42 protein-coding genes (2 of these 42 running past the window's edge) are annotated in these 57,671 nt (G+C 60.4%); 16 read left to right on the top strand and 26 right to left on the bottom strand.

What is annotated here, in order from left to right:
* On the bottom strand, nucleotides 1-198 hold the start of the coding sequence (locus KQI84_16465; GenBank protein MCB2156470.1) for a mechanosensitive ion channel family protein. It extends 972 nt beyond the left edge of the window; 198 of the gene's 1,170 nt are visible here — the first part of the coding sequence; it begins with the start codon at nucleotides 196-198; its stop codon lies beyond the left edge, outside the window.
* Nucleotides 195-980: a trehalose-phosphatase gene (otsB, locus tag KQI84_16460; GenBank protein ID MCB2156469.1), complete on the bottom strand. Its 786-nt coding sequence runs from the start codon at nucleotides 978-980 to the stop codon at nucleotides 195-197. Before otsB ends, KQI84_16465 begins: the two co-directional genes overlap by 4 nt.
* Nucleotides 981-1,252: 272 nt before the next feature.
* Between otsB and KQI84_16455 the strand changes: the two genes are divergently transcribed.
* From KQI84_16455 to KQI84_16440, 4 genes are all read left to right on the top strand, one after another.
* Complete coding sequence (locus tag KQI84_16455; protein ID MCB2156468.1) at nucleotides 1,253-2,275, top strand: right-handed parallel beta-helix repeat-containing protein; 1,023 nt, start codon at nucleotides 1,253-1,255, stop codon at nucleotides 2,273-2,275.
* A 32-nt stretch (nucleotides 2,276-2,307) separates the two neighbouring features.
* On the top strand, nucleotides 2,308-3,339 hold the full coding sequence (locus KQI84_16450) for a right-handed parallel beta-helix repeat-containing protein (protein ID MCB2156467.1): 1,032 nt from the start codon (nucleotides 2,308-2,310) through the stop codon (nucleotides 3,337-3,339).
* A 136-nt stretch (nucleotides 3,340-3,475) separates the two neighbouring features.
* Nucleotides 3,476-4,552, top strand: a complete 1,077-nt coding sequence (locus KQI84_16445; GenBank protein ID MCB2156466.1) for a right-handed parallel beta-helix repeat-containing protein — start codon at nucleotides 3,476-3,478, stop codon at nucleotides 4,550-4,552.
* Nucleotides 4,553-4,565: 13 nt separating this feature from the next.
* Nucleotides 4,566-5,189 carry a hypothetical protein gene (locus KQI84_16440; protein MCB2156465.1) on the top strand — a complete coding sequence of 208 codons (624 nt, stop codon included), beginning with the start codon at nucleotides 4,566-4,568 and terminating at the stop codon, nucleotides 5,187-5,189.
* Nucleotides 5,190-5,241: 52 nt separating this feature from the next.
* Here KQI84_16440 and treS read toward each other — a convergent pair whose 3' ends face one another.
* The 3 genes from treS to KQI84_16425 all read right to left on the bottom strand — a co-directional run bounded on the left by treS (nucleotide 5,242) and on the right by KQI84_16425 (nucleotide 9,183).
* Nucleotides 5,242-6,873: a maltose alpha-D-glucosyltransferase gene (gene treS / locus KQI84_16435; GenBank protein MCB2156464.1), complete on the bottom strand. Its 1,632-nt coding sequence runs from the start codon at nucleotides 6,871-6,873 to the stop codon at nucleotides 5,242-5,244.
* 129 nt (nucleotides 6,874-7,002) lie between these two features.
* Nucleotides 7,003-7,659, bottom strand: a complete 657-nt coding sequence (locus tag KQI84_16430) for a hypothetical protein (protein MCB2156463.1) — start codon at nucleotides 7,657-7,659, stop codon at nucleotides 7,003-7,005.
* A gap of 81 nt (nucleotides 7,660-7,740) precedes the next feature.
* A complete protein-coding gene (locus KQI84_16425) occupies nucleotides 7,741-9,183 on the bottom strand; it encodes a DEAD/DEAH box helicase (protein ID MCB2156462.1) in 1,443 nt (480 codons plus the stop codon).
* A gap of 97 nt (nucleotides 9,184-9,280) precedes the next feature.
* Here KQI84_16425 and KQI84_16420 point away from each other — a divergent pair, with 97 nt between their 5' ends.
* Nucleotides 9,281-9,682, top strand: a complete 402-nt coding sequence (locus KQI84_16420) for a YaaA family protein (GenBank protein ID MCB2156461.1) — start codon at nucleotides 9,281-9,283, stop codon at nucleotides 9,680-9,682.
* 9 nt (nucleotides 9,683-9,691) lie between these two features.
* Here the strand turns inward: KQI84_16420 and KQI84_16415 are convergent, their stop codons facing one another.
* From KQI84_16415 to KQI84_16390, 6 genes are all read right to left on the bottom strand, one after another.
* Nucleotides 9,692-13,828 carry a choice-of-anchor D domain-containing protein gene (locus KQI84_16415; GenBank protein MCB2156460.1) on the bottom strand — a complete coding sequence of 1,379 codons (4,137 nt, stop codon included), beginning with the start codon at nucleotides 13,826-13,828 and terminating at the stop codon, nucleotides 9,692-9,694.
* 262 nt (nucleotides 13,829-14,090) lie between these two features.
* The gene (locus tag KQI84_16410; protein MCB2156459.1) at nucleotides 14,091-17,072 is read right to left on the bottom strand and encodes a hypothetical protein; all 2,982 of its coding nucleotides are present in this window, start codon (nucleotides 17,070-17,072) and stop codon (nucleotides 14,091-14,093) included.
* Nucleotides 17,073-17,126: 54 nt separating this feature from the next.
* A complete protein-coding gene (locus KQI84_16405; protein MCB2156458.1) occupies nucleotides 17,127-18,404 on the bottom strand; it encodes a hypothetical protein in 1,278 nt (425 codons plus the stop codon).
* Between the two features lie 245 nt (nucleotides 18,405-18,649).
* Entirely contained in the window at nucleotides 18,650-19,345 is a 696-nt protein-coding gene (gene tsaB, locus KQI84_16400) for a tRNA (adenosine(37)-N6)-threonylcarbamoyltransferase complex dimerization subunit type 1 TsaB (protein MCB2156457.1), read from the bottom strand.
* Nucleotides 19,326-20,336, bottom strand: coding sequence for a 2-amino-4-hydroxy-6-hydroxymethyldihydropteridine diphosphokinase (gene folK, locus KQI84_16395; protein MCB2156456.1), 1,011 nt, complete (start codon nucleotides 20,334-20,336; stop codon nucleotides 19,326-19,328). Before folK ends, tsaB begins: the two co-directional genes overlap by 20 nt.
* A 10-nt stretch (nucleotides 20,337-20,346) precedes the next feature.
* On the bottom strand, nucleotides 20,347-21,108 hold the full coding sequence (locus tag KQI84_16390) for a hypothetical protein (protein ID MCB2156455.1): 762 nt from the start codon (nucleotides 21,106-21,108) through the stop codon (nucleotides 20,347-20,349).
* Nucleotides 21,109-21,398: 290 nt separating this feature from the next.
* Here KQI84_16390 and KQI84_16385 point away from each other — a divergent pair, with 290 nt between their 5' ends.
* The gene (locus tag KQI84_16385) at nucleotides 21,399-22,727 is read left to right on the top strand and encodes a hypothetical protein (protein ID MCB2156454.1); all 1,329 of its coding nucleotides are present in this window, start codon (nucleotides 21,399-21,401) and stop codon (nucleotides 22,725-22,727) included.
* Between the two features lie 12 nt (nucleotides 22,728-22,739).
* Here KQI84_16385 and KQI84_16380 read toward each other — a convergent pair whose 3' ends face one another.
* Entirely contained in the window at nucleotides 22,740-23,537 is a 798-nt protein-coding gene (locus KQI84_16380) for an ATP-grasp domain-containing protein (GenBank protein MCB2156453.1), read from the bottom strand.
* Nucleotides 23,538-24,036: 499 nt separating this feature from the next.
* On the opposite strand from KQI84_16380, the gene KQI84_16375 reads away from it, so the two are divergent.
* Both KQI84_16375 and KQI84_16370 read left to right on the top strand, forming a co-directional pair.
* Nucleotides 24,037-24,522 carry a MarR family transcriptional regulator gene (locus KQI84_16375; protein ID MCB2156452.1) on the top strand — a complete coding sequence of 162 codons (486 nt, stop codon included), beginning with the start codon at nucleotides 24,037-24,039 and terminating at the stop codon, nucleotides 24,520-24,522.
* 70 nt (nucleotides 24,523-24,592) lie between these two features.
* Complete coding sequence (locus tag KQI84_16370) at nucleotides 24,593-25,960, top strand: B12-binding domain-containing radical SAM protein (protein ID MCB2156451.1); 1,368 nt, start codon at nucleotides 24,593-24,595, stop codon at nucleotides 25,958-25,960.
* Between the two features lie 3 nt (nucleotides 25,961-25,963).
* Here KQI84_16370 and KQI84_16365 read toward each other — a convergent pair whose 3' ends face one another.
* Complete coding sequence (locus KQI84_16365; GenBank protein ID MCB2156450.1) at nucleotides 25,964-26,722, bottom strand: hypothetical protein; 759 nt, start codon at nucleotides 26,720-26,722, stop codon at nucleotides 25,964-25,966.
* A 133-nt stretch (nucleotides 26,723-26,855) separates the two neighbouring features.
* Between KQI84_16365 and KQI84_16360 the strand changes: the two genes are divergently transcribed.
* A complete protein-coding gene (locus tag KQI84_16360) occupies nucleotides 26,856-27,758 on the top strand; it encodes a hypothetical protein (GenBank protein MCB2156449.1) in 903 nt (300 codons plus the stop codon).
* Nucleotides 27,759-27,767: 9 nt separating this feature from the next.
* On the opposite strand, the gene KQI84_16355 is transcribed toward KQI84_16360, so the two are convergent.
* The 6 genes from KQI84_16355 to KQI84_16330 form a co-directional block, all read right to left on the bottom strand.
* A complete protein-coding gene (locus KQI84_16355; protein ID MCB2156448.1) occupies nucleotides 27,768-28,511 on the bottom strand; it encodes a hypothetical protein in 744 nt (247 codons plus the stop codon).
* A 95-nt stretch (nucleotides 28,512-28,606) separates the two neighbouring features.
* A complete protein-coding gene (locus KQI84_16350; GenBank protein MCB2156447.1) occupies nucleotides 28,607-29,080 on the bottom strand; it encodes an ACT domain-containing protein in 474 nt (157 codons plus the stop codon).
* Nucleotides 29,081-29,097: 17 nt separating this feature from the next.
* Entirely contained in the window at nucleotides 29,098-30,183 is a 1,086-nt protein-coding gene (locus KQI84_16345) for a lactate dehydrogenase (GenBank protein MCB2156446.1), read from the bottom strand.
* An 81-nt stretch (nucleotides 30,184-30,264) separates the two neighbouring features.
* Nucleotides 30,265-30,429 carry a dUTP diphosphatase gene (locus KQI84_16340; GenBank protein ID MCB2156445.1) on the bottom strand — a complete coding sequence of 55 codons (165 nt, stop codon included), beginning with the start codon at nucleotides 30,427-30,429 and terminating at the stop codon, nucleotides 30,265-30,267.
* Between the two features lie 133 nt (nucleotides 30,430-30,562).
* Nucleotides 30,563-32,539 carry a hypothetical protein gene (locus KQI84_16335; protein MCB2156444.1) on the bottom strand — a complete coding sequence of 659 codons (1,977 nt, stop codon included), beginning with the start codon at nucleotides 32,537-32,539 and terminating at the stop codon, nucleotides 30,563-30,565.
* Nucleotides 32,540-32,722: 183 nt separating this feature from the next.
* Nucleotides 32,723-33,688 carry a DUF1963 domain-containing protein gene (locus KQI84_16330; GenBank protein MCB2156443.1) on the bottom strand — a complete coding sequence of 322 codons (966 nt, stop codon included), beginning with the start codon at nucleotides 33,686-33,688 and terminating at the stop codon, nucleotides 32,723-32,725.
* A gap of 197 nt (nucleotides 33,689-33,885) precedes the next feature.
* Here KQI84_16330 and KQI84_16325 point away from each other — a divergent pair, with 197 nt between their 5' ends.
* Both KQI84_16325 and KQI84_16320 read left to right on the top strand, forming a co-directional pair.
* Entirely contained in the window at nucleotides 33,886-34,245 is a 360-nt protein-coding gene (locus KQI84_16325) for a metalloregulator ArsR/SmtB family transcription factor (protein MCB2156442.1), read from the top strand.
* Between the two features lie 63 nt (nucleotides 34,246-34,308).
* Entirely contained in the window at nucleotides 34,309-40,428 is a 6,120-nt protein-coding gene (locus tag KQI84_16320) for a hypothetical protein (protein ID MCB2156441.1), read from the top strand.
* Between the two features lie 351 nt (nucleotides 40,429-40,779).
* Here KQI84_16320 and KQI84_16315 read toward each other — a convergent pair whose 3' ends face one another.
* From KQI84_16315 to KQI84_16295, 5 genes are all read right to left on the bottom strand, one after another.
* On the bottom strand, nucleotides 40,780-41,532 hold the full coding sequence (locus tag KQI84_16315) for an RNA methyltransferase (protein ID MCB2156440.1): 753 nt from the start codon (nucleotides 41,530-41,532) through the stop codon (nucleotides 40,780-40,782).
* Complete coding sequence (locus KQI84_16310; GenBank protein MCB2156439.1) at nucleotides 41,529-43,187, bottom strand: hypothetical protein; 1,659 nt, start codon at nucleotides 43,185-43,187, stop codon at nucleotides 41,529-41,531. The genes KQI84_16315 and KQI84_16310 overlap by 4 nt, the downstream gene beginning before the upstream one ends.
* 10 nt (nucleotides 43,188-43,197) lie before the next feature.
* Entirely contained in the window at nucleotides 43,198-44,928 is a 1,731-nt protein-coding gene (locus KQI84_16305; protein MCB2156438.1) for an FHA domain-containing protein, read from the bottom strand.
* Between the two features lie 34 nt (nucleotides 44,929-44,962).
* Nucleotides 44,963-45,343 (bottom strand): PEGA domain-containing protein, encoded by a 381-nt coding sequence (locus tag KQI84_16300; GenBank protein ID MCB2156437.1) that lies wholly within the window; start codon nucleotides 45,341-45,343, stop codon nucleotides 44,963-44,965.
* Nucleotides 45,344-45,471: 128 nt separating this feature from the next.
* Nucleotides 45,472-45,789: a zinc ribbon domain-containing protein gene (locus KQI84_16295; protein MCB2156436.1), complete on the bottom strand. Its 318-nt coding sequence runs from the start codon at nucleotides 45,787-45,789 to the stop codon at nucleotides 45,472-45,474.
* Nucleotides 45,790-46,158: 369 nt separating this feature from the next.
* Between KQI84_16295 and KQI84_16290 the strand changes: the two genes are divergently transcribed.
* The 5 genes from KQI84_16290 (at nucleotide 46,159) to KQI84_16270 (ending at nucleotide 51,069) form a co-directional block, all read left to right on the top strand.
* Nucleotides 46,159-46,890: a DUF3891 family protein gene (locus KQI84_16290; protein MCB2156435.1), complete on the top strand. Its 732-nt coding sequence runs from the start codon at nucleotides 46,159-46,161 to the stop codon at nucleotides 46,888-46,890.
* Between the two features lie 213 nt (nucleotides 46,891-47,103).
* Nucleotides 47,104-47,565 (top strand): DUF3568 domain-containing protein, encoded by a 462-nt coding sequence (locus KQI84_16285; GenBank protein MCB2156434.1) that lies wholly within the window; start codon nucleotides 47,104-47,106, stop codon nucleotides 47,563-47,565.
* A 176-nt stretch (nucleotides 47,566-47,741) separates the two neighbouring features.
* Nucleotides 47,742-48,635, top strand: coding sequence for a hypothetical protein (locus KQI84_16280; GenBank protein MCB2156433.1), 894 nt, complete (start codon nucleotides 47,742-47,744; stop codon nucleotides 48,633-48,635).
* 12 nt (nucleotides 48,636-48,647) lie between these two features.
* A complete protein-coding gene (locus KQI84_16275; GenBank protein ID MCB2156432.1) occupies nucleotides 48,648-48,974 on the top strand; it encodes a hypothetical protein in 327 nt (108 codons plus the stop codon).
* 4 nt (nucleotides 48,975-48,978) lie between these two features.
* The gene (locus tag KQI84_16270) at nucleotides 48,979-51,069 is read left to right on the top strand and encodes a hypothetical protein (GenBank protein MCB2156431.1); all 2,091 of its coding nucleotides are present in this window, start codon (nucleotides 48,979-48,981) and stop codon (nucleotides 51,067-51,069) included.
* Between the two features lie 81 nt (nucleotides 51,070-51,150).
* Here the strand turns inward: KQI84_16270 and KQI84_16265 are convergent, their stop codons facing one another.
* Entirely contained in the window at nucleotides 51,151-51,927 is a 777-nt protein-coding gene (locus KQI84_16265; protein MCB2156430.1) for a helix-turn-helix domain-containing protein, read from the bottom strand.
* Between the two features lie 266 nt (nucleotides 51,928-52,193).
* Nucleotides 52,194-57,671, bottom strand: the 3' portion of a protein-coding gene (locus KQI84_16260; GenBank protein MCB2156429.1) for a CHAT domain-containing protein. It continues 2,163 nt past the right edge of the window; only the last 5,478 of its 7,641 coding nucleotides appear in the window; its start codon lies off the right edge, out of view; its stop codon occupies nucleotides 52,194-52,196.

The raw sequence follows: 57,671 nt of genomic DNA, 5'->3' as shown, positions 1-57,671 counted from the left end.
GAAATCGTCCCAAGTGTATTCGGTTTCACCAGCAACCTTCGCCAGTCGCACCTTGAGGATCTTGCGAACCAACAGGAACACGAGAAGAAGAACGATCGTCGCGGTACCGAACAGGACCCACTCGCTGATCAGAACTCCCGCGATCTTATCGCCTCCCAATTCTCCCAGAAGGTCCTGCATCCATTTTTTCAGATTCATGCGCAGATCCTTTTCCATGTATTCAAGAAATCAATCAGCTCCTCCGGCGGCGTCAGCCACAGGTCCGCGCGCGTCTCGCGGAACTCGCCACGCACCAGCACACGCAACCCGCGACCTTCCAGCTCGCGGAACGCATCCTCATCCGTCAGATCGTCGCCCAGATAAGCGATCGCTGCATCGGACTGCTCGTCCGCCAGGATCGCACGGACTGCGTCCCCCTTGTCGCGCCCGCCCACGCGCAATTCCAACCCGCCGTCGAAACCATGAAGCTCCAGCGGCGTGCCCTCGGCGAACGGCGCCCAGGCCGCCCGCGCCTCACGTTCCAACTCGATCGCCTTATCCTCCCGCAGGGCGCGCCAATGCAATGCGAAGCAACCCGGCTTCTCCTCCGTCTGCTCGTTCAAACCCCGTTCATCCGCCCAGGCCCTGGCCCTTTCGATCCCGCGCAGCGCATCCTGGCCCATCTCGGGCACTTCGCACCGCCCGTCCGTCCACAGGTGTTCCCACCCGTGAGACCCCCAGATTTCCGGATGCGGGTCAATATCCAGCAACGGCAACAGGTCTCTCGTATAACGCCCACTGATCACCGCCAGCCGCGTCGAACCTGACTCCAGAATCTCCCGCACTGCCTCCCGCACTCCCGGGTATGGCACCGCCTCGTCGCGCTTCTCTCGAAACGGCGCCAATGTCCCGTCGTAATCCAGCAGCAGGACCCGCCTCGGCGCCGCTCGCAGCCGTTCGAAGAACCCTGCGGGGTCGCCGCCGGGCTTCAGAATCTTCACAGATAAACTCCCTCGTCTCTTGCTGGAACAATCTCCCGGCACACCACCCGTGTCAAAGAGACACGCAGGCCCGCGGCGAGAAGCCGCGTTTACAGGCGCCGGGCTGATTTCCTGTTCAGAGGGAGCAAGATCGGTGCGAGCCCCCCGCCGCTCATCCCCGTTGACGACAGATCATCGGCGAACCATCATTCCTTCAAATCGAAACTAGACCCATTCCCCGCAGCACGAAACTCTGCGACTGGCGAATTCGTCTTCTCTCTCGGAGGTGAGTTATGAGGAGTTCCCTGCGCCTTGCCGTATTCTGTACGGCACTGGCACTCGCTTTAACTTCGATCTGTAGCGCCCAGGGTCCGTTGACCCCGCCCGGCACGCCGGCCCCCATCATGAAATCCTTGGATGAAATCTACACGGCCGCCGAAGCCAGCGGCCCGATCGGTATTCCCATCAATCAGGAAACCGTTCCTGGCGGCGCCGTCGCCACGTTCCTGATCACCGAACCGGGCTCTTACTACCTGACCGAGAACCTGACAGGCGAAGAAAACAAGGATGGTATTTCGGTCACTGCAGACGATGTCACGATCGACCTGCATGGCTTCACGCTGACGGGAGTCCCAAATAGCAAGATCGCTATCAACGCGGCAAGCAGCAGCAACTTCCGCGTTTCCAATGGGACAGTCCGCACTTGGCCTGAGGGCGGCGTCGTCGGATACATCCATACCAGAATCGATGGACTCCTGGTGTACGACTGCGGGGGCGCGGGCATTAGTACGTCCGGATCCGCTATTATGAGAAACTGTCGCGTCGTCAGCAGTGCTTCCACCGCCTATTACGCCGGGGACTTGGCATACTTGGAGAACTGTACGGCGGCATCAGGCGATGGCGCCGGATTCGCCTTCGGAGGGGGCTGCGTCATCCGGAACTGTACCGCAATCAACAACGGAGGCGTCGGTTTCGCCCAGGGGAGCGGAGGTGGCAGCATTCTTGAAAACTGCGTCTCCAATCTCAACAACCCGGATGGCTTTTCCCTCTGCGCGGGAAATATCGTTCGTAACTGCGTTGCATACAAAAACACGACTGGAATCTACCTGAGGTGTGGCAAGAACATGGTCACAGAGAACCTGATCCGTAACAATGATACAGGTATCACCGCATCCACGAACGGAAGCGAGGTTGTCTACGGCAATACGCTCGTGGGAAACACAACCGCCTTCTCCGGAACAACCGGCAACTACTTCGGCCCAGCCCAACTTCCCACAACCGCAACCAGTCCCACCGCGAATTTCGTAATTCCGTAATAACCCCAGAGGGGGAACCTGAGGAGGTTCTTGTGAACAATCCCAATCACTCTACGAAACTGGCGGGAGTTGCAATCTTCCTGCTCATTCCCGTCTTGCTCATCGCGCAAGGCGCGTTGACGCCACCCGGAACACCAGCCCCGAACATGAAGTCGCTGGACGAGATCTACACCGCCGTCGAAGCCAACCGCCCGATTGGCACCGCAATCAACGCGCAAACAACGCCTGGCGATGGAACGGCCACATTCGTGATTGTTGATCCCGGCTGTTACTTCTTGGACGAGGATGTTGTTGGCGAACCCTCAAAGGACGGTATTCGCATTGATGTCGATGGAGTCCAGATCGACCTCCGCGGACACAGGATGACCGGCAATGCGACGAGCCAAAGGGCCATTAACGGAATGGCGCGCTACGAGATCGTCATTCGAAATGGGATCATCGACGATTGGCCCGGCGGAGGAGTAAGGGCCGACTATCGATCGGTCATCGAAGATCTGATTCTCAATTCCAATGGTTCTACCGCCATCTATGGAAAGGACAACTTGTCCGTGCGGAGGTGCCGGGTTTTTGGAAATGACACAACGAGTATGGGGATCGACTGCCAGGACCGATCGCTCATCAAAGAGTGCTTCGCATCGCACTGTGTCTATACGGGCATCGGATTTCTGGGACACTGCATTGTTCGAGACTGCGTTTCAGACAACAATGGAATGGATGGATTCACACAAAACAGCAGCGGGTACTCAATCGTCGAGGGGTGTGTCGCCCAGAATAACCAACAAGATGGGTTCGACTTGTGTTACAACAATCTACTCCAGAATAATCTCTCGGCTGGAAATGACTTGAATGGAATCTATGTACGCTGCGGCTATAACCTGGTCAGGGCGAACTTCGTCCGAGGCAATGCCGTGGGAATCAAGCTCTTCGCGAACAGCAACGAGCAAGTCTACAGCAACACGCTCGTCGGGAATACAACAGACATCTCCGGCGAAACCGGAAACTCGGTCGGCCCGGAGCAATCCGTCGCAACCGCCACCAGTCCCACCGCCAATCTTGTCGACTGACAAGGAGCGATTGCAACCCGATCGCCAATGAATCCATTGACGATCGCATCAAGTCGAGCAACACTTTGCAGAATGGCAACAACTCTGGTATTTAGCCAAATTCTGCACCTTGCCTGCCTGGCAAAGGAGGTTCTCTTTGAAGAAGCTTCGCTCTCACTTAATCGTAGCGCTTGTAGGTCTGGCACTGTCCCTTCCGATACTGGTTTCCGCGCAAGGATCCCTGACACCGCCAGGGACTCCTGCGCCAACGATGAAGTCGCTCGACGAGATCGACTCTTCCATCGGTAAAGTGCAATCATCGGTCGACGATCTGGAAACGCTCATCGAGGCGACCGCGCGACCCGGAACGGAATTGAACAGCCAGAACACGCCCGGCGATGAAGACTCGACCTTCATCATCGCATCACCCGGATACTACTACCTGGGGCAGGACCTGGCCGGTGAGGAATCCAAGAATGGAATTTCGATCTCTGTTAACAACGTCATCATCGATCTGCGCGGCTACAGAATGGTCGGCACGCCCACGAGCTTGTTCGGTATCAGTGGCGCCGGGGCTTCAACGCTTACCGTCTTCAATGGTGAAGTGTCGGAGTGGCCCGGCGGCGGGATCAACTTGGGCTCACGGTCCCGAGTCGAGAACGTGATCCTGGATTCGAACGGTACAATCTCCCTGAGTGTAGGGTACTTCAGTTACATCCGCGACTGCCGGGTGTTTGGAAACGACACTTCCGGGACGTGCATCAAGTCCCTCGGCTCCTCGATCATCGAAGACAGCATGGCGAACCATGCACTGTTCACTGGAATCCGTATCGACACGCACACCATCGTCCGCGACTGCATCATCCAGCAGAATGGAAGCGATGGAATCTATCAGGCCGCTGGTGGTCATACGCTCATCGAAGGCTGCCTCTCTCGAAACAACGGGGGAAACGGCATCAACCTCTGTGGCACGGCGATCGTGCGCGACAACAACTGCACGGGGAATACAGACGCCGGTATTCAAGTACGATGCGGGAACAACGTCGTCACCCAGAATCTTCTCACGGGCAATGACACGGGAATTGCCCTCTTCAGTAACCAGGAAGAACAAGTCTTCAGCAATATCCTGACAGACAATACGACGACCAATATCTCCGGCAAGACGGGAAACCTGGTGGGCCCGGAGCAATCCGTTGCAACCGCCACCAGCCCGACTGCCAATTTGGTCGACTGAGAAGGAGCGCTTGATGAAAGCAACGAAGCCTCTTATTGTGGCCACAGCCATCCTGATCGCCGTCGCGATTGCATCGGCCAATTCGACAATCGACACAACCGATCGCTACAGTTGGGGAGCGAACGTTGGTTGGATCGATTGGCGAGCCGGAGATGGCACCGATGGCGCCGTCATTACATCCCATTACGCCAGCGGCTACATCTACTCCGCTAACATCGGTTGGATCAACCTGGGCGACGGGTCACCGACGAATGGGCACTCCTACTCGAACGCGGCCGCGGATGATTTCGGCGTGAACGTTTCTGTGGATCCCTCGTCTTCGCCGCACGTCGCCTACCTGAATGGTTTTGCCTGGTCAGCCAACGCCGGCTGGCTGGCCTTCTACTCGGCCTCCCCGGCCAATCGGCCACGCGTCAACCTCGTCACCGGCGAACTCGAAGGCTACGCCTGGGGTGCCAACATCGGATGGTTGCCGCTTTCCCAGGCAAGCGCCGTCATCTCCACCGACATGTCCGAGTTCCCCACAAAGACCGAAGTCTCGATGATGGTGATGGCGAACACGCCGTATCGATTCGCAGCGGACTACAATGCCGATGGCGTCGTCGATGCCGCCGACGTGATTGTCGCGCCACTGTAAGGGAAAACGGCGAGCCGTCGCAGTGCAGAACGCACCGGCGGCTCGCTTGCACTTAATCGATCGGCGGGATCAGGCGGAACCAATAGAACCCGTGCGGTCCCAGCGTCACCAGATAGGACAACTCGCCGATCGCCGGGAATCGAATCATCCCGAACAGATCCACGGGAACGTAACCCGCGAACTGCCGCAGGTCGATCTCCACGAATTGCGAGAACCGCGACAGATTGTTGACGACCAGCAGCACATCCTCTTTGTAGCGACGCAGATACGCGACCACATGCTCGTTGTCCGGGTGAAGGAACTCGATGTCTCCCCGGCCGAACACGGGGTTGTGCTTGCGAATATCCAGCACCATCCGCAGCCAGTTCAGGAACGACGACGGACTGCGCTCAGATTCTTCCACATTCACACCCTGATAGCTGTACCCCGGATCGAGAATCAGCGGTAGCGCAAGCCGACTTGGATCGGCCTTTGAGAATCCCGCATTCCGATCGCCGGTCCACTGCATCGGCGTGCGAACGCCCGAGCGATCGCCGATGTAAATGTTGTCGCCCATTCCGATCTCATCGCCGTAGTACAGAATCGGACTCCCCGGCAGTGTCAGCAACAGGCTGTGCATCAACTCGATCGCACGCCGATTCTTCTCCATCAGCGGAAACAGCCGACGCCGAATACCAACATTGATTCGCATCCGTGCTTCCTTCGCGTACGCGTTATACATATAGTCGCGCTCTTCGTCCGTTACCATCTCGAGCGTCAATTCGTCGTGATTGCGCAGGAACATTGCCCACTGGCAGGAATCGGGAATCTTCGGTAGCAAGTTGATGATGTTCTCAATCGGCCGACGATTCTCCTGGCGCAGCGCCATGAAGATCCGAGGCATGATCGGGAAGTTGAACGCCATGTGGAATTCGTCGCCGTCGCCGAGGTACTCCGCCACATCCTGTGGCCACTGATTCGCCTCGGCCAGAAGCAACGCGTGCGGATGATGCTGGTCGCAGAACGCGCGCAGCTTTCGCAGAAACTCGTGCGTCTCCGGCAAGTTTTCGCAATTCGTCCCCTCGCGCTCGAACAAATACGGCACGGCATCTACGCGGAACCCATCCAGCCCCTTCTTCAGCCAGAAATCGCAGATGTTCAGCATCTCCTGCTGAACTGCCGGGTTGTCGAAATTCAGATCCGGCTGGTGACCGAAGAACCGATGCCAGTAATACGCGTCTGCCTCCGGATGATACGTCCAGTTCGACGTCTCCGTGTCACAGAAAATAATCCGCGCATCCAGATACTTGTCGGGCCGCTCGCTCCAAACGTAATAGTCGCGATACGGCGAATCCGGGTCTGCCGCGCCGGCCTTGAACCAAGGATGCTCGCTGCTGGTGTGATTCACAACCAGGTCCGCGATCACGCGAATGCCTCGCGCGTGCGCCGCCTGCAGGAATAACTCGAAGTCCTCCATCGTTCCGTAGTCGTTGTGGATCGCGTAGTAATCCGCGATATCGTATCCATCGTCCCGCAGCGGGGACGGATACATCGGCAGCAGCCAGATACAAGTCACGCCGAGTTCTTTGATGTAGTCGAGCCGCTCCCTCAGCCCGATGAAATCGCCGATCCCATCCTCGTTGCCGTCCATGAACGAACGCACGAAGACCTCGTAAAAAACCGCATCCTTGTACCAGTCATTCATCCGTCGGGGAGCCCTTTCCCTGCGTGATCTCGCCAGCCATGGAGAGTCTTACGCGCCGCGGAGGCCGGACGCAAGTCTCCAGGTGTCCCCGCAAGACCGGGGCCGGATGGGGCTGGATGTGGATCGAAGTCAGTTCGAGTTGCGGGCGACCATTTTGAAAGCTGTCAGGATCCCAAGGGCAAAGAAAATGATATCAAACAATCCTAGCGTGCTCTTCAGCATATCGAACTTCGAATTCTCCTCGTGGATGTATGCGGAAACGCGATCGAGCCGCTCAGCTTTCCATTGCTCGAAGGTGGGGGGATTCGCATTGAACTCCTTCAGGGCCGGGGCCCTGTTGTCCTTGAAGTCTTCTATCAAGATCTGCGGAACCTCGCTGGGATCCTCCGCGTCCCAGTATCCGTGACTGATCATGAAATCCGGCAACTGATCGTCAGATTCCAGAGCCACGTAGTCACGCGCGTCTGTCACGAGCTCATTGTACACCTCGATCGTGATCTGCGGAGCGATCTCCTTGTTGATGTACTCAGTGTACAGAAATTCAATCCCAGCCACCTTGCCGGCGCAGATCGATAGAACCGTCAGAGCAGCGGCCACGAGTGCCCAATTCGTGCCCCGGCCCCCACCCGCCAAGACACCGATTCCTACAGCGCCACCAATGACCCACGCAAGTATCGCCGTCTCTGCGCCGACATAGATCAGGCCTGCCCATGCGATCGCGCCGAGAGCCCCTGCAGCAGCTCCGAAGGATAGAATCTTGGCGGGATTTCCGCTCGCTGTATCCATGATCTCCCCCTGTTCAGTTGAATGGTCCGATTCAGGACCCTGTTTGAACAGGGGGCAACATCAAAGGCTGTCGATTTCTGTCTAATTCCGCGGCGGGCGCTTGCGGCGTTTGCGGGGCTTTGCGCCGCCCTTATCGCCGGATTGACTCTTCGCAGGGCTTTCTTCCGGCACGGCCACGGCCCCGGCCGGCGGCGCGTGCAGCGAATCCTGGTACATGTCGTCCAGCAACATCGCCAGCAACTCGCGCTCATCGTCGTTTTCCGCCAGCTCCTTCGCCAGGCGCATGAATCGCTGCATCCGCTCCACCCGCAGCTTGTCACGATCGCGCCTCTTGGCCTCCAGCAACGCCGTCAGACGCTCCGAGACTACCCGCTCGACATCTTCATCGGTCGGAAGCTCGCGCTCCTCCATATCGATCTTGAAGCGCCTCGCGATCTTGCCCAGCTCCGCCTTCTCCAGCCCTGCCGCGAACGTGATCGCCTCGCCCGTCGCGCCCGCCCGTCCCGTGCGCCCAGCCCGGTGGATGTAAGCCTCCGGATCTTCCGGCGGCGAGTACTGGATCACGTGCGACAGCTCCGGAATGTCGATCCCGCGCGCCGCCACATCCGTCGCCACCAGAAACCGCAACGAACCCGCCCTCAACCGTCCCAGAACCCGCTCGCGGGCATTCTGCGAAAGGTCCGCGCTCAACTCCTCGGCGTCGTACCCGAAGCGCTTAAGCACCGTCGCCACATAGTGTACTTCGTCCTTGCGGTTACAGAAAATGATCGCCGAGTCCGGATTCTCGATCTCGATGACGCGTACCAGGGCACGATCCTTATCCATCGCACCGACTACGTGGTACACGTGCGTCGTATCCGTCACGTGAACGTGGTCCGCGCTCAGGCTCAACGTCTCCGGCTCGTACAGGAAATCGTGCGCCAGGCGAACCACGCTGGGCGGGAAAGTCGCCGAGAACATCGTGCTGCACAACGCGCGATCCGGCAGATACCGCTGCACCTTCTTCATGTCCGGATAGAAGCCCATCGAAAGCATCCGATCGGCTTCATCGAAGATCAGGAAATCCAGCCCGTTCAACGACAACGCGCCCTTCAGCAGGTGGTCCAGAACACGTCCCGGCGTGCCGACCACGATGTGCGCGCCGGCCTTGAAGCCATCGATCTGCGGCCCGTAAGCAACGCCTCCATACACGGCCACGACGCGCACGCCCGAATCGCCGGACAGCTTCGTCGCCTCGGTGCTCACCTGCAGTGCCAGCTCGCGCGTCGGCACCAGGATCAACGCTTGGCAGCTCTTCGATGTCGAATCGATCTGGTGGAGAATCGGCAACACGAACGCGCCGGTCTTGCCGCTGCCCGTCCGCGATTGAACCATCAGGTCGCGGCGCTCCAGCATATATGGGATCGCTCGCTCCTGGACGGGCATCAAACCCTTCCATCCGGCGCGCACCACGGCGTTGCGAATGTCCTCCGGCAGGTCTTCCAGTTGCGCGGGCGCCAGTTCCTTGCTCTCGTTATCGGTCATTGTGTCTCTTTGCGGTCAGGTGATCCTTCGTCAATTCGCCCCCACCTATGCGCGCCCGGGGCCGCGATGGCAAGCCCTTCGCCGGAGAATGCCCAGGATGATCCTCTACATTACACCCTGCTGCCGCGAGAAAAGCGACGCCCCCGGCGACATTCCCGCCCTCGAACGCTATCTCAGCCGTCGGATCCGCGCCGTGCATCAGCATGCCGCCAGGGCAGGCGCCGAGTTCCGCATCTTTTCCGGCATGTTTGGCCTCCTGCGCGCCGAAGACTCTCTCCCCTACTACGATAAGCGCCTGGAACCGACCGAAGTGCCGGCGATGGTCGAACTCCTCGCGAAACAACTCGCCGAACTCGATCCCGAGAAGGTGCTGTACTTCGCCCCCGGCCCGGACGGCGATCCCGGCGGCGTCCCGTATCGGGATTCGATCGCCAGGGCATGCAAAAGGGCCGGCGTGGAGCTGTTACAGCCTCCACCGCCGGCCCTTGATTGCTCGTAGGTGGGTTGTCTACGGAATGCCCGCGCCGGCTGATTCCTCCGCACCGACCGCCCAGATCAGATCCGCCACATCAACGACAGCGTCCTCGTTGGGATCCATCGGATCGTGCGCGACGGCGCCTCGCATGCCGGTTTGAATCTCCAGCAGCTTACGAATGATCTGCTGCCGGTCGGCGAAGTCGCCGAACAACAAGAAGATCGACCAGTTCGACTTGTTGTTCCCGGGGACTTCATCCGAGATACCGTTGCACTCGATCTCAGAAACCACCTCGATGCGCAACGCCAGATTCTGACCCTGGAAACCTTGCTGAAGTTCCCAATCGAAGATTCCGAATGCCTCGCCGAGATCCGCGATCGCTGGAATCGTCCATTGCATTGTGGACGTCGAATAGCCCTGCGGCGATCCGGTCAGATTGAAGTACGTGAGAGGCCCCGCGGAAGCCGTTGAACCCGGCCGGAAGACAAAGAACTCCGTCGTCACGAGCACATCCGAAACGCCACGCGTCAGGTTATCGACGATGTTCGTCACGCGGAACTGGAACGTCGTCTTGTAGTCGCGCTTATCGTCCGTCGTGTCGATGGCCAGGAAACGGCGATCCACAGTCCGGAACAGGTAATCTTCCACCTCGCCATCCACGGCTGCGCCAGTCGGCTTCAGTGCAATGAGGTCCGTGCTGATCCGCAAGCGTCCAAACATCTCGCGGTTTCTTGGGAAGTTCGCGCCGATCGGAATCGGAATCGCAACGTTGTCGCCCACATTGACCGGTTTCTGCTTCACCAACTGCTCGCCGGCATCATCCCAATCGCCGTCGCCGTTCAGATCCAGCCAGAAATACAGGAAGCCTGCGGATCCACCGACGACAACGTGGAACGTGTTCATCGCATCGCGATCGAGCAGAATCTGTCCCGCGTAACAATCCTGACCGACGAAATTCGGCGTGATCGAGTCCTCATCGTCCGAAGTACTTCCGCGTCTGATCGGCGCCCCAGAGTCATCGCCAAGTGCCAGATTTCCCGGCCGACCGTCGAACTCGTAGTCCGTCGCGTTGGCACCGATCTTCGGATTCGGACCAGTGGTCTTCTTCTTGTGCCGCGCACCATCCGAAGCTAGCAACGTCGGGAACGTCGGGTCGATTGCATCGCCGAAGTCGTACTCCGGTTCATTCGGAAGATCGCCGATCGTTCCCGTCACCTTGATCTCGAAAGGATTGTCCTCCGGATCGTTGCTGAAGATGCGGACCGTACCTTCCTTCGCGCCCGGTTCCGCGGTCTTCAGCTTCAGCGTAAACGACGTCTCTTCTCCCGGCGGAACCTCGGCAGCCAGAATAGCAATTGGCACATCGGGGATCGTCGGACTTGTCTCTCCGTCGAGTTCCAAAGTCGTATTCCCCGTGTTGCCGATCGTCACCGTCTTGGTCGGGAATTCAGAAGCATAAGCTGCCGCGCCGAAGTCCACGGTATCGCCCGATTGGATCGGCTGATTATCGACCTCCACGTACATCTCCGGTGCGATCACGCGGCCCGTGATCTTGATCACGAACAGCCCCTCGTCCTGATCGTCGCTCGTGATCTCCAGCGTCCCATCGTACCGCCCCGCCACATCCGTTGGCAGGCGAACCGTGAATTGCTCCTCCGACATTGGCGCAACCGACGACGGCGTGCCGCTCAGGAACGTGTACGGCAACGAAACGGCGAGCTGGCTGATATTCAGCGTCCCCGTGCCGAGGTTCTTGATCGTGTACGTCTTCTCCGTCGGCGTCCCGTTCAGATCCGCATCCATGAAAACACTCGAGAGCGGATCGTTGTTCTCGAACTCGCGATCGCCCTCGAACAGTGCGATCTCCGGCTCCGTCACCTCGGCCGTGGCATTGAAAATGAACTCGGTGTTATTCACCGCATCGCTGACAATCGTCACCTGGCCGTTGTACACGCCGGTCGGATTCGAAGGGTGCCCGACGTCGAATGTCTTGGACTCCTCCGGAGCCAACTGGAACGGAGCGGTGGAAATCAACCCCAGATCGCCGGTGATTGAAATGGAAGAAACCGACAGAGTCCCCGTCCCCGTGTTCTTGATATTGAAAGAGACACGAATATTCGGCCCGTTCAGCGGCGTCTTCCCAAGATCCACCGTGCTGTTGTGCGTCACGGGATTGCCGCTACTGAACTCTGTCACCTCGATCATCGGTTCGGGGACAACAACGTACTCGTCGCAACCTGCATCCGGCTGCGCATCGCGCAGGTCGCCATCGGCATCCTTCTCGGGAGCATTCGCGGGATTTCCCGCGCCAATCGCCGGAGCATTCGCAATCAAGTGAAGATCGTCATTGGGCAAGTCGCGGAAAATATCGCTGCCAGGCGGGATTGCAAGGTTGGAACCGCCATCTGCAATCGTCCCAGCGCCAAGATCGGCAGAATCGTAGACTGTGTAACGAACCAGCGCCTGACCCGACCCGACCGTTTGAATCGGAACCGTGAATCCCGAGAAGATGCTGCTGTCGACGATCACGTCCGTCCCATCGTCAACGTACAGCGCCTCCTGGTCACGCTGAAGGGCCTCGGCGAACGTGCAATAGCGGAACTCAGACGTTTCTCCATTGCCCGACAGATAAACATCCCACCCCAGAACAGGAGGACCACCTCGTGGGGGAGGAGGCGAATCGTCGTACTTGAGGGCATTGCTGAAGCAAGTATTCTCCACCAGCAACTGACTGCTTACCGCGAGCACATGGCGTCCATCGTCGCCGGAAGCATTGAAGGGAGCCTCCGAACGATTCTGATTCCGGCAGAACTTCGAATCGTGCAGAATCGCCGTCACGTGATCCACGTGGAATCCGCCGCCGCCCGCCTGCTCGTTGCTATTACCCGCGCGGTTGTTGCAGATCGTAGTCCGATTCAAGACGATCACCGGCAAACGGGGTTCATCAACGTGCGACCTCATGCCAGTACTTGGGCCTTTTGCGTAAAAGCCGCCGCCGCTGGCGATACTAAGACCCTGTCGTTCATCCGCGACATTCGAATCGAACTCTGTATCTTCAATCAGAACTCGTGTCTGGGCATTCGTTATGAAAGCAGCTCCTCCGCCGGTTGCAAATCCTCCGATAATGACGAAGCCGGTGAAGGCATTGCTGGCGTAGTTCCGCAGAAATCTCGAGTCGCTGATCTTGACGTCGATCGGCCCATTGAAGGACGAGAGATCGATGTACAAGCCGCCGCCATACGAATTGCCTTCATCCGCGTCGAAGCCCCGGCTGGAATTATCCAGGAAATCGACGTTCTGAAATGTCAATGTCGGCGTGGTGAGTCCGCCGCGGTCATCGGCTCGTGAAACCGATCCAGGGAAGATCGCAACGGCGCCGCCGTAACTCGTAGCCGTGGCAAGATCGCTGGTCGAGTCCGAGTTGTGCCCGATATTGGAATCGAACGTCGTGTCTGCGATGAGGAACTCAGTCAAACCCGAACCGCTGTAGCCATAATAGACCGCGCCGCCCACGCCCGAATCATTGAAGAAATCGCCGCCGGAATTCCCCACGTTATTCGAGAACATCGAATTCGAGATCACCAACGAACCGTCGGAGTAAACCGCGCCGCCGTGCCCGAGTGCATCGTCGAATGAATTCGGATCCTTCGTTGTGCGACCCGCATTCCCATCGAACGTCATATTGTTCAGAACAAGTTTGCCCGAACCAGGCGCGTACACACCCCCGCCGAAGCCGGTGCCATGGTCGGGAGTTGAAGCATCGCCGCCCGTGATCGTGAATCCGTCGAGCGTCGTCAGGCGCCCGGACGAAGTGATCGTGAGACGGATGATGCGATCCGAGCCGTCTCCCTGCACGACCGTATTCGCCGGATCCACCGGAGAGTTCAGCCCCGAGAAATCCGACAACCAGCCGCCAGTGATCATCTGCGACTGCGTCAGTAGAAGGCCTTGTTCGTTGTAAGTACCTTCCGCCAGGCGAATCTCCTCGCCGTCGCTCGCCTGCGTCAGCGCATACGCGATCGTCCCCACCGGCGCGCCCGGATCCCGTCCATCGCCGGAGTCCACGCCGCCCGGCGCAACATGCACCTGAGCAAACGACGTCGCAGCGCCAAGGACTACTGCACACAGAGCAGCAAGCACTCGGGAGTATCGTGTCGAAACGTTTGTCATGAGAGGACCTTCCTCAATCCTGGGAATGGCCCCTCTCCGTCGCCCCAAAAGCCTCCTCGCCCCTGGTCCTCAAACACAAAGCCGCCACCACCCCGGCGAGCCCAACTTACGGAGGCTCGTCGGAGGATGAAAACAGACACCTCTATGATATCGCGATTGCTTAAGCCCCATCCATGCCACGTTGAGCACGAAGCCCAAAAAGAACGGGGCGGCTCTGGTTGGAGCCGCCCCGTGGCGTTGTGATTGAGGGTTTGTCGGTCCGTTACGGAGCCGGTGCAGAGAAGACCTCGACACGTTCGACGTAGATCGAACCGCCGATGTCCAGCGTCTGGATCGACGGATCCGCAAGCAGGTCGAACGAGCACAGAAGGTCGCGGCCCACGCCCATGTTCGGCGGGAAGAACACCACGTAGTCCATCGGCGAACCCGGCGTCGGAACGTTCAGCGCAGAGCCCGTCGAAGCAACGTTCGTGTACTGGCTCACACGGAACAGCGACTCGTTCAGACGCAGACGGAACTCAGGCACTTCGTCCGCCGTCACGATGTTCGTACCAATGCTGTACTCGGCCCAGTATAGGCGGCCGGCAACGATATCCACGTTGTTCGCAGGATCGATCGTCGAGCCCCAGAAGCCGAACTGGAAGCCCGGCGTGTTCTCCACCGTGATGCCCAGGCGAGAGTTCGCCGAATCGTACGCGAACGTCGGCTCGTCGAACAGACCGTTGAACGTATAGTGATCCCAGCCGTCCTGGTCGCCGACGAAGTCGTAGACCATCTCGGACGTCGCACCGGTCATGAAGCTGCTGTCCACCGGCACCACGATCACATTATCCAGCATCACCGTCGCCGAAGCCGAATCCTGCGGATAGAAGTTCAGCAAGTCGAACTCGAACCGGAAGATCGGGCTCGTGGCCGGCGGACGGAACATCAACGTGTAGTCGTTGCCCGCGGGCGTCGGCGAGAACGCGCCATCGGCGTGCGACTCGATCGAGAGCACCTCAGCCTGCTGGCTGTTCTCCGCCGTCGTACGAACGCGGATCTGCGGCACAAGCGTCAGGTCCGTCTCGTCCGTCATCACGCGATAGGTCGCGGCGTACACCTGCGAACCGTTCGGCGTCCCCTGAACCATCAGGGCCACCACGTCAGGCCGCGAAGGCGTACCGCCACTCGGCACCAACTCGAACGCAGGCGATTCCCAGATACCCACCTGTTGCGTGTTCGTCGTCGCCGTCATATCCAGCGTACCCGGCGTACCCGGCGTATTGCCGAACACAGGTGGCGTGAAGCTCATGAAGCTGTGATCCGTCCACCCTTCCGTGCCAGGCACGAACGTGTACTCCACCGGCGTCGCCGTAGGCGTCGGCGTCGGAGTATCCGTGGGCGGCGGAGTCGCCGTCGGCGTCGGAGTTGTCGTCGGCGTCGGAGTCGTCGGCGTATCCGTAGGCGTCGGCGTAGCAGTCGGCGTCGTCGGAGTATCCGTCGGAGTCGGCGTCGCAGTCGGCGTACTCGTCGGAGTCGGAGTGGTCGGCGTATCCGTTGGCGTCGGAGTCACCGTTGGCGTGCTCGTCGGCGTCGGAGTCGTCGGCGTATCCGTCGGAGTCGGCGTTGCCGTCGGGGTTTCCGTCGGAGTCGCGGTCGGCGTCGTCGGAGTATCCGTCGGCGTCGGTGTCGCAGTCGGGGTATCTGTCGGGGTCGGCGTAGCCGTCGTCGGCGTATCCGTCGGAGTCGGCGTCGGCGTTTCCGTCGGCGTATCCGTTGGAGTCGGCGTCGGCGTCGTCGGGGTATCCGTCGGCGTCACAGTCGGCGTCTCGGTCGGCGTTGCAGTCGGCGTATCCGTCGGAGTCGCCGTCGGCGTATCCGTCGGAGTCGCAGTCGGCGTCGCCGCACCCGGGAACGGATTCGTCTCCGTATCATCGTAGGCGCCGATCGTAATCGGCGCGAACGACGTATTGATCAGCGGAACGTTCGACCCATCCTGGGTGAGGAAGACTCCGTGGGAGACCGCCACAGACGCCGTGTTCGTAAACGTGATCCGGCACAGCGTCAGATTCTGGCTTGTCCCACCGATGTTGCCCAAGGTGTTGACAGACTTGTAGGTCCCAGTGGCGTCGGTCTGAGCCGCACCACCGTTGCCGAATATCGGCGCAGTCCCGCCCAGATCCACATCCGCAATCGCCGTCGGTTCGGTCGAGGTCGGATCGTAATAGACTCGCAGCGCGTAAGACGCCACGTTGCCTTGCGTGTTATCCTTCACGGCGATGTCCACCGTGTAGTTACCACTCGCGGCATACGGGTCGCCCACAACGTTCGTCGTGTAGACCACTGCACCCGTCCCCGGAGTCGGGCTCGGCGTCGCCGTTGGCGTATCCGAAGGCGTCGGGGACGGAGTATCCGAAGGCGTCGGAGACGGTGTGTCAGACGGCGTTGCCGTCGGCGTATCGGACGGAGTCGGAGACGGAGTATCCGTCGGAGTCTCAGTCGGAGTGTCCGAGGGCGTCGGAGACGGTGTGTCGGACGGAGTTGCCGTCGGCGTATCGGACGGAGTCGGGGACGGAGTATCCGTCGGAGTCTCAGTCGGAGTGTCCGAGGGCGTCGGAGACGGCGTGTCGGACGGAGTCGGGCTCGGAGTGTCCGTCGGCGTCGCAGACGGGGTAGCCGTCGGTGTGTCAGACGGCGTGGCCGTTGGAGTCTCGGATGGAGTTGGACTCGGCGTGTCCGTCGGTGTCGCCGTGGCCGTCGGGAACGGATTCGTTTCCGTATCATCGTATACGCCGACCGTAATCGGCGTGAACGACGTGTTGATCAGCGGAACGTTCGACCCATCCTGGGTAACGAAGACTCCATAGGAAGGCGCCACAGAGGCCGTGTTCGTAAACGTGATCCGGCACAGCGTCAGATTCTGGCTTGTGCCACCGATGTTGCCCAAGGTGTTGACAGACTTGTAGGTCCCAGTAGCGTCGGTCTGAGCCGCACCACCGTTGCCGAATATCGGGGCAGTCCCGCCCAGATCCACATCCGCAATCGCCGTCGGTTCGGTCGAGGTCGGATCGTAATAGATTCGCAGCGAGTAAGACGCCACGTTGCCTTGCGCGTTATCCTTCACGGCGATGTCGACCGTGTAGTTACCACTCGCGGCGTAGGGGTCGCCCTGCACATTTGTCGTGTACACAGTCGCCTGCCCCAACGCTGCCAGCGGCAAGAGACCGAAGAACACGAGCAAGAGAGAGGTCGTGAGTTTGCGCATCGTCTTTCTTATCCCTTCTTTTTCATCCTCGAGAGTAAGTGGTCAATCATCCGGTCACAGGGTCGGAATCACTGCGATATTGCCAACGGCCCAATAATAAAGGATGAAGCCGTCCAGGTTGTTGATCGTGCCGTCTAGATTGATGTCGGCATCCATGATGTGGGCTTCAACGTTGGTGAAGGGGATGTTCCCCACAGCATAGTAGTAGAGAATGAAACCGTCGAGGTTGTTTGTCGGGGCACTACCATTGATCTCGCCCAGCGGCGGGAAGTCGTTGATGTTATCAGCATCGTAACCCTGGGCCAGTTCGTACGCATCATGACGACCATCAAGGTCCGTGTCGTTCGTGCTGTCATCGGGATCCAAACCAACCGGCACACCATCGCCATCCGCATCGGTCAGGCCGTTATCGGCAACAAGCGGACCATTCGGGAACGTACCAGGATACAGGATCTCCAGGCCGTCGAGCCAGCCGTCGTTGTCCGTATCGTTGTCGCGCGGATCCAGATCCGTGCCGGCGTCGTAGGAGTAGTTCCAGGCGTTGGCGAATGTCATGTCGTAGTTCAGCTCGATCGCGTCACTCACGCCGTCGCCATCGCTGTCAGTCAGGTAACCGTTGGTGTTGCCGGCGCCCGGGTCATTGGCCAGAACTTCGGTCGCTAAGGCATCAGCAACGCCGTCGCCATCGAAGTCGTCCATGCCGACCAAGCCGGTCAGGCTGTTGTAATTCACTGTGTAGACCAAATCGCCCGAACCATCATCCATGATCTCGAGGGGGGTGTCGGGACCATCCTGCATCATGAGCACAGGGTTCGGGTCCTTGTTCTCGCGCGAGTTCGGGCCGAGCGTGATATCGAACGTGCCCGTGGGGGACGGCGAGGTCTGGAAGACCAAGTCAACCAGCGCGTATGTGCTGGGGACCGGACTGATCCCATCGGAAATCGTGCCGGCCTCGTCCCAGGCACTCACATGTCGGTTGTAGCCGTTGAAGTAGTCGGGAATAGCGAGAGTGGGGGAGGTATTAATATCGGGGTCGAAGGGGAAGTCGGGGTTCGCGCCATTCGCCTGGATGGCGTCGACGAGATCGACTTGGGCCGGATCGAAATCCAGCCGCAGATCATACGCGATGATCGGATACGTTCCCAGGTCGGTGCCGGTCGCCGAAAGACGAACGGTGAACTGGTTGTTCGGGACCTGGAGGTCCGCAGCACTGGAGCCCGGCGCGAAATCGAGCGTGAGGTCGATATCCGCACTCGCGCTGCTTACACCGAGGAGTGCCAGGAGTGCCGTCGATGCGACGGCCTTAGAGAGATGATCCCATTTTCTTGCCATGCTTTTCGCCTCCGGAGGCAGTGTGAAACCTTCAGGGCGACCCATGAGGAAAGAGTGTCTCAGATACGAGAACGCAGTTGTTCCGCGTTTAGACACTTCCCCCCCGGACCGCCTCAGCTTTCCAAAAATCTGTTACTCAATCTTGGATGGCCAGTGTTTGACACATTTGCCGAGTGGTCAAGCCCTACTTTCCTAAGTAACAGGGGCTGTATTCGACCATGCGCATGAACACTGTCGACCCAATTCTAAGGCCTTCTCTTCTTGGGCGTGGACGTGGAGGGCAACCTTAAATAGACCGGTCCCGCTCCGGACACATCCGAAAACTCCCCCGCAAGAGCCCTCTTCATCCCGATAAGTGCAACAGTATCAGGACTACACAGCGACCGGTCGGCACGCGCGAATCGAAGATCCACATTGGGGGCCGAACGCCACACCTCAGCGAACTCGAAAGCCGCCTCTCCAGCCACCAAAACAGGCCCAGAAACACTAGAAAGCGCTTTCTGAGGAGAAGTGCAAAACTCTTGTCCATCGCATTGCAGTTCGCAATTGTCGTTCAATCGGAAAATGCCGCCGTACACCTCCCCTTGCCGCGCGCTCAGCAGCGGCACAACGCACCCCGGCCCCCCATCCCAGGCCCGCAATGCGAGTGCTTCCAGCGATGAAACGGCCACTAACTGCGGCCGCCCGCCCTCGCACAGGCCCTTTGCGATACTCATCCCGACACGCACGCCCGTGAACGAGCCCGGCCCGGCCCCCACCGCCACGATGTCAATATCGTCGATGGAACGCCGCAATTCCTTCAGCATCTGGCGCAATGTCGGAACGATCAGTCGGCTGTGCGCGCGCGACGAACGAATCGTCTGCTGCGCGAGAAGGGTATCGTCCTCGAGCAACGCGATCCCGCCGCTTGGTGTGGCTGTTTCAATTCCCAGAACGAGCATGCAAAGACTCCGAGGCGCTCGGCGAAGCTGCCGCCACCCTGAGCCGCAACGCCCCCGGGGGGAATCGGAATCTCAGCCGACGCGTGTCGTCCGCCGTCTGTCGCTCGATGCGAACATCCACGCATCGATCCGCCGGCAGTTGCTCGCGGAACAAGTCCGCCCACTCGATCGCAATCACGGCGGGCTCGTCTGACTTGTCCGTAAATCCGGTCGACTCCAGATCGTCGTCATCGCCCAGACGATAGAAATCCCAGTGCTGAAATGGAATCCGCGCTTCGGGGTACTCGCGACAAAGCGTATACGTGGGGCTCGGCACCGGACCAATCAACCCAAGCCCCCTCGCAATCCCACGCACAAGGCACGACTTCCCCGCACCCAGCGGCCCGCACAGCGCAAACAGATCGCCCGCTCGCGCCGCCGCACCGAACCGCTCGCCCAGCCCACCCGTCGTCGCCTCCGTCGGAGACTCCATCTCCCATTCCTGCGCAACCGGCCGGGATGGCCAAACACCCTGGGGCTCAAGGGCTTTCGTGTCGCCCATCAACTCTCGCCCGGCCTCGTCAGGCTGCGTGAACTCTGCCCAACGACCGCCCGCGACTTCCGCAAGCGGCCGAAAGACAAACGGTCGACCCCGAATGTGTGGATGTGGAAGCGTCAGGCTCTCGGTGTCCGCTACGCGGTCGCCGAACAGCAAGAGGTCCAGGTCGATTGCACGCGGACCCCACTTGCGGAGCACGCGCTTTCCTAACTGTTGCTCGATGCGTTGCGTTGCGCGGAGCAACTCCTCCGGCTTCAGCGAGCACTCCCCCACAACCGCCGCATTCAGAAACGCATCCTGATCGGTGTCGCCCCACGGCGCGCTTTCGTAAAGCGAAGAAATCGCCTGCAATTCCAGCCCCGGAACGCAATCGAGCGCCTCCACGGCGCGATCCATCATCTCGCGGCGGTCGCCGAGATTTGAACCGAGAGCAATGGCCATGGGAGTCAACATGCGCAGGCGCTTACACCAGGACGAAGGCGCCCTTGTCGGTACGATAGAGCATCTGGAAGATCTCATCATCGCCCGGGCGGAAATCCGGCTCGTCGGCAAAATACTTCGCCAGGGTCTCAATGCGCTTGGAGAGCACGCGGTATCCCAGCTTCCGGAATTCCTCCGACAGCTCTTCGCTCTCCTTGCCGCATCGGAAAAACTCTTCCCAGGCCTGATCCGCGCGGCGATTCACCGGATCCTCCAGCTCGCGCTCCAGCCGCATCAGCTCCATGCGATACTGCTGAGACCAGTACGGATGATCCTGGATCAACATCGCGTACCCCAGCACCCGAGAACTGTAGCTACGCGCACCGACCTGCGTGTACACGGCCGTCAGCAGCAGAAACGCTCGGCAAACGCCGTCTTCCACCGCATCCGCCACGGAAATCTGATCGCGAAGTCCCATCTGGTGCAGCCGATTCAAGTACGCACGCGCCTCATTCGAGCCCTCATCCACCTGGTCGTTGCGCACCAGCATCTCCGCCAGGTCGACCTGAACGGGATGCAGCGAAAACGGATAGCGCTCGATGAAACGCGCCGTCAGCTCCATCGCGCTCGCCGTCTCCACGCCATGTGCCACACCCGCGCACCACGCCGAGAAATCCTCCTCCTCCGCGTAATCGGAGAAGGCCTGCTGCAACGTCTCGTCCAGCGGCGCGTGCTCCTTCCGATCCAGATACGAGTGAATCTGGCGGATATACTCTTCCTTCGATCTCGCGTGCATCGGCCACATACAGGTACAATCCTTCAGTTCAACCTTCTGACATCATTCTCGGGCCCAACAGCCCACACCGGCAACCCCAACAACCCCGCAAGACGCACAGTTCGGGCCAGAAACCGCCCCATCATCCCCAATATCCTCGCTACCTCGGGAGCCGAAGCTCGCAAGAGCGAAGGCCACTCGCCACCAGTCACTCGCCACTTAGCTCTGGCCACTTACCTCTCGCCGTCGCACCCCGACTTCATACACACTCTCCGGGCCTTCGGGCGATTCACACCCCCCAGGAGACCGCGCGACCGCCGATGACTGCTCTCGATACCCGCAAAGCCCTCACCCGGCTGCTGCTGGCCGCAACGCTTGCCGTGGCTCTGGCCGGCTGTCAACTGCTCGCTCCCGGCTCCGCCGAACGGACTGACAGCCTCCCCGACCTGCCGCGCGCCTCCCGCACCGTCGGCCCCGGCGACCAGGTCGCCTTTCACGATGCCACCTTCCAGGTCATGAATATCTCGCCCGAGGCCGAAAAGCCCGTCGCCCTCTCCGTTCGCGATGGCAAGCGTTCGCATTTGCTGAACATCGAACTGGATGACTACGCGCAGAGCGGCGACTTCCTGGTCTACGTGGCACAGCGCGAAGAAGCCCGCCCCACCGAAGGACTCCTTCTGACGCTCTACTACCTCCCGTCGCTCCTGCCAAAGAGCGCCCAATGGCCCATCGAACGCCGCATGACCGAAAAAGAAATGGCCACCTTCCCCGGCGGTCTGGTGGTGCTGAACGAGATCCTCGATAACGACTTCCTTCGCACCGATGACGACCGCGCACGCCTGACGATCTTTCGCCAGAACCGCGGACTCGAAAAGGTCACGCTCGTCGAATTCCACCGACTGATGCGTGGAGACCTGACCTTCTCCGCCGGCGACATCTTCACCGGCGATGCCCCGGGCGAAGGCTACGCGCGCCTGCGCATCGAAAAAACCATCGATGCCTGGCCAGACGATCTCCCCCGGGAAGAACTCGCCCTCGTCGACGGCGAAGAGGCCACCGCCTTCGATTACCCAATCTCCATCGAAGCCATCCAGCCCGACATCGGCCGCGTCTACCTGACCGTCGAAGCCGCCGATCGCGAAGCCGACCTCTTCCTGACCGCCGGCGAAAGCGCCCGCTGGGATCGGCTCGAAATCCGCGCCGACACCGTCGCCGAAGACAAAGTCGCACTCACCGTCTTCGAACACGCCGAAGCCGTCCAGGCAAAGCCCGAGCGCCTGCCCAAACGCCAGGACTCGGCGGAACAGACCCGCGAGCAAATCGCGGAACAAGCTGCGACTCCCGCCGTGACGCGCAAAATGAAACTCGGCCGCAGCGAATCCTTCGCCGGCGCCGCATTCACGCTCCGTAGTATTCAAGAGAACAGCCGCATGGACCTGTTCGACGACTCGGCCACATTCACCATCGACCACGACGGCCAACTCGAATCCATCACGCTGCGCGAACGCGAACGCTACACCCTGTACGGCGGCAATCAATGGTGGGTCATCGAGCTCCGCGAAGCCACCCCCGACCCCGTCGCCCCCGCCAACGGCGAAGCCGAAGTCCACCTCGAAACCGGCAGCTTCTACGGCATGCAATCGCGATAGAAAGTCGCGAAGTCAATCGCTCGGCTTTCGCGCAATCACCCAACGCGCGTCGCGGGGCGAAAGACTCTCCACCGGATGACAACAACGTTGCAGGACGCCAAGAACCGCAGCCGGATCACAGCCATAGATCCCGGACGCGAACGCTGGATTCAACTCCACAACCGCCCAGCCGCGGTCAGGAATCAAACCAACATCCATCACAAACGCCGGCGGGACATCGTCCCCTGCCAGTTGCACCGCTTCCCTGACGAAACCGCGCGCCTGGTCGAACAGCGACGAGTCCACAGCACCACCTGCATGCGACCTTCCATCTAGCAGGTACACACTCCCCGTCAGAACCTCGCCCTCCAGAACGAAAAACCGAAACTCGTGCAACCAGTGCACGGGTTCGGAAGCGAGCAAAGGCACACTCGCCGCCAGCGCATCTTGCCCCGGCAGTTCCGACGGAACATCCATTACATCGGCATCGAACGCCTTACCGTCCGCGTGCTTCATGAACCAACGGCCAGACAATTCGCGGCGCGCTTCCGCGGCCGTGACGGAACGAATCGTTCGCTTCACGACCTCACGCGGAGCCCTCGCCAGCCAATCCGACTCCGGCTCCAGAAGCGCCAGGTTCAACTGCTGCGCAATCGCTTCGGCGAAGAGACTGCCGCCGTACACCGCGACGTTCGCCTCGCCGGCAGACTCAGCGGGAACGCGATAGCTCTCCAGCGCGGCAACCCGCCACCCAGCCTCACGCGCCGCCGCCCCCACAGCCACCGTGTCCTCCGTTTCGCGAGGAGTCAGAAATAACATGGGAGGCAACATGCAAGATTCCGATCACGGCAAAGTCCGCCAACCCTGAAAGCCCCACCCAATCGCGCCAACCGGAATGTCGCGAGTCGAGCCGGCTCGGGCAGCACGGCGGAGGCAGCGAGACCCCTGGGACCGCCGGCTTCCAGCCGGCAAAACAACCCGCACCTTCCGCATATCCCCTCATCGAGGTGACTTGGGCATCCCTGCCCAAGAGCCAACCCATCGCTGAGGAGCCAACACCCGAGCACTTCTGCGGATCGTCCCGCACCCCTGGGGCTTGAGCAAGGATGCTCAAGTCACCTCAGAACGGGGGGTCCCAACTTGTCCTCAAATTGCCCGAATCGAGGCGCGCAAGGCGGGGGGCGAAGGAGCGTAATGCGGTACGTGACCGAGCCCACCGACCGCCGCGCAACGATGAGATAGGGGGAACCAGGATGCCCTGAGTAATTGTCCTTGACTTCACTTCACATCTAAACAATAAATAAGACAACAAGAGGCGAGGAGCGGCATCGTGAGCCTGCAACGAGAACTCGGATTCCCAAACCAACTGGCCAGCGTCTCCCACGAGGCGGTCCTGGCCATCATGTACACCGCCCAACTCTTCAGCAAGGAGGCCTACGCCCTCCTGCGGCCGTTCGGGATGACCGATTCCCAGTTCAATGTCCTCACCATGCTCATGTACCAGTCGCCCCCCGAAGGACTGACGCAAACAGACTTGAGCCACATGATGCTGGTCAATCGATCCAACGTCACCGGCCTGCTGGACCGCATGGAGGAGTCCGGCTGGGTCGTTCGCGAGGAAGACGCCGAAGATCGCCGAATCAAGCGCGTCCGCCTGACCAAGAAGGGCAAAGAAGCCGCCCTCCCGGCAGAAGAAGCCTACATGAAACGCGTCGAGGAAGTCATGAGCGCCCTCAGTGATGACGAGACCCTCTGCCTCCTCGATCTCCTGGAAGGCCTCTGGCGGCCGATCCGGAATTCGGAGGCCGACTCATGACCACGCTTTTTGTTTTACTCCTATTGTTTAGATGTATACAGTTTATATCAAAATCAAGGAGGGCGACATCATGAAACTCCTACTCATCGCCCCATCATCGGGAAAATGGCGCTCCATCGGGAAGAACCGCTTCTTCAACGGCAAGACCTTCCGATTCTCCCTGCTCGGCCTGCTGTCCCTCGCCGCGCAGACTCCCGCGGACGTCGAAGTCCGTGTCGTCGACGAGCAAGTCGAAGACATCCCCTTCGACGCCCAGGCAGATCTCGTCGGCATCGGCTGTATGACCGCCCTGGCGCCCCGCGCCTACGAAATCGCCGACGCATTCCGCGCCCGCGGCGTTCCCGTCGTTCTCGGCGGCATGCACCCGACCATGCGCCCGCAGGAAGCTCTCGGCCACGCCGACGCCGTCGTGTCCGGCGAGGCTGAAGCCATCTGGCCCCACGTCGTCGAGGACGCCCGTGCGGGCCGGCTCGGCGGCCTCTACCGGTCGGAGCAGCCCCCTTGCCTGAGCGGCCTTCCCGCGCTGCCCCGCCATCTGCTGGATCCAAAGCGCTACGCCACGATCCACGCCGTCCAGGCCACCCGCGGCTGTCCCCACAAGTGCGACTTCTGCTCCGTCAGCGCCTTTCACCACGCCACGCAACGCCAGCGTCCCGCGTCCGACGTCGCGGCCGAAATCGCCACGATCCCCGACCGCACGTTCATGTTCGTCGACGACAACCTGACGGCGAATCGCGAGTACGCCATGGACCTCTTCCGCGCCCTCGCGCCTCTCGACAAGCGCTGGATCGCCCAGGCATCCCTCTCCATCGCAAATGATCCCGAACTGGCTCGCGCCGCCGCGGCCGCCGGTTGTTTCGGCGTCTTCGTCGGACTCGAAACGTTCTCCCAGGAAACCCTCCGCCGCTCCGGCAAGGCGTTCAATCGCGTCGAAGGCTATCGCGAATCGATTCGCTTCCTGCACTCGCTCGGAATCGGCGTCGAAGCCGGCATCGTCTTCGGCTTCGATGGCGACGACCCGGGCGTCTTCCGTCGCACGCTCAAGCACCTCGACGATCTCGAAATCGATCTCATCCAGGTCTCGATCCTGACGCCCCTGCCTGGCACCGCGCAGCATGAACGCCTTCGCTCGCGGATCGTCGACGAGGACTGGGCGCGCTACGACTTCCACAGCGTCGTGTTCGAACCATCCGGAATGTCGCGCGAGGACCTGCAGGCGGGGCACGATTGGATCACGCGGGAATTCTATCGCCCGTGGCGCATCATGCGTCGCATGGCGCGCTACATACGCCGCCCGAGCGGCTGGAAGACCGCCCTGCAGGCGCTGGCGCTGAACTGGGCCTACTACGGGCGCGTCGTGCGCTGGGGAATCCAAGGGTGGGACCCCGCGAAGGTGAAAGCACCGAAGCTCTCGGGGAAACTGGCAACGGCACGATAGCAATCACTCGTGCCGTTGCAGGATCTCCGCGCGCGTTTCGTGCAGTTGACGGCGTTTGGATTTCGCGACGAGCCGATCCAGCGGCCAGAGGATCGTCTTCACCGGAACCTCGACCGCTTTGACGACGGCCTCGATCGGCATGAAGCCGGCAAGCATGCCAACCGAAACCAATTCGCCGGCGAACTCTCCGCCCATCAGAACGGGCACCGCACCGTGCGATGCGCCAATGAGCGCGCCCGGAATAAACCAGACGACCTCGCCCGTTATACCGACGATGTAGATAGGCTTGAGCACCACGCCGGACACCGTTCGCGTATTCTCGCGAAGCGCATTCATCGATGTCGTATCGAAAGGATCGTCGATCGCATTGCCCCAGCTCCTGTGCAGTCGCCAGTCGTACTCAAAAGCTCCATGATCCGCAGCGTAATACGGCACGATCTCGAAGTTCCTCGTCACATCGTGATCGGGCACATCGATCGTCGGATTGTAACGCGGTCTCGAGAAGTACTTGGCCCGGATCTGAATCTCCTGCCTGCCCACCGGGACGCCATCCAGAAGGAAGAACCCATCTTCAGCCGTGATCGTCTCCGGATCACCCCAAGCACCGATCTTGAAGTCCTTGGCGGGCTCTCCGCCCACCGTGATGACGCCGCGCACGTTGACGGTTTCGTCAGTTCGCAGCGGCGCAGACGAACAGGCCGAGAAGGCGATTGCCAAGAAGCACAATCCAGCCACACACAGCAGTCTTCTCAGAACGTCCATGCTTCCACCTCCTGTCGTTGTTCCACATTCAAGCCAGCCACTCGGGGTAAAACCGTATTGCGCCATTTCTGCACGGGCGTCAACTGGAGGAGTCAACGACATTAAATCACACGCAAGGCGGGGGACCGAACGCATGAGCGCTGAATCGAACGAGGGCTGCGTACCTCATCAACTGGATGTGTACTTCGCAGAGCACCCGACAATCGACCCGGAAGCTCTGGCCGAATTCGTCAACAAGATCGACCCGGATGAACCGGACCAGTTTGCTATCGAAAAAGTCGCGACGTCGGAAGGCGAAAGCGCGCTGATCGATTCGTACAGTGGATCGCTTGGCGACATCGTCGTCACCATACTTGTCCACTCGGTTCCGTCGCCACTGAAAGACGCTGTTATCGGCAGTGCCCCGTTGCCTCCTCCCGTGCAGGAGGAGCTGATGGCGCACAAATCCTTCGCACTCATATCTGCTCATGGCGGAGAGAACTACGGTCAGTTCGAGCTCGAAATCCTGCTTTGGAAAATCGCGATGGGACTCTGCGATCAGGAAGCCATCGGCGTCGGATCTCCATGGACTCGGAACTGCCTGCCGGCGAAATTCCTGACCGACCTCGCTGCCGTATCGAAAGACGGGGCGGCTGGCGACACCGGAAGCATCTGGAAGAGCCTTCGGGAGAGCGGCGAACCCCGGATGCTTCTCGCGCAGTACGTCGGAGTCGAAGTCGGCGGCCGCAATTGGCTCGCCACGCGCGGCTTTGCGCAGTGCGGCTTTGACGATCTGGTATTCGAGATTCCTTCGAATGGAGAGCGAGAGCTGGAAGACGTTGGCGAAGCCCTGGATATGATCTTCGCCTACCAGATCATAAACGGCCCCGTAATCCAGGCCGGCCACACGATCGGCGGCGACGCGAAGACCAAGGCGTGGCGTTTTGAAGCTCCACCGGAGGATGTGGAGTGGCCCTTTGACACCTGGGGCATGCTGATGGAACTGAAACGCGGAGAACCCACAAAGAAGAAGCGCTTCTTCGGGCTCTTCGGCTGAGACCCTTCGTCAGAACAACCGCAGTTGCCCCGTCCGCGGTTCCTTCGGCAGTTGCCGACGGCGACACCAGGCGGACAGCAGCCGATCCAGGTTGTGATTCTGCCAGTCGATCGCCTCGCGATAGCGACGGAAGCGCCGCTCCACGGCATAGAATTCCGGCGTGTGGTGCAGCAGGCGACCCTGCTTGTCCACCCGCGATGGCACGGCGATGTGCGCCATCTCGTGGAAGATAATGTAATCCAGATAGAACGGCGGCACCGTCGGCGAATCCAGAATCGGATGGATGCGAATCAGGCACTGCCGAACGTTCCAGTTGCCAAGCGTGATCTGACGCAGCGAGCGCGGCTGCTTGGTCGGGCGACGTCCCCACGTGATTGCAAACTTCAGCTTCCCATCGAAGTATGTCCGATTCAGCCGTGCCGCGATAGGCGCCAGGTCGTAGAACACACCGCGCGGCATCGGCGGTGCCGTTCGCCGCGGCACCGGCGTGTCATCGATCCGATGGTGGTTGCGAGAGATATACTCGCGCACAATACGCCGGCTTTCCTTCGTCGGACGCACGATGAAGCGCCCGAGCGCTTCGATCACCTCTTCCGGCGCTCTCAGGAACATGCGATGAACGCTCGCGCGGATCTCCCCGCGCTTCGGTCCATTCGATGCGCTGACCATGTTGTGCAGATTATCGTTGAGACGGAGGGTAATCGGACGCCCGGCAGCCCGCACCAGGAGCTCGTAGAAATCAGCCTGTTTCAACTCTGTCCCTCGCTCTTATCGAACCGAGTCGACGCCTGGGATGAACGGGGCTGCGCTACTCGCCACACGTCGCTCGCCACTCGCCACTCTATCTCTCACTGACTGATGCGCGAAATATTCGCGCCGAGCAAAACACCTTCCTTGTCCAACCTCTGCAGTTCCTTCTCAACCTCCCCACGATCGCCCAGCAGAAGAAACTGATCGTGATCCTCGGAGGTCTTCTCCACCGCCATACTGCGAACGCCGTTGCAAACCACGGTCCCGGTCCGCACGCGCACCCACGCCATCTCGAAGTGCGCCGCATCTTCGGCCTGCATCTGCATCACGTTGTTGACGACTTCCAGACGCTCCAGCACGCGATGCAGAAGACGGCGCCTGCGCTCATTTGCCCGCACAGTCACAATCACTTGCGGCTCGTCCGTTTCGGACCATCCGCGCAGTGTCAGGATGGATTCCATCGACACTCCGCGGCCGGAAAAAACGTTCGCTACCGCGGCCATCACGCCGGGCCTGTCCTGCACCCCAATTCGAAAGGTCACAATGGGATTGGAAGTCGAGGGAAAACTCATCGGAGAAGGCTCGTTTTTTACGAGGACTTGGAGACCGGCACGCCGTCGGCAGCCTCTTTCCACCTGGCTGTCTTCGCGTTGATCTCCCGGTTGGCCCGGCGCAGCAGCGCCACCTCCTCTTCCCAAAGCGGAATCTGGACCACCTGACGAATGCCGTGGCCCATAATCAGCGGAACGCCGCAGGGCCCGCGCAGCCCGTAGAACTCGCCGTCCAGCATCATCTGCCCCGCCAGCACCTGCTCGCGCCCCTCCACGATCGTCTGGAGAAACTCGTAGGCCGAACGCGCCGTCGCCGCCACCGTCTTCGCGCCGCTCATCTGCGTTAGATACGGCCGCAGCACGCACCGATACTCCGGCGACAGCGACTCGACAAACTCGTAGACGGGCCCGTACTCCTGGCGCCCGATCATCCCCAGGCACACCTTCAGATTCTTCGCCAGGCGTTCGGGAAACTGCTTCAGCGGCTGGCCACGTCGAATGCGGTTCAGGCGCTCGTCCAATTCCTCCGGCTCCATACCCGCCACACGAATGCTGCTCCACAGGGGCAGAATCGCCGAACCGTGCTCGCCAATGCAGAAGCCGCTGACCTGGTGCCGCCGCACGAACAGATCCGCCGCCAGTTCCGCACGGAAACGCAACGAATCGATGAATGACCCCATCCCAACCACGCGATGGCGATCGCCCCATTCCTCGCTGAAGATCTCTACGCCCAGCTCCACCGGGTTCGTGATGATCACCGCCAGCTCGCTGCCATGCCCGTGTTTCGCAATCGCGCGCGCGGTACTCCGCAGCAACGGCGCATTCGCGATCGCCACATCGTCGCGCGTCATCGGCTTCTTCTGCCCCGGCTCCACCGTCACGCCGGCCACCATCACGACGATGTCCGCGACGATGTCCTCGGGATAGAAAGCAATATCGATCTGCGGAGCCGTTTCGTCGTAAGCCTCGCGCAAGTCGTCCGCCAGGCCGAACAGCCGGGGCGCCGACTGCTCGCGCCCCACCAGCTGCAGCCGATCCGACTTCTCCAGCAGCCGTTCATGCACGATCGTCGTCGCCACCTGGCGCCCGACATCCCCCGTTGCCCCGACAATACTGATATCCACCGATCGATTCGCCCCACAGCAAGGTCATTCAATCCGCATACATGCTGACGCGACGGCCGAACGGGCTCAATCGGAAACCCGCTAAAACGGCAGGATATCAAACGGCTGGCTCGAATTCAGCAACTCCGCTTTCTCCACCCACATGGCAAATAGCGGCGCATTCAGGAGGGCATGACCCTGCAACTCGAGGTGCTCCTTGCGAATCCTCCAGGCCGTCGCCGGCAGCAACAAGGCATCGCCGCGCACCAGATCACATTCTCCCCCACCGGCATCACCGCATCCAACGTCGCCACAACCGATGTCGCACGCAATCCAGTCGACTCACCATCGAATGCCGTCATATCCTCAGGCATCGCTCAACCTCCTTGGGTCCCCCGCTTCACTCGACGGCGATGGAATCCAGCGACCGGGGCGGGAGTTCGACATACACCGGGAGAAGAACATCCTGTCCCGGCGAAAACTGTGTCCCCGGTCGGTAGAAAAGATCCGAAGCCTCGACTTCGCTGCGCCGCCAGAGACTCTTCCCATCGTAGTCATTCAGTATTCCGTCCGGTCCGGCCGAAATGAGAATCGACTTCCATCGCAACGCGGGACAGGGAGCACAATCGTCGATCACCCGAACGTAGCGAAGATCATCGCAGATGTCGGCGAATTCCTCCTTCGCTTCGACAGTGAGTCCATCCGGACTTGAAAGCCCTTCAATCCACGCTTCCCCGTCCTCGAAAGCGATCTCGGTATCCGCACCTGATGGCGAGACAAGAACGTTTGGGTTCCACATCATCAGGGATCTGAAAAGCTCCAACCGCGCATACGCCCCAGCTCCGACAGCACTTGGCCCTTGTTTGAATTCAAACGGCAAAGGATCCGCCTGAAAGCGCATAAGAGCAGCGCTCAGAGTCGGCACCGAGGCGAAAAGGTCGAAAGAGCAGAACACAACCAGGTCATCGGTCTCCGCAATCCGCGCATTGAACGCCTGCCTGGAGTTACCGATGAAGTCCATTGGCGCAAGGTCCCATTGCCCATTCGGGCCCGTACTGCCGACGGCCCACTCGAAACTCGAGGAGCCACTGAACCTCACCCAGAACAGCCGGTATGGGAGATCCCCATTCTTCGCCAAACGATCGTAGGGCAGGAAGTGGTTATAGCTGCGATAGAGCTTCGGCATCCAGCAATCGAACCCATGCCATGCCGGGCGTTCCGTTTCGCACTCCAGCAGAACCGTCGCGCTTCCAGAAGGAAGCTTCGAGGACAACGTCTCCATGAGGTCAGCTCTGTCCGAATCCGAAATCGCAAAGGGCGAGCTCTCGAAGAGCTCGCTCGGGAAAGGGGCGCCGCCGTGATCGATCTCCATGCTCAGGACGAACGCAGCCAGAACCTGCAGATCGTCCTGCACATGGGATTGTTCGGACAAGGAGGAGGTTTCACCAGGACCAGACGAACCCCTCAACCTCACCACGAGCTCTTCCCGATCGGCCGGCTTTCGCATCCGGTAAATCGGAAGAATGAGATCGCGCCCGTCAGGCATCTCGCCCAGCGAATGAATAACGTAGGGCGAGCGACTGAAGGCGCTTCTAGAAAGCAGCGTGGATTGAGGAAGAAAGTCCGATTTGCGATCGGGACCATTCGAGACAAGGACGCCTTCCCATTCGAGAGTCCGGCAAACGCCGGAGTCGTCATCGACCAGGTAGAGCCTGAGAGAATCTCCATCTGGCGAGAATGGATCTTTGATCGAGGGGGAACCGTCAACTTCAGACGCCAAACCGGCACGGACCTCAGCCATCCCGAAGAGAGCATCGCGAATTGCAGCCGGTGCCGTTCCAAGTTGAAATTCATACGGTGCGGGCTCTGTTCTCAGCGCTCTCGAGCCCTCGGCCGACCAGGCTCCATCCATGTAACTCGGAAGAGAGAAGGAGACAATATCATCGCCTTCCGCAATCTTCCGAGTAAGCTCGCCTGCATCGAGCGTCAGATAATCTTCTACGCCGCAATCCCAGATGCCGTTCGGGCCACAACTGGAGACCGCCCAGGTCCCAAACTCCTCACGAGCCGCTGAGATCGCGGACAGGCGATACGGATTCCCTTCAGTGCTGAAAGGATCAGGCGCCGCATAGAACCAAGGTTCGGGATCCGTGAAGGACAGCCAGCAGGAGAAGTGATGCCAGACGTATGGCGTCCGATCGCCCGGCGAGGCCCTCCTGCCCGGAAACTGATCCGAGACCAAACGCCGCTCATCCTCCGAAGATGCAAACGGCGAATCGTCGAATAACAACGACGGCAGAGGCGCCCCCCCGAAATCCAATTCACACACAACCACGCTCGCCGCAAGCAAGCTGGTCTGCTCCACCGCCATGCTCATCGAAAACAATACATCAGAAGTCAGAGCCGCCGATCCCGGGCCTTTCACCGTGGAGCAGGATGCGAGTCCAATTCCGAGGATCAGAGAACAGACAAGCACAGACTGTCGTATTGAATCGCTTCTCATTCTTGGCCTATTGGAAATCAGTTTCGGTTCGGCCGCCTCACGCCGCCCACCTTCCACTCACCCGCACTGCAGGATCACCCACACGTTCTTGAATCGCCGCTCGGCCAGATCCTGTTTCCGAATCCACCAGTACAGGGACCCAACGTCTCCCCACATCATGCGATCATCGATCGTCCCCAACTCCAGCAGGAGAATCCAATCGTCCGCATCTTCAGCCAGCTTGTTCGCCCGCTTCATCTCGTCACCCTCTTGAATGTCGAAGGGCTCGATGCCATGAAACGCCAACTGAACCTCGAGTTCCATGTCGGCGTTCTGTTCCGGATAAGGATAACCCAAGAGAGAATGGCGGGCAGGATGATCCAGCAAGACATCCAGAACCACATCGTCGTACCGCTCGATTTGCGATTCGCTCCAATCGAACCGCTCTGCCAGTTCGTCGAACGCCGTCGATGTGACGTGAGGCAATGAGATCATCGGCATGACGTGGATGGTGTATTCATCCAGTGGCTCGATCTCGTCCGACCGTTCGCGGCGCTGCATTCCCTCGCCCGGCGGGAAGTAGCGACACGCGAATCTGTTCTTGTCCGTCGGGTCCATGCCCCACGGCTGGTCTTCAACATCATAGAAGAAAGCCAGCGTCCCTTCAGACGGCAGAAGAGCCCCCGCCTCAAAATCTTTGCACGTCGAAAGGTCGATCTGAAGCAGGAAGTCGATCTCCCTCTCACCATTCTTCGGCCACTCGAACCCGACGGGTACGTCCGGATCGCCGCCAACCTTGCTGGCTCCCACGTCCAATGACGAGGTCGCCCGCTCCGCCGTCATCCCGATCGCCGGCAGATACATCGCGCGAATCGCCTCTTGGTATTTCCTCAGCCTCTTCTTACGAAGCAGCTTATCAGCCTTCGCCCTCAATGCATCTTCGGGTGTCATCGGGGTCGACTTGCCGGAATCCCTCCCGCACCCCGCCATCGCAATCACCCCGACCACCAAGGCCACAGCCACCGCAATCCAACGCCTCTTCACAAGCTCCTCCTCCAAACGCGAGTCCAAGTCCATCAGAGGGATTTCTATCGAGTCATGGACAGGAGTGCAACCCGCTTCTCCACTCCGACTGCTGGACCCCACCCCGAACCGCTCACCACCCCAATCCGGTTTCGCTTGACACTCCATCACCATGTCGTTCTATTCATCTATAGAATATGGGATAAACAGGACAATAGATGGCCGATTTAGCGAAAGAGCTGGAAGTCCTCGAAGACATCGCCGAGCGCCTGCGGACGCTCGGGCACCCCGTGCGCCTGATGATCGTCTCCATTCTGAAGACGAAACGTCACAACGTCGGCGAACTCTCCGAGAAACTCGGACTCTCCATCGGATCCACCAGCCAGCACCTCAAAGTAATGGAGCGCGCCGGCCTGGTTCATGGCGAGCGAGAAGGCCGATTCGTCCACTATTCAGTCCGGACACCCATGGTCGGTGACATATGCGCGGCAATCTGCCGCCATATGGAAGCGGAATTCGACGACGCCTCGGAAGCCCGGGCGTCCTTCGATCATCTCCGCCAGAAACTCCAAGGTTGAAATTCGGGCGCCCCCTTTGTGGACGCCTATAAAAAGAGGTAGGAAAGGGAGGATTTCGAGGCTATGAATTGTGAAATATTTCACAAGCCGCATATGGCATATTGGGCTCTGCTCTTCTGTGCTATAGCTGCTGTGGCCCCGGCAATGACAAGCCACGAGGGGTACTTCCCCAACGGCTACGTCGACGCCAGAAGCTGCATCGTCTGTCACAAGCAGGCGGCAAACGAAGTGATCGATTCGGTGCACTACGCATGGCGCACCGAAAACGACACGGTGGAATACCCGGGCGGAGGCGCCCACGGTATGATCGACCGCGCCTGCGGACTCGTCGGCTCGAACTCCATCGTGAACTACTACGACCAGTGCGGCCGTTGCCACGTCGGCGAAGGACTCCCCTTCCCCGATCCGACAACGGGCGAATACTCCTTCGAGCAGAAGATCTCCATCGACTGTCTGATCTGCCACGCCGTCACCTATGATGCGGACAACAACGGCGAGGCCGACGAGATCGAACTCGCCGACAAGCGCCCCCTCGTCTACGATGACGAGAAGGGCAAGTGGGTCTGGCATCGCGATGAAAGTACCCAGGCAGCCGAAAGCGTCGGCGGCCCGGTCAGCCCCGAAGCCTGTCTGCGTTGCCACCATCACGGCCAGGCGGACTATGAGTACAAGCGCGGCACGCCCTACGAGCCCCACACCGACGTCCACGCCGCGGCCGGCATGAACTGCACCGCGTGTCACGAAGTCGACGCTCACAAGATGGCCCGCGGCTCTCGCGTTACCGACATGTTCGCGTGGGAAAGACAAGACGTCGACGTGACTTGCGAGAAGTGCCACACCGACGCCCCCCACAAGACCCAGGTGATGCTCAATCTGCACACCGACAAGATCGCCTGCGAGACCTGCCACATTCCGGAGGTCTCCGGTGCGGCCCGTCGCGTTTGGGCACCGACGTACGGCGTGACCGAAGGCCCCGAGGCCAACGTCCCCGTCTACAACGCCGAAACCGGCCAGTGGGAACCCTACTCGGAATATGACGGCGAGTTGAAGCCGCCCTCCTATCGCTGGTACAATGGCCAGGCCTCGATGTTGGCCGAGCCCGTTGCCAACGCGGGTAACTGGGACATGCAGCCCGCAACCCGCGATTCCTCCGGAGCGAAGATTACCCCATTCCGTAACTTCATCAGCGGCCAGCCGATGGACGGCATGGGCCTGCCCGGCACGCCGGACTTCAATCCGAACTTCACGATGCTGGCTGCCCTGAACCAGATGGCCCCGGCCCTCAAGATGTTCGGCCTGATGCGCCCCGAAGGCCTGACGCCCCAGGAAGAAGCCATGATGGGCCAATTCCCGAATATGCTGATCATGGATCGCGCGGACTATTTCGCCAACGGCGACGTCACCGCTTCCGTGCATATCGGCATGGCGAAAATGGGCTTGTTCTTCCAAGGCCAATCCCCCGCCGGAATGACTCGCGACCAGTTGATCGCGATCGGCTCGCAAATGTGGTCCGGCGTCTACGCCGGCCTCGATTTGCCCGATAGCCCGTTCGCGCCCAACTACGTCCCGGACATGGATCCCACGACGGTGACCGGCTCTTTCATCACCGTCAGTCACGCCATCAAGAAAGACGGCGCCCTGACCTGTGCAAGCTGCCACACGGAAGACGATGGCCGCCTGGACTTCGAGGCACTCGGCTACGACCAGGAAATGCAGACCATCCTCAAGACGATGCTGACTAATCCCGATCACAAGTTCCTGATCGGCGACACCTACACCGGACCCGCACAATGCGAAGTCTGCCACCCGCAGGCCGGCGGCGAAGTCATGGACTCCGTCCACTACCTGTGGCGCAGTGAAAACGACACGATCGAGTACCCGGGCGGCGGCGCACATGGCATGATCGACCGCGCCTGCGGCCTCGTTGGCTCGAACTCGATCGTGAACTACTACCAGCAGTGCGGCCGCTGCCACGTCGGCGATGGCCTGCCCTTCCCCGATCCGAGCACCGGCGAGTACACGCAGGAGCAAAAGGATACTCTCGATTGCTTGATTTGCCACGCGACCGAATACGACGCCGATAACAACGGCGTCGCGGAGGAACTCGAACTGGCCGACCAACGCCCGCTCGTCTACGACGACGAGTTGGGCCGCATGGTCTGGCACCGCGACGATACGCTCGAAGCAGCCTGGAGCGTCGGCGGCCCGGTCACACCAGAAGCCTGCTTGCGCTGCCACCACCATGGCCAGGCCGACTACACCTACAAGCGCGGCACACCCTACGAACCCCACACCGACGTCCACGCGGCGGCAGGCATGCACTGCACCGAGTGCCACGTCGTCGACGACCACAAGATCGCACGCGGTTCCCGCGTCACCGACATGATGGGATGGGATCTGCAGGACGTCGAAGTGAGCTGCGAAAACTGCCACACCGACGCACCGCACGAGTCCGACCCGCGGCTGAACCTGCACACGGACAAGATCGCGTGCGAAACCTGCCACATTCCGGAAACGTCCGGCGCGGCACGCCGCGTCTGGGCACCGACCTACGGAGTTGCCGACGGACCCGAAGCGAACATCCCCGTCTACAACGCCGAAACCGGACAATACGAACCACACTCGGAATACGATCCCGAACTCCAGTCGCCCAAGTATCGCTGGTACGCCGGCGAAGCCTCCATGCTGGCCGAACCAGTCGCCAACGCCGGCAATTGGGATATGCAACCCGCAACGCGTGACACACCCGACGCGAAGATCATGGCGTTCCGCAACTTCGTCAGCGGCCAGCCAATGGACGCGCTGGGCCTACCTGGCACGCCGAGCTTCGATCCGAACTTCACCATGCTGGCAGCCCTCAACCAGATGGCTCCGGCACTCAAGATGTTCGGCATGATGCGTCCTGAAGGACTGAACCCCCAGGAAGAAGCCATGATGGGACAGTTCCCCAACATGCTCATGATGGACCGCGCCGACTACTTCGCAAATGGCGACGTCACCGCATCGATTCACATCGGCATGGCAAAGATGGGCCTGTTCTTCATGGGCCAGTCGCCCGAAGGCATGACACGCGAACAACTGATCGGCATCGGCTCGCAGATGTGGTCCGGTTCGTACGCAGGCCTCGACCTGCCCGACAACCCGTTCGCGCCCGGCTACGTTGCCGACATGGACCCCACCACGGTAACCGGCTCATTCATTACGTTGAGCCACGCCATCAAGAAGGACGGTGCGCTCTCCTGCGCCGATTGCCACACGGAAGAAAACGGCCGCCTGGACTTCGAAGCCCTCGGCTACTCTCCCGAGATGCAGAACATCCTCAAGAAGATGCTGATCGAGCCCGATCACGACTTCCTGATCGGCGACAGCTACGAAGGCCCGCAGCAGTGCGAGCGCTGCCACCCCGGCGCCATGGAAGAGATGCAGGGCAGCGTTCACTACAAGTTCGAATCCTCCATCCCCGAAGGCCACGTCCGTGACCACGACGGCAACCCCGTCGCATACGACACAAGCGGCAAGCTCTGGAAGCTCTGCGGCTTCCCGACCACCGTGCCGCAGTTCAACTGGCTCGGCGCTCTCAAGGACCTCCCCGAGACGCCCGAAGTCGACGCCCCTGGCGGCTGCGCGCAATGCCACGTCGGCATCGGCGCTAAGCCCTACACGGCCGTCGGCAAAACCGAGCCCCAGGCCAGTGAAGCCAACAACATGGATTGCCTCATCTGCCACGCGGAGAACTACCAACGGAAATTCTACGTTTCCACCGTTGGCGGTGCACCCGAAGTGGGTCCCTCCGGTCCGATCGTTCTCGCCGTTCCGAGAGCGGATGGCGTGATCGACTGGGCATCCCAGACCGAAGCGGCCAAGTCCGTCGGCAAGACCCAGTACGAAACCTGCCTGCGCTGCCACGCAGCCGCCGGCGGCGGAACCTACCAGGCCGACGAGTTCAACTACGCCAGCTTCAAGCGCGGCTCCATCTACGGCCACGGCGCCGACGTTCACGCCGACGCAGGCCTGAGTTGCTCCGACTGTCACTCCGATGGCGGGCACCGCATGATCCGTCCGGTCAATAACGACCTGACAGCCCACGATGCCGTGTACGAAGGCGAGATGTGCTTGAAGTGCCACGACGCCGAACCGCACGACATCGCAGCCTACAACATGCACATGGACAAGATGTCCTGTACCACCTGCCACGCCACCGCGGTTGGCAGCGCCACGTACAAGGACTTCAGCCAGCACATCGCGCCCGACCCGAGCGATCCGCTTGGCCTCTGGAAGGTCAAGATGGAGTTCGCCGAAGGTCAGCCCGCCATCGACTACAAGTGGTTCAACGGAACCGTCGGCCCCGAAATCACCCCGCTGGGTGAGCGCGGCGATGGCAAGATCCATCCTTACAAACACATCGCCTTCAACCAGCCGCTCGACGCCAACGGCCAGCCGATTCCCATCAAGTGGGGCATCTTCTTCAAGACTGGCAACATGGCCGGCGCCCTGGCCACCGGCCTCCAGCTCTACACCGACATGTGGACGCCGGAGATGCAGGCCAAGTACGGCCTGGCCGCGCCTCCAGGACCATTCGACCACTACGGCGAAATCGACTGCGGCGGCTTCTCCGTCAGCCACGGCATCACCAAGACCGAAGCCCTTGGCTGCGCCGACTGCCACTCGCCCGACGGCAAGATGGACTTCGACGCACTCGGCTATACGCCGATCGAAGCCGAGGACCTCGCCAACCTGTTCAACGGTGGGCCGGGCCACGCGTCGCTCTTCGAAACCTATGAAGGCCCGCAAACCTGCGAACAGTGCCACGAAGGCAAGATCGCCGAAGTCCAGGCCAGCGTACACTACAAGTTCGAGTCCGAACTGCCCGAAGGCTACCAGTTCGATCACGACGGCAACCCGGTCACCTTCACCAAGTCCGGCAAGATGTGGAAGCTCTGCGGCTTCCCCACCACCCTGCCTCAATTCAACTGGCTCGGCAATTTGCGCGATCTGCCTGAGACACCCCAGATCGACAACCCGGGCGGCTGCGGCAAGTGCCACATCGGCATCGGCCTCAAGCCCTACACCGCGAACGGCGGCACCGAAGTCCAGGCCTCCGAAGCCGACAACGTCGACTGCCTGCTCTGCCACGCGGCCGACTATAAGCGGAAGTTCTACACAGCGACCATCGATGGCTCGCCCGAGCTGACCGGGGCCGGAACGCCCCTCATCCTCGGCGTCCCGAAGGTCGACGGCGTGATCCAGTGGGATACGCTGACCGAAGTCGCGCAGACCGTGAGCAAGACGAAGTACGACTACTGCTTGCGCTGCCACGCGGCGGCCGGTGGTGGAACCTTCCAGGCCGACGAATACAACTACGCCAGCTTCAAGCGCGGCTCCATCTACGGCCACGGCGCCGACGTTCACGCCGACGCAGGCTTGAGCTGCAGCGACTGCCACTACGCCGGCGAACACGAAATGATCCGCCCGGTGAACAACGACCTCTCTGCACACGGCGCCGTCTACGATGGCGAAATGTGCGCCGAGTGCCACACCGAGACGCCTCACGAAAACGACGCCTACAACCAGCACGTCGACAAGATCGCGTGTACGACCTGCCACGCCACCGCGACCGGCAGCGCCACGTACAAGGACTTCAGCGATCACGTCCCGCCGGACCCGGGCGACCCGCTCGCACTGTGGGGCGTGAAGATCGAATTCGCCGAAGGCACTCCGCCGATCGACTACAAGTGGTTCAACGGAACAGTCGGTCCGGAGATTACACCGCTCGGCGCGCGTGACGACGGCCGCATCTATCCGTTCAAGCACATCGAGTTCAACCAGCCGCTCGACGCCAACGGTCACCCGGTGCCCATCAAGTGGGGCATCTTCTTCAAGACCGGCAACATGGACGGCGCACTGGCCACCGGCCGCTCGAGCTACGACGCCATGTGGACCCAGGAACTCCAGGACACCTACGGCCTCGCGCCCGTGTCCGGTGAGTTCGATCACTACGGCGTCAACGAGTGCGGCGGATTCTCTGTCAGCCACGGCATCACCAAGGACAACGCATTGTCCTGTACGACCTGCCACTCGACCGAGAGCCCGATCGACTACGCGGCACTCGGCTACTCACCCGAAATGGTCACGCACCTCCAGACCATGTTCGACAACCAGGGCGAGCTCTGGATGATCTACTAACCCTCACCCACTAAACCGGCGAGACCTCTGGAATCGCCTTGCACTTCAACACATCGGCCCCGGGTTCCCCCGGGGCCGAGTTCTATTTCTACCAACGGCAACCCATTCGAAATGACTTGGCCATCCTGGCCAAGAGCAGTCCCGCAAACGCTCTCCCCACTGCACCAATCCCGGCAGCATGTTGCTGTGAACATGCGCAAGACGTACGCTTCTGGAGCTTGAGCAGAGATGCTCAAGTCACCTCAAAACCCACTCCTGACAACCCCTTCGAGATGGCTTGGCCATCCTGGCCAAGGGCGATTCCGCAAACCTCGCCGCTCCCCCAAGACCTCGCCTGCCAACCGCCCCGACTCATGCACTCAGATGAAAAAGAAGAATCCCTGTCGCGATCGCCACATTCAGCGACTCCGCGTGCCCCTTGATCGGAATGTGAATTGGCTTGTCCGCCCGCTCCACAACTTCCGCCGGCAGACCCGCCGCCTCGTTGCCGACGATCAACGCAAACTGCCGAGCGGGCTCCACGTTGCGAAACGAAACACCGCCGCGCGCATCCGCCGCATACACCGGGACATTCGCCGATTGCAGGCGCGAAATCCATGAATCGATCGCCGCGTGAAAAACGGGCAGATGGAAAATCGCGCCCTGCGAAGCGCGCACAACCTTGCCGTTATAGATATCCGCCGTGCCGGGTCCGGCGATCACGCCGGCCAGACCTGCCGCCGAAGCCGTGCGGATCATCGTGCCGACGTTCCCTGGGTCCTGCACATTGTGCAGAAGCAGAAACCCGCCGGCCGTCGGATGCGGCGGCGACTCGTGAGAAAATCCGCAAACCGCAACCATGCCCTGCGGCGTTTCCGTCTCGGCGATTTCCTTCATGACGCGTTGCGTCACGCGAATCACGGGGATGTTGCCGGCAAGCCCTTCGGGCGGGGCAACGCCTTCGCTCAGGATCAATTCATGAATCGGCGCACCGCCGGCAATCGCTTCGGAAACAAGGTGCGGACCTTCGACGAGGAAACTCGCCGCTTCCGCGCGACCGTTCTTCGACTGCAAACGGCGCCACGCTTTAACCCGCGGGTTCTTTGGGGAATCGATCACCATCAGAAACGCTTTCCGAAGAATTCCCACTGCTTCTTCTCACCCAACTGGTGATGTCCCACCAGGCCCCAGAAGAAGCGCGTGTGGTGCTCTTCCGGACGATGCGGGCCGGTGTACTTCTCCGTGCTGAAGACAAGCAGGTTGTAAGCGCTGCGCTCCACACCCAGCCAATTCTTGTCGTACGTGTAAAGGTGCCCGACGACATGCGTGCGCGCCTCGCCCGTTTCGGTGTTCGCACGCTTCTCCCAGACTGTCCACAACGGAGCCCAGTTGCGATCGATGCCGTCCCACTTCGAGTAGAACCACAAGTGCAACACGCTGCGATACTCGTCGCCATTTTCCATCCGCCACTTGCGGAAGAACGGGAAGACGTACTTGCGCTGCTCCGTGTTCCCGTCGTTGTAACGTTTCACCTGGTTCGAGTAGAGCGGCATCAGGTACGTTCGATCGAACTCGTAGTCCTTGTAGCGATCGTAGTTCGTGCTGAAGAACGGCCACAGGATCGTCTTCTGATCCTTCCCCGTCATGTAGCGATGCACATAGAACGGGAAGAAGCCGCCGCCCTCCATGCCTTCCCTCTCCTGCCCCTGCGTCAGCGACAAATCCCGCGGGATATTCGTCGTCCACCGAATCAGGAACCACAGCAGACGATGTTCGCGAATGCCCGTGCGCAAATTATCGTTCTCGTTGTAGAGCGCCAACGCATACCCGCGCGTCTTGCGACCCTTCATGTCGAGCTTGCCGTAGAATGGGAAGATCATGTCGTACGAATAAGTCGGGCGGCGCACCTTGCCATAGAACGGCAGGAACAGCAGCACCTCTTCTTGACCGTCATTCTTCTGCGAGATGCGACCCTTTCGGTAGTGCCCGAGCGGCCACAGCCAGTATGCGCGCGTGAACTCGCCCTCGTGCTTCACACGCGAAAACAACGGCCACACGCGGAAGCCGTGCACCGCATCGTTATCGCTCTGGTACAGACTGAAGAATGGCCAGATGAGCGAGTAGATCTTGAACGGATCGTCGCCCTCGTGATCCCACGATTCGACAAACAACGGCCAAAGCAGAAAGCGCGTTCGATCGCTGTTGTAGTACCCGCGGAAATCCCCCGCCAGCGGCCAGACCGCCGTGAAGTTCTGAGGCCGATGCGGAAACAACGGAACTGTCAGTTTCGCATTCCGCGCGTACCACAAGAACGGAAAGACGATGAAGTACTTCCCGCCGCGTTCCGCCTGCTCACCCTCGAAGTACAAAGGGAACAGGTAACGCAACCAGTACGGCCCGGAGTCCGCCACGCCGCTGGCGCTGTACCACAATGGCAGCACCGTCAAACGCCGCCGGTCCTTCTCGCCCCACGCTTCCTTCTCGTACGACCAATCGACCAGCGGCCAAAGAAGATGAAACTCCCGCGACTCATTGAGCTTGTTCTTGTAGTAAGAGAAAATCGGATGAAACGCCGTCATCGACTCGGTCGACGAACTGATGCGATGACCGAACGGCCACGGCGCCCAGGTCTCGATACCCGGCGTCGTCGCCATGTCGTCCGCTTGCGAGAAAATCGGAAAAGCCTCGCCGCGCACAGACTGATGCAGGCCGCACAGAATCAGCAAGGCAAAGCCCAGCAGAATCCCAGCAGAACGGGGACGAGTAGCAGCGACTTTCATCACTCCTGACTCATCCTCTCTCGATCGTAACGTTCGAATCTTCGCCGTCGATCAGGTACGGGAACGTCATGATAAACGTCGTCCCGATGTTCTCTTCTGACTCGACGCGCATCGTGCCGCCCATATCTTCCACGACCTTCTTGCACATCGGCAGCCCGAGCCCCGTCCCGCTCGAGCCCTTCGTCGTGAAGAACGGCATGAAAACCTTCTCCAGCTTATCCTTCGAAATGCCGCAGCCATTGTCGCGAATCGTCAGGACAATCGTCTGATCCGCATCCTGTCGCAATTGCGTCTCGACCTTGATTTCGCCTTCCTGGTGCTTGATGGCTTCCATCGAGTTAACGATCAGATTCATCAACGTCCGGCTGAGCCCATTCTCGTCCAGCAGGCGCGGCGTGATCGCTTCGTCCAGATCCAACTCCAGCCGCACGCTCTTGCTGACCAACTGATCCTCAACCTCTTCCGCCGTCGAACAAATCAGTTCATTCAAGTCAACCTGCCGCAACTCCGGCTTCTTGTTGCTCGAGTACGCCAGCATATCGCGTACGAGCTTGCCGATCTTCGCGATACCGCGCTGCACGACGTCCCAGGAATCCTGTGCCGACTCCATGTCTTCCTTCGAGAGCGCGCGGTTCAGCAGTTCGCTGCCACCCTGCATCAGCAGCAGGATGTTCTTCACATTGTGACTGATGCCGGCCACGGTCTCGCCGACCGCCGCCAGGCGCTCGCGGTGCGCCGCTTCCTTCCGCATCCGCATGTTTTCGATCGCGACCGAAAGCTCCGACGCGATCATGGTCACGAACTCCAGGTCCTCGTTGCCGAACGTCCGCGACGTCGACTGCGAATCCAGATGCACAACGCCCATCACGTTGCCTTGCTGAATCATCGGAACGCAGATGGCGGAGCGAATTCGATTCATAATGATCGACTCGCTCGCATCGAAGCGCGCGTCGCTCTGCGCATCGCTGCTCAGCACGGCGACCTTTTGCTCCAGCACCTGCTCCAGAATTGTGCGCGAAATCGAAAGCTTTGGCGGGTTGATCGGCTGGTCGCGGTACTTCACCGCCGCGACATCCAGCTCCGTCACTTCCGGCGAGTATCGCGTCATGATCACACCGCGATCCGCCGACACCGCATCGAACAACAACTCCAGGCTGCGCTCGATCACCGCCTCTTCGCGATCGTTCGCCGACTCGCGCAACAGTTCCGACAGCCGGTACAGAGTCGAAAGCCGGTTGTTCAACCGCATCAACGTCGCGCGATCGGTCTTTTTGTCCGCCAGGCTCGTGTAGACCGAAGAACGATCGCGGATTTCGCTGATGTCTTCCTGCTTCAGAACCGACTGCGCCGTCGGGCGGGCGACGTCTTCGCGATCGTCCGTAATATCGACGATGCTCATGCCCTCGCGAGCACCCGAACTGGTAATCGAGGACGACGCCTCGTTCGTGAAAAGAAACTCCACCGCACCGAACGTCACCACATCGTTGTGGTGCAGCGTCATCTGCGTGATGCGCTCGCCATTCACGTACGTGCCGTTCGAAGAATTCAAGTCCTGGAGAATGAAGAAGTTGCCGCGCCGATCGATTCGGGCGTGAAAGCGCGAAATCGAATCCAGCCCGAGGACGATCGTATTCGTCGGATGCCGACCGATCGTGGCCGACTCCTCGATATCATACGCGTCCTTCACACCTTCGGCGCTGGAGCGAATCAGAATCTGTGCGGGCTGTTCGTTCTTGCTCACGGGCTGGCAACTCCCCTTCGGGGCTGAATACGGGTCAGGACTCGCCGCCGGCGAATTCCGGCTCCGGCCTCTGTTCCTCCGGCCGCAGAACCAGGTGTACGCGCTTCGAGTCTGTCACCGGGAACGGCATCATTTCCATTAGCAGATCCAGGCCCGGCCACAGGTAAACCGGGGCCCGAAAACGCTCCCGGCTGACCACTGTCTCGTAGCCTTCCTTCTCGGCCTTGAAATCATAGAACCAGTACCACGTGAAGGGCTGCTCCACGGGAGTCCGGCCGAGATGGATATCATTCATCGTAATATCGGCGCGAGGCGGGTCCGATGTCACCAGGACCTTAGACCGCACGCAGCCGGTCGTCGCCCCGAGAATCGCGACCAAAGCCAGCAACGCCAGTCGATTGAATCCGTTCTTCACCGCATCAACCTCACCATTTCACGGGCTTTCAGCTCCGAGGCAGTATGCGGGCCGGGAGTCCCTGGGTGTCAAGAAGACTGGGGCGCGCGCCATCCGGCGCCGCCTCCCCAGCCGGACCGAAGACGCCCCTAATCGCTGATCTTGTTCGTCAGATTGGGCAGAGACGACGCATCCCCGCGCTGCATGTAGCGTTTTTCGCCATCCCCCTGGGTCACATTCTCGTACACCCCGTCATCGCGCTTCACCAGCTTCGTGAACCCCAGGTTCTTCAGCTCCGTATTCGTCTTTGGCGTCGCGATCCCCACCGGAAAGATCAGCCGCTCGACCGGATGGCCGCACAACGGGCACTTCTCCAGCCGATCATCCTTGATCGACTGCTCCAACAGGAAATTGTCCGTGCATTCCGGGCCCTTCTCGCCCTTGTGCGCATACTCATAGATCGGCATCTCAGCGCGTCTCCTTCAGCGAATCACCCCCGTCAAGTAGCGCGAACCATACCCAAAGCGCAAGCCCACCCTGCCTTGGGACCGCCGGCTTCCAGCCGGCACCCCATCCGCCAATCTTCAAACTCGATCGTCCCCGTGACCACCGACTTGTCCACCGCAGCCTTGGCGAAGGCGGAAGGGGCAACGCCCCACCCCATACCAGCCCAGGGCGCAAGCCCTGGGCTCCCGACGTCCAAGCCCCGGAGCGCTGAAAGCGCGACCCACCGCCCGCACCGCAACGATGAGATTGGGACAAGCAGAACATCCTCGACACCTCCCCCACCATCTCCGGACAATCCGCCCACCTGAGCGGCGAGGAGAGACTCGGCAATGATCATCCGGACGGTAGGAAACGAAGTATTCGTCACGGCGCAGACCGTCCACGCCAAGGCCAGCGGGGAGCTCGCCGCGCGGCTGCGTCCCGAATTCTTCGATCCTGACACCCGTGCCGAAGCCATCCACGCCACAACGCACCACGATGACGGATGGCGCGAATGGGAGCAGAACCCCGACCGCCATCCCGACGGAACGCCACGCAACTTCACCGAGCTCGAAACCCCCTCGCACGTTGCCATCTGGCGCCGTGGCGTAAAGGAAGCCGTCGAGCAGATGCACCCGGCTGCCGCCGCCCTGATCGCCCGCCACGCCGCCCGGATCATCGAAGGCAAAGGCGAGAACAAGGACTTCATCGGCGAAGCCCTCGAAACCTCGGTTCACAAGGCCTGGCCTACCCTCGACCCCGCTGAACACACCCGCCGTCTCGAGACAAACTACGCCGTCCTCGCCACCTGCGATGTCCTGACGCTGATGGTCTGCGCCTCCTGGCCGGATCACGAGCTGGAGCTCTTCAACTCCGGCGGAACCCACAAAGTCGCTGTCCCGGCTCATCGAGACGGTGACTGGGATCTCCGCCTCGAGTTCTGGCCGTTCGAGGACGACGACATCGAAATCGGCATCCCGATGATCCGAGTCGATGCCCCGGCTAACTGGGATACCGTCCTTGCCGATGTCGCTGCCGACCGCTGGAACTGGACACAGCCCGTCCGCCTCCGCCCCGCCTGAGACACATTGTCGCGCCGATCCGCATCCATGCCCCCCAGCTACGGCTTCAAGCCTCGAAACGGAACCAAATAAGTACGATTTGCCAAGCCACACAAATTCAACTATCTACAGCCGAACCCACCCATCTTCTCGTCGAATCGCCCCTGCCGAGGCATGGGCCCTGCAACCTCTCCTCCTTGCACCTCAGAAACCCGACGACCCAAGGAGGTCACCATGAAACGCCTCTTACCATTGAGCCTTGTCCTCGTCCTGTCGGTCTTCTCCGCAGGATGCGAATTGCTGCTCATCGGCGGCGGAATCGCAGCCGGAGCTGGTGCAGTCGCCTACGTCGCGGGCGAAACGAAATCGCTCGAAGACGTCGAATTCGAGAAGGCACGCAAGGCCACCGACAAGGCGCTGACGCAACTGGGTTACGAAATCGAGCAGCGCGATGTCTCCTACGAGAAGGTCAAGGCCCAGCCGAGCGACGACGAAAGCCAAAACGATCTCCTCGGCCTCGGCGAAGACATTCTGGCAACCGCCACATTCACCGCCCGCGATGCCGACGACACGAAGGTCGTCGTCAAGCTGCAGAAGTTGTCGGAGACCCAGACGCGTTTGAATGTCCGCATCGGGACATTCGGCGACGAAACCCAATCGCGGAAGATTCTCGACCAGATTCGCAAGAATCTCTGACCCGAATCTCCTCTTTGACCAGCAATCTCTGCCGCCGGCCGGAAACCTTCCCCTTGGTTTCCGGCCGGCCTTTTGTGTAACTGGGCGTGGATTTTGATGGGACGGCTTCCCAGTCGAGCCCCACCCTTGTGTGGGGCTGCAAATCCCGCAATTTCGCACGATAAGGAACGTCATCCATGAAGTCTCTTGTTCGCGCCGCGCTGATCGGTCTCGTCGCCCTTTGGGCCGGCGCCATCGCAGCCCAGGATCCCGCGCCCGTAAACGGAACGATGGTCGAAACGATCCGACCAGACTGGGCTGGCAGTCTCTGGGATGACAGCCGCGCCGAGGTCGCCACCTACGAAGGCCACCGCATCATCTACAGCGAGGACCGTCCCCACGAGCTGCGCCTCATCACCGTCGCCGAGGACATCAACAAGGAATTCATGGTCAAAGCCGAATGGCCCTACGGCCAGAAGCCGCTTCTGCCGGCCCTGAAGCAGCTCCAGATTTCGTCCATCCCAACGCCCAATTATCCGTACAACTACCTGACGACGGTCTTCTATCAGCGCTCGAACATCAACAATGCCGTGAAGATGACGATCAGCAGCCAGGAATGGTGCGGCACGACCTTCAAGCAGTACGAGCTCTGGCGCGAAACCGCCGTGTTCTGGTACAGTTCCTACTGGGATGGCGAAGGCACCGGAAACACCCAACTGACCGACCACACCGCCAACACCTACTTCGAAGAAGAACTCCCGCTCCTCTTCCGCGCCCTGCCGTTCCGCGAGGGCCTCAAGACCGGCCTGATGCTCCAGCCCCCGCAGACCACCAATCGCGTGCAGATTCCCGAGCCCGTTCCCGCGGTGGCGATGGTCGACCACCCGAACGAGGACCTCACTGTTCCCGCCGGGACTTATGCCGCCGAAGAAGTCTGGCGCGTTTCCCTCGAGGCCCGCGACGGCCGCCGCGCGAACTTCTACATCGCCGACGACGACGCAAACACGCTGCTGGCCTTCGAATTCGACGACGGGCGCCGGTTTGAGCTGAAACACACCACCCGGCGTCAGTACTGGCGCATCGGAGGCTGAGGGCGCTAGATCATGGGCGATATCGGGATCGTACAGTGGTTGCCCTTTGCGATTCTGGGCTTCGTGCTCTCGGTCGGGTACGTCGTCATGCGCTTCATGCAGAGTCGCCAGAAAGGCGCGCGCCCCGTCCGCAAAAAGCGCGAGCGCCAGTCGGAACTCGAACGCGAACTCCAGGCGGAGATTGACGCGGCACGACAGCGTCAGGCAGGGACGAGTGCTGCCGTCTCCGAACCGGAAGGCCCCGGAGCGCTCGATTTGCCCGAAGAAGAGAAGGCTCGCCTGGCGCAGATTCGCCAACGCGTCGAATCCGCCGAAAACGCCGCCGGGCGCGAGGAGTAAACGGATGGGACTCACAAGAGTGGAAACGCGCACGGCCTGGATCGGCCTGTTGCTCCTTGCGGCACTGGTTGTTCTTCCCGGTTGGGCAGCCGCCGATCTGGGCATCAACTTCGGCAATGGCGATATTGAAGATGTCACCCCGCGCGAATTCCCCACAAAGGCCTGGCAGGATGCGACCGTCACCGTTCACAATAAAGACGTCGCCTCCTACTTCGAGGTCATCGTCTCCGGAAAGCCCTACGCCTGGTCCGTCACGCCGACCACGACCGAACGCCAACTGATCAATCGGGATGACACGGCGGAGTTCACACTCTCGCTTTACGCCCCCTACACGATGGGAGCCGCCGAGACCCTGACTCTGGAACTCTGGATCTACGACTACGACTTCGATTTCTACAGAAAGAAGGTCGGCACATACGCCTTCGAGGTCCAGGCCTTCGACAAACCGGGTGCCTTCCAACTTTGGTCGCCGGCCAGTGGCGCCGAGGGATTGGTCCAGCCGATTCACTTCACCTGGAACCAGAACTCCCCCATCGGGACGACCTACAGCCTGCGAATCTACGACAATGTCGGCGGAAATCCCTCCGTCGATCCTGTTTACACGCTCGATCAAGTGGATGTCGGCGACGCGAGCGTCTCCGCAGAAGACTACCGCATGAGTCGCGGCTCCTCGTATTTCTGGCACGTCATCGCCACGAATCCGTCCGGCTCCACCGAGAACACCGGTGGGAAATGGTACTATACAATGGCCGAGGCACCCGATCTCGGCGCCTTTGCGTTTACGTTACCGAATTCAGACGATTTGACGCTCTCGCAAACACCAACGTTCACTTGGCAGCCCTCGGCGAATGTCGTCGATTATCGATTCGAGATCTTCCCCGATGTGAATGGCGCACCGAAGGAACCCGGTTTGATCGACGTCGCCACCGACCAGACATCGTACACGGTTTCGTCGCCATTAGACCTGGGGAAATACTGGGTCCTCGTGACGGCCCGCAATGAATCTCACGAATTGCAAGTCACCGACGGCGTTCGTCCGTTTTATGTGTCAAACCTTGGTGACTTCACGCTCCTTCAACCGGAGGTCGACGCTACGGGTGTCGTCCGGCAACCCACCTTCACCTGGACCGCGGCCCAAAACGCACTCAGCTACACGCTCGAAGTCTACCGCGATGTCGATGGCTCACCACAGTTCCACCAATCGGAAATCACAACGCCGCCCACCACAACTCTCGACTGGCCGGATCCTCTCGCGCTCGGCGGGATCTACTGGTGGCAGATCAAGGCACACGGCGACCAGGGTTTCGAACGTATCAACAACGGTGGTCTTCGTCGATTCACCGTGCATCCTCTCGGCGAATTCGCCGTCATTTACCCGGCTGCAGAGCAGCACGGCGTTCTCACCATTCCAACATTTGAGTGGGAAGCCTCGGAAAACGCGACTGCCTATCGCGTGCAACTGACGCCTTCCCTGAACGGCGAGCCGGACCTGAACACCTTGTGGTATTCCGAACCGCTTCCCCCAACGCCAACGCAATGGCGAAGCGCCTTCGAACAGTTGCAAATGGACAGCGAGTACTTCTGGCGGGCCGTCGCGATCGACGCCACCGGAACGATGATTCGCATCAATGATGGAGACTGGACCCGATTCTACACCACATCGGTTTCGGACTTCACGCTACTGACCCCAGTCGATGGATCCACCGAAGTGAACTGGGAGATTTCCCTCAACTGGCAATATGTTGCGGACGCGACGAACTATCGCATCTACATCGAAGCCGTTGGATTCGGCATGCTGCCGGTGATCGAAACGCCCAATCAATCGACGACGTACCGACTGGACGGTGAACTTCACTTGAACGGCGAACGTGAGTACATCTGGAACGTCGAAGCCATCACCCCGACTGGAAATCGCTTTGCCCGGCGGGAGTATTCCTTCACAACGCGCCAGCGCGACGAGATGCAATCGACCGACGTGATCGCCGCACTTCTCGGCACCCAGATCCTCAGCGATCACGAACGCGATCTGGTCGAACCCGGCAGTGGCGTCGATGCCGCAACCTTCATCCGTATGGAGAACGCAGCTCGCCGCTGATTCAATGATCCTCTCAAGAAAGCAGAACGGCCGCCGAGAACCTCGGCGGCCGTTTCAATCAGGCATTCCAGTCGAAACACATCAGTCGCGCTGGCGGAAAGTCCCCACGATCTTGTAGGGGCACTTGGCCTCGCGCACTTTGCACGTCAGATAGGAACCGTGCATTGTCAGCGGCGCACCCACGATCACTTCCGTGCGGCCACTGGACGCATTGGTCATGCGGACGAAGCGGCGAAGATCGCAATTCTTGCCCTTCGCACCGGTCTTGAACATCACATCGTCGCCAGTCTTCAGTTCGGAAATGCTGTTCACCTGTTGGGCAAAAAGCCAAGTTCCATCCTGGAAGTGAGGCGCCAGCCCGCTGCCCTCGAGCAGGAACAACACGATGTCTTCCTTGTCCGTCAGCATGGTCGAAAAAGCCGGCGACAGGAAATTCGGGACAGGAAGTTCAAACTCTTCGAACTTCACAGAGCCGTTGGATGCATCGACACGACCCGCGAAGATAACGCCGGACTTGGCATCGGCGGCGCGACGAGAAGCCTTCTCCAAGACTCGTTTCAGTGAAGCGGGAGCGCCGTAATCGGCAGCGGCCTCTTTGACAGCGCCGGAATCGACGCCGGTGGGATCTTGGCTCACGCGCGTCAGTGCATCGGCGACGGGATCGTAATCCGGATGTGCGCGATCCAGGTCCCAACCGAGAGCTGTCAACACGCGCGACATTTGATCGATACGCGGATGGGCGCCCTTCAACCAACGGGACACGTAAGCGGGGTCGACTTTCAGAAACTCAGCCAACTGCGCCTGGTTGAAGCGACGTTCCTCCATACCTTTGCGGAGCGCACTGGAGAAGAAATTCATGTGTATGTACCTGCCGTTTCTATAATTGGGAGATCGGTCGATTTTATGAGCGACGCCGTTGCCTGCGTCGTTAGTTTACGATAAAGTAAAATCCTTCGCTTTGAATCGTGTCAACCCGTCAACTGCGTTAAATCGCAAGCACCTGGACTTTTTTTACCAGCCACACACATTTACTCTTGCTTATAGATCATATGCGTCTGAATTGGCAATAAAAAGGGTGAACATTCCTGAGATTTGTCCAGGTTTCAATGCTCTCACTGAACCCACTACTGCCAATCGCCGGTCAGAAACAGCCCTGACCAATGAGCAGGATGAGGATAACGAGTTCGCACTTCCAACTGCGCGTTCCTAAGTGCTTCCGCACGATTCATTGTTCGTACATTTCTGTAGAAGTGCTTCACCATCACTGCCGTGGACACATCGTCCACCCGCCAAAGACTCGAGAGAATCTGCCGCGTTCCCGCATACACAAACGCGCGATTCAAACCCACAACTTCGTCGCCGCTGCTGATCCGACCAAGGCCTGTCTGGCAGGCAGATAACGCCACGAGGTCTGCACGAAGACTGAGCCCAAACACCTCGCGAGCTGTAAGCTCTCCGTCCGTATGCTGGTCCGTTGCCAATTGAATTCCGGAAAGCAATGGCAGCTTCGGATCGTACTGGCCGTGCGTTGCGAGGTGAATAATCCCGTAATCTCCGATGTGATCCACAACCCACGACTCGGTCGCCTCCTCGCCCTTCACAACCTCTGCATCGGGGAACGTCCAAGAAATGCGCTCCACTTCCTTCTCCGCAAACGGCAGGTTCATCTCCGCACGCTCGAACCGTGGATTCCCCACGGCCAATACCCGCAAGTTCCCGGCGATCTGTCCGCGTCGTCCAAACGTGTAACGTAACACACTCGCACTCGGCGCATGGAACAACGAAACGTGTTCGATCAAAGGTGTACCGTCCAGTCGGATGGCCGCGAACGGCAGCAGATGCAACTCACGATGTGGCACGATACCAACCCGCGCTGCCGGTTCGATCAAGCCGGCAATCGGAGTCATCAACCACGCCGACAACGTCGCCAACTCCCCGTCGACCGGCGCGAACTCCTGCAGCCGATCCCGCAACCCCTCGATTCGCACGGCCAACTCGTCCCGTGACACCGGCGTGCGAACCACGTTGAAACTCGCCGGACCGATCACCCACGCAACCAACTCCTCCGGCAACACGTGATAGACAACCAGCCGCGTGTCTGGATCCAGTAGCGACTGAATCTCGGCCACATCCACCGGCTGCACCTCGACGAATGTCGAGAGCTGCGGATTCGATGCGCGAATCTCCACAAGGAAATTCGAATACTCCTGCTTCGCTTCATCGAGTTCCGCACGCAGCTCATCCCGCTGGTCCTCCGGCGCAGAAGAGAGCCGCCGCTGCAGCGATTCGACCTGCAGGCGGAGGCGACGATCGCGTTGCATCGCATCGCGATCCTCGGCCGACGCAAAGTCGATCCGTCGGTTGCCCAGCAGATCGATGAAGTTACGCCCGCGTGAACGTTCAGAGTAATTGAACGCCTCGCGCACTTCGCCCTGATCGAGCAGAAGCGCGATCATCTCGTCGTACAATTGCTGCTTGTCGAGGAGGAACCCGTCCTGGAACTCCTCCACCTTGATCCGCGCGCGCAGTCCCTCGACGACACTGATCGCCGCCGCCAGGTTCTCCCGCGTCGACTGCAGATTCCCCGCACGCCGATCCAGGACGGCCAGCCCATAGAGCGCTCGCCATTCCATTTCCGGCAGCGGAATGTCCCGCGCCTGATCGAGCGCCGTCGTGTAGGCCACGCGCGCCTTAATGTTTTCGTTCAAATCACGATGCGCGTCGCCCATCGCGACGAGTGATTTCGTGTTGTTCGTCCGATCGCCGATCTCCTCGGACAACGAAATCGCCTCTCCCAAAGGAGAGATCGCTTTGTCCGGCTGCCCACTTTGAATGTGCGTGATGCCAATGTTCTTCTGAGCGTACGCAATGCCCCAACGATTCCCTTCTTCGCGATCGATCTTCAGCGCAGCCCTGAAGTCCTCCAGCGCTTCGTCGAACTGCTCCATCGAACGCTTCACGAGTCCAAGGTTGTTGTGACTGCTCGCGACCTCGCTGCGGAACAGGCCCTGGTCCGCAAGATCCAGCGCATTCTCAAACTCGGTGATCGCCTGCCTTGTATCGTTCAGCGACCAATGCGTCAGCCCTGCCGTGTTGTGTGCAATAATCTGGAACGGTCGATCGTTCAGTTGACGCGCCAGTTCCAACCCCTGGCGCTCAGCACGGAACGCATCGAGATACGAAGCCCGCGCCCATTCAACAAACGCGCGCAGCAGAATCGCGTCCGTTTCCTGCAACGGCAAATCCAACTCCAGCGCGCGCTGCTCCATCGCTTCCGCTCGCTCAACCGCCGAATCGTAACGCGCAAGCCGCTCATCGACGCGCGCCAGATCAAGCGTCGCCGCGATTTCCGACTCCACATCGCCAGACTCGCGCGCAATCTCCAGCGCCTGCGCAAACGCATCGCCCGCTTCCTCGTAACGATTCTGGCGCAGCAAGTAGATCCGCCCGATGCGCTGCCACTGTGCAATTTGAAGCGCCGCATCGTTCTGCGATTCCGCCAATTCCAGGGCACGGTGGAACGCCTCCAGCGCTTCCGGATAGCGGCCGCCATTCTCCAATGCAACGCCCGACGAAGCGACCAGCTTCAACTGCTCCGCTACGTTCCCCGCCGCGCCCTGCAGATCCGCAGCTTCCGCGTAGGCCGCATGGGAATCGTCGAACCGCCGCGCGGAATTCGCGTAGTTGCCAAAGGACTTCAATGTCTCGATCAGGAACTCGGCATTATCTGCTTCTCGCGCGATGCCGACAAGCTCCTCCGCTGTGCGCGCGGCCTCCACATCACGACCCAGATCGCCCTGAATCTGCGCCAGCATGAATCCCGCCTGCATAACTTGTCCGGTCGGTTTATTCATCACGCGCAGCAACTGCAGAAGCTGCTGTGCCGGAACCACGGCCCGAGCCAGTTCGCCGCGACGATAACGCCCGGCAACCAGCCCGAACAACGAATCGATTTCCGCTTCGGCGTAATCCGACAAGTCGTTCGGCGAGAAATTCGCCCCCACCCAACGATGGCCATCGATCTGCGCTTCGCCCGCACCGACAAACGAGAACGCCGCCGCCAGGGCAACTTCCTGCGCCCGACGCGTCGCTGCATCAATCGTCCCACTTGCATCCAGGTCCGCCCGGATGTCCGACGGAGGCGGCAACGATTCCAGCAAGCGCCCCAGCGGCATCGGCGTATTGCCGATCTGCCATCCCAGCGGGTTCGGCCCCTCGACATGCAGCGGCTCCGCAATCATCACGCTCGATGCGAACTGCAGGTCGTTCTTCATCGTCTGCAGAAGATCCTCTGCCGATGCATTGTCCGACTTCGGGAAACGAATCGCCTCAGCATCGAGATCCAGCCACAGATTCTCAATCGCAAGGTAAGTCGACTCGACAGTCGGCATGTTAATGACCGTCGCGCCATCAAACGCGATCGGGTCGCCCATCACAAACCACACACCCGCATTCCGGGCCAGCGCTTCCCGATCCGAATCGGACGCAATAGCATGCATCCCATCCATGGTCCACGCGACCGTCCCGAATCGCGTCGACAGCACAAGCGCCGCGGGCGCCGGCAGAGGCAGACCTTCCTCGAGGAAGATCGCCGCATCGGCAACCGGCAACGGCTCCGGTGCAATCAACCCAAGCCCCGTTGCGCCGTTCGCTCGGCCCGCATCTATGTGTAAACTCAGTTCATCGGCGGCTGTCTCCATCGCTGCGCGGGCAGCTTTCGTCTCCGCACCGGCCGGCTGCGACTGCAATGTCTCGATCGCCGCACGCAAACGCTCGCGCAAACGAATTGTCTCCTTCAGCCAAGCCAATTCATCCGACGACTCCACGCGAATCTGCGGCACGGCGCGGTCAAACGCCAGCCGCAACCGAACGCAGCGCCAACGCGCCGTCTCTTCCCACGCTGTTTCCCAGTCGCCCGATTCCGCCAGCGGCCGGATCGTCAGATCTTCGCAGTGCTCCAGCAGTGCCCACGGGATGCGCTCCGGCTCGATCATCGTCCCGGGCTGCAGGCCTTCCATTTCTACCAACGCACGCTCCGCCGCATCCGAGTCGTCGGCAATCAACGCGACCTGCGCCTCCAGCCACCAACGCCATGAAGCGAATCCGGATGTCGTCGCGAACTCCAAGGCATCGTCCAACTCCGCCTGCGCTTCGTCGTTGTCTCCACGTTGCAGGGCACTCCGAATCAACAGGCCGCGCGCCATAATTCCAAGCCGCTTCACTTCCCCGCCCTCGGCACTCTGACTTGGCATCTCTGCCACGCGGCGTGCCAAGCCTTCCAAACGCATCCGTTCAGTCGCCGCTCGGATCAGATCCAATCCATTACTATCTGCTGTTTCCGCTCTTCGCTCGGCAACAAGCGCCCGCGCCAGCAACAGGCGAACTCGCTGCAGCGGCGGAGAAAGCACGTGCTCCGCGCCATCAGTCGTGCGGAGCTCCAATGCCACCGTCAGCGCTCGATCCAACGCCGCCAAAACATCTCCGTCCCCACTTTTGTTTTCCAGCAACCAGGTGCCCTCAAGGTCGCCCTCGCTAAACGGAACGTCGTCGCCCGCCAGTGCCAGTTCCGTCAATCGCGCCAGTACAACCGAAAGGCCATTGCCATTCGTTTGCACTTCATCGCCGACAGAGAATCGCGCCACATCGATCGCCTCGATCAACGCCTCCGCCGCTTCCTCTGGACGGCCCGCACGGATCAACTCCGAAGCAAGCCGATCCAATGTCACGAGCCGAATCGTCAGATAGTACGTCGTGTTGCCCTCGTCCAGCTTCGGCTGCACGTTCAGTTCCGCCCGCAACGCATCGATCGCCTCATCCGTCCGGCCTCGATCCTGCAGGATTTTCGCCAGCGCCGATTGCAGCAGTCGCACTTCCTCGTCCGGCGCGAACCCCTGCCGCGCTCCGCCTTCTTCCGACGCTGCAACGGTCTTCTCGATCGAGAACAACCCGCCGCCTCCGGCCGGTTCGCGGTCATCAACCAGCTTGGAACTCGTCGCCAGTGCCATCGAACCGCGAATGGCCTCCTCCGCCTCGCGCAGCAACTGCTCCCTCTCAAAGCCAAGTGCACCAAGCGCCTGGCGATGCAGCACAAATCCGCGATTCCGCAACGCCCGCACGCGCGACAACGAATTCGCCTCGTGCCGGTCCGCAACGCGCGCAAACTGCTGAGCCGCCCGGTCGTGTGCGCCGGCTTCCATAAACGCCAACGCTTGGCGATCGAGCAACTCCGTCTCCAGTTCATACCCCCGCTCGTTGGTGACCATGTCGTAGTTCACCATCGCGGGAATCACATCCATCGCCGACTGGAATGCCGCTGCCGCTTCCCGAGGCTTCGCCGTACGGAACAACGCCATGCCGTACGAACGATACATCAGGAACTCGGTCCGCTCGTCGCCGAATGGCTCACCCGTCTGAATGCGTCGACGGTACGATTCCGCCGCGCGCGAGTAATTATCCAACCCCATCGCCGCATTGCCGACATTCATCAGCAGCCGCGCATAGTCGGTCGGCCGCGCCGCCGGATCCACCAATGCCAACGCACGCTGGTACTCCACAAGCGCATCCGCAGTGAAACCGCGATCGTCGCGCGTCCGGCCGTAATG

Source organism: bacterium (assembly GCA_020444065.1).
Classification (GTDB): Bacteria; Sumerlaeota; Sumerlaeia; order SLMS01; family JAHLLQ01; genus JAHLLQ01.
Note: the sequence above shows the minus strand (reverse complement) of the source record. Positions and strands in the feature narration are given on the sequence as shown.

Bases quoted from the DNA above. Each gene is read 5' to 3' on its own strand.
- KQI84_16455 (MCB2156468.1), top strand. From the start codon at position 1,253: ATGAGGAGTTCCCTGCGCCTTGCCGTATTCTGTACGGCACTGGCACTC.
- KQI84_16440 (MCB2156465.1), top strand. From the start codon at position 4,566: ATGAAAGCAACGAAGCCTCTTATTGTGGCCACAGCCATCCTGATCGCC.
- treS (MCB2156464.1), bottom strand. From the start codon at position 6,873: ATGAATGACTGGTACAAGGATGCGGTTTTTTACGAGGTCTTCGTGCGT.
- KQI84_16430 (MCB2156463.1), bottom strand. From the start codon at position 7,659: ATGGATACAGCGAGCGGAAATCCCGCCAAGATTCTATCCTTCGGAGCT.
- KQI84_16425 (MCB2156462.1), bottom strand. From the start codon at position 9,183: ATGACCGATAACGAGAGCAAGGAACTGGCGCCCGCGCAACTGGAAGAC.
- KQI84_16420 (MCB2156461.1), top strand. From the start codon at position 9,281: ATGATCCTCTACATTACACCCTGCTGCCGCGAGAAAAGCGACGCCCCC.
- KQI84_16415 (MCB2156460.1), bottom strand. From the start codon at position 13,828: ATGACAAACGTTTCGACACGATACTCCCGAGTGCTTGCTGCTCTGTGT.
- KQI84_16410 (MCB2156459.1), bottom strand. From the start codon at position 17,072: ATGCGCAAACTCACGACCTCTCTCTTGCTCGTGTTCTTCGGTCTCTTG.
- KQI84_16405 (MCB2156458.1), bottom strand. From the start codon at position 18,404: ATGGCAAGAAAATGGGATCATCTCTCTAAGGCCGTCGCATCGACGGCA.
- tsaB (MCB2156457.1), bottom strand. From the start codon at position 19,345: ATGCTCGTTCTGGGAATTGAAACAGCCACACCAAGCGGCGGGATCGCG.
- folK (MCB2156456.1), bottom strand. From the start codon at position 20,336: ATGTTGACTCCCATGGCCATTGCTCTCGGTTCAAATCTCGGCGACCGC.
- KQI84_16390 (MCB2156455.1), bottom strand. From the start codon at position 21,108: ATGTGGCCGATGCACGCGAGATCGAAGGAAGAGTATATCCGCCAGATT.
- KQI84_16385 (MCB2156454.1), top strand. From the start codon at position 21,399: ATGACTGCTCTCGATACCCGCAAAGCCCTCACCCGGCTGCTGCTGGCC.
- KQI84_16380 (MCB2156453.1), bottom strand. From the start codon at position 23,537: ATGTTGCCTCCCATGTTATTTCTGACTCCTCGCGAAACGGAGGACACG.
- KQI84_16370 (MCB2156451.1), top strand. From the start codon at position 24,593: ATGAAACTCCTACTCATCGCCCCATCATCGGGAAAATGGCGCTCCATC.
- KQI84_16365 (MCB2156450.1), bottom strand. From the start codon at position 26,722: ATGGACGTTCTGAGAAGACTGCTGTGTGTGGCTGGATTGTGCTTCTTG.
- KQI84_16360 (MCB2156449.1), top strand. From the start codon at position 26,856: ATGAGCGCTGAATCGAACGAGGGCTGCGTACCTCATCAACTGGATGTG.
- KQI84_16350 (MCB2156447.1), bottom strand. From the start codon at position 29,080: ATGAGTTTTCCCTCGACTTCCAATCCCATTGTGACCTTTCGAATTGGG.
- KQI84_16335 (MCB2156444.1), bottom strand. From the start codon at position 32,539: ATGAGCATGGCGGTGGAGCAGACCAGCTTGCTTGCGGCGAGCGTGGTT.
- KQI84_16325 (MCB2156442.1), top strand. From the start codon at position 33,886: ATGGCCGATTTAGCGAAAGAGCTGGAAGTCCTCGAAGACATCGCCGAG.
- KQI84_16320 (MCB2156441.1), top strand. From the start codon at position 34,309: ATGAATTGTGAAATATTTCACAAGCCGCATATGGCATATTGGGCTCTG.
- KQI84_16310 (MCB2156439.1), bottom strand. From the start codon at position 43,187: ATGAAAGTCGCTGCTACTCGTCCCCGTTCTGCTGGGATTCTGCTGGGC.
- KQI84_16295 (MCB2156436.1), bottom strand. From the start codon at position 45,789: ATGCCGATCTATGAGTATGCGCACAAGGGCGAGAAGGGCCCGGAATGC.
- KQI84_16290 (MCB2156435.1), top strand. From the start codon at position 46,159: ATGATCATCCGGACGGTAGGAAACGAAGTATTCGTCACGGCGCAGACC.
- KQI84_16285 (MCB2156434.1), top strand. From the start codon at position 47,104: ATGAAACGCCTCTTACCATTGAGCCTTGTCCTCGTCCTGTCGGTCTTC.
- KQI84_16280 (MCB2156433.1), top strand. From the start codon at position 47,742: ATGAAGTCTCTTGTTCGCGCCGCGCTGATCGGTCTCGTCGCCCTTTGG.
- KQI84_16275 (MCB2156432.1), top strand. From the start codon at position 48,648: ATGGGCGATATCGGGATCGTACAGTGGTTGCCCTTTGCGATTCTGGGC.
- KQI84_16270 (MCB2156431.1), top strand. From the start codon at position 48,979: ATGGGACTCACAAGAGTGGAAACGCGCACGGCCTGGATCGGCCTGTTG.
- KQI84_16265 (MCB2156430.1), bottom strand. From the start codon at position 51,927: ATGAATTTCTTCTCCAGTGCGCTCCGCAAAGGTATGGAGGAACGTCGC.